This window comes from Pseudomonas sp. sp1636 (genome assembly GCF_030376615.1).
Classification (GTDB): Bacteria; Pseudomonadota; Gammaproteobacteria; order Pseudomonadales; family Pseudomonadaceae; genus Aquipseudomonas.
The window spans coordinates 1-57,166 of record NZ_JARRAB010000023.1 but is presented as its reverse complement, the minus strand read 5'-3'; the positions used below and the strand labels follow the sequence as shown (position 1 = coordinate 57,166).

The window sequence follows — 57,166 nt, the reverse complement described above, 5'->3', positions numbered from 1 at the left end:
GGTCAATGCTCGCGGCGAAACCCGCCAGGTTTTCGTCGGTCGCGCCAAGACCGAAATCCGTCCGCTGATTCTGATCGAGGCTACGTTCCCGGATAACCGCAAGGTCAACATCATCATGCAGGACGACTGGCATGTACGCGTGTTTTCCGACAAATCCAAGCCCCTCAATGTCACCGAACTCAAGCCTGGTGACCGCGTTCTTGGCTTTGGCACCGAGCCTGGTCGTCACGTCGGCGTGAAAGTAGACGAGCACATCATCGAACTTTGATTCCGTCGCCCTGCAGATGCCGAGCCTGTGCTGGCTCGCCCTGCTGCTATGCAACTAACCGGAAAAAAGGAGTATGAAAGTGCATCAGGTTCTTATTACCGGCGCCACCGGGTTTGTCGGCAGCGCTCTGGCCGCGAGCCTTCTGGCGCGCGGCGCTCATGTGACAGCTCTCTCTCGCAACGACCCCGATGGCGTGCGCACTGTTACTGCCGTAGTCGCTGCAGCCCAGGGTTGCGGGCTAGACATCAACGGTGCGCTGAAAAGGTATCTCAAGGTTATCAATATCGACTTCGCCGAGCTGGAGACCGCGCTCACCAGTGCCGAGTTGGGAGGTATCACCGAAGTTTGGCATGTGGCGGCCGAGATGAGTTATTCAGCCCATAAGCTCGGGTTGTCTTTCGACACCAACGTAGGCAACAGCACCCGTCTGTACGAGACCGTCCTACGTCTGGCGCCGCTCTGCCGTCGTTTCTACTACGTTTCCACCGCCTATGTGGCGGGTATGAGCGGCGGGCCGGTACGCGAGGAGCTGCATGCCAAGAGCCGCATGCTCAACACCTACCAGGTCACCAAGTGGAGCACCGAGCAGGCGCTGCATCTCCTCTACTTGCGTTGCGGCCTGCCGGTAACCGTATTTCGCCCCACCGTGGTCGTCGGCCACCGCGCCACCGGCTGGGCGCACCGCAACGGCTTTGGTTTTTATATGTTCCAGGACGCGATGGCCGCCCTGGCCAAGGCCGGCCACAAAGAGTTGGCGCTGGATCTGTTGGGGAATACGCGCCCGGATCTGGTGCCGATCGACCAGCTCACGGCGGACGCCTGTTCGCTGACGCTGCGCCAGCATGCCGGCTGCGATTTCGAGGTGTTCCACAGTGCTGGCGGTATCCATCTGCCCATGCGCGAGATAGTGCGCATCTGGGGTGAGGTGGCTGGTATAGACACCTGCCTGGGCGCGCCTACCACTGCGCTGGAGCAGAAGTTCGACCGCGCCGTAGGAGCCAACAAACCCTTTGCACGTACCGAATGGCAGTTCGAGCGCGCGAAGCTCGACGCCGCTATCGGTTGCGGCCAAGGGATTCAGCCGCTGTCGTCGGAAGAGTTGTACAGCCTGTGCAGCTGGTATGCCGACGAGTCGATCGACGTAACGGATGCGCACGAAGATGCCGTCGCTAAAGCAGACTGAGGGAACCGCCGTGACCACTCTGAGTACAAGCGTTGCGGCTGTCGCTGCTCCCGGCAATGCGCGCCCGCTGGACGCCCTGGCCGAAGTTTTCGTGCACCTGGGCGACCTGGCCAATGTCAATACCAACCAGATCCTGATCGTCAGCGGGCGCCTGGATCCGTCGCTGCTGGAGCAAAGCGTACAGCGCGCTGTGGCGCAAATTCCGCTGTTGCGTACTCGGCCTGCTGGTTCGGCGCTGCACGAACACGACAGCAGTAGCGCTCGCTGGGTGGAGCACCGTGAATACCTCAATGACTGCGACTTTGGCGATCCCGGCTTTCGCCACCTGCTGATGGACTTCAGCTCGGCTCGCCGGCTGAACTGGCGCGACCGTCCGCCGCTGCAACTGCTGCTGGTCACCGCGGGCAGTGGGCACAATTCCTGTGTGTATCTGAGCAGCCACCACGGTGTGGCCGATGCGCGCAGTGACTGCCTGCTGTTGCGCTCGATTATCGATCATTACGCATGCCTTACTGGGGTGCCGGGCGCGTTCGTGCTCACCGGTATATTGCCCTTTTCGCCGCTGACTGAAATACGTCCGCAATGGTACCGCCCGCTTGAGCGCAGTCTGCGCTGGGCGCGCGCGCTGGGCAGCGTCGCCGTCGACTTGCTGCGTCACGATGTGGGATTGCGCGTGGGCCTGCATGGCCAGCGCTGGGAGGGGCGCGCAAAAGACCCGGCCATCGGTCGACTGGATTTCTTCCAGAGCCTGTTGCCACAGGATCTTGAGAGAAGATTGTGCGCAGGTGCACGGGACAACGGCGTCACTGTGAACACACTGCTGTGCGCGGCGCTGGCGCGTCTGATGGAGTCCAGCAATGGCGCAAACAATGGCGTTGGGCAACGTCGGGCTTTGCGCATTACCTGCGCAGTGAGCCTGCGTCGGTTGATCGATCACAGCTACGACCGCAGCTTCCGCAACTATCTGGTGCCCAGCAACATCCGCCTGAGGGTCGGCCAGGCCACGCCTGCACTGGTGCGCAGCGTACATGAAGCCATAGACGCGGCGCGCAGTGAGCGCCAGATCGGCACCGCACTGGGGCGCCTCGAATCGCTGCTGCCGCTGTTGCGACCGCGCTTGCTGAGGGGCCTCTCGCGCCGCCTGCTGAACCGCTGTCAGGGCACCAACGCCTGTTATTCCAATCCGGGGCGTATCGAGGAGGATTTCTCCTCGTTCGGTTCGCCGCAGCACACCACGCAGAGCTACGTCGGTTTTGGCTGCCTGGTACCGCCCTACGATTTCATCCTCTACACCCCCACGGTGAACGGTCGCATGCAGCTGGATCTGGTCTATCGCCGTGCGGCTTTCAGCGACATTCGTCAGGAGTTCGCGACACCTTTCCTCAGCGTACTGCGGCAGCTGTTGGACGAGCTGGAAGCTCCCTGCGCAAAGTTGCCGTCGCTATGAGCTATGCGATCTACATTCCCCTCGCCTTTGTGCTCGGTTACCTGGGGTTCGTCATCGTGCGTCTGGGGTTTTGCGGTCGCCTCGCCTTACTCGTGAGTTGGGACGACCGTGTCGACCGTGCGCTCGAGTTTTCGGCGCGCCGGCACGGCGAGCGTGAGCTGATTGAACTGGCTCAGCCGCTGGCATGGAGTGCGGAGCGGCACTGGAGTGCTGCGCAACTGCTCGACATGGTCGAACGCCTCTGCGCCTGTTGGCACCACCTCGGCGTGATCGAGGGTGACCGGGTGGCAATCTACAAGGCCAATCACTTCGATTACTTCCTGTTCTCCGTGGCGGCCATGCGCATCGGCGCCATCGCTGTGCCTATCAACGTCAAAGTGGCTGCAGACATCGCCGCGGGCTATATGGGGCGTATGGGCGCCAAGCTGCTGATCAGCGATGACGAGGGTTGGCAGAAGTTAGCCGATCTGGGAGGTCACGCTCTGCCGTCCACACTGGAGCAGGTAGTGCTGGTGGACGCCCCGGTACAATCAGGCGACCGAGAACTGCGCTTACACAGCTTGGCCGCCTTGCTGGCCCAGCACCTGCCCGCGGCTCCGTATTGCCGGCGCGGCCCCACCGACCCCTTGTATATCGTGCATACCTCCGGCACCACCGGTGTGCCCAAAGGCGTGATCTTGAGATCCGACGGTATCGCTCAATCGCTGCGTTCCATCGTGCTGTTCAACCCGGTATCCACCGCCGACCTGGCCTGTATCGCGCTGCCCCTCAACCACCAGGTAGCGCATCTATACCTGCACGGCGCTTTGTTGATGGGGGTGCGTTGCATTATCGACAGTGCGCTCGAAGTCCCCGGTCTGATCCACCAGTTGCAACATCGTGAGCCGACGGTCTTCTTCGGCTTTCCCATTACCTACATGCGCCTTATGGCGGCTGGAGCACTGGATTGTCCGCTCGACAGCGTGCGCATTTGGGGTACGACTGCCGACGCCAGCCACGAAGTACAGCAGCGTGCGTTTATTCCGCGGGGCTCCTTCTTTACCCGTCTCGGCATTCCCCGGCGCGGCTCCATTTTTGTCGATGGCTTGGGTTCCAGCGAAGTGGGTATCGCCGCCTTGCTGCGTATTGCCACCCCCTGGACCAAGCGTTTCGAACGCCGTGTGGGGCGCAAAACGCCGCTGGGGCCGATGATCAAGATCGCAGACGCCGAGGGTATGCCGGTGCCCAGGGGTGAAGTCGGTCGCCTGATGATCAAGGGCAAGAGCATGTTCGGTGGCTACTGGAACGCCCATGACACCTACTACGCCGCTACCCGGGATGGCTGGTGGTTCACCGGCGACTTGGTGCGCGAGGGCAAGGATGGCGAAGTTGTCCACCTCGACCGCGAAGTGGACGTGATACACACCGCCAACGGCGCTCTATACACCCTGCCGCTGGAGGAAGTGCTCCTGAAACATCCAGGTGTGCTCGATACCTGCGTCTTCGCTGTGCGCGAGCGAGCCACTGGCCCGGAATTACCCGCCGCGGTGGTCGCGCTGCATGTTGACGCAGAGCCCATCAACGCCGAGGCATTGCAGCGGCAACTCAACCGCCGGCTACCGGAGCAACAGCAGTTGGTTCATCTGTGGCTGATCGACTGGGACGAATTTCCCATTGGTGCCACTGGCAAGACGCTGAAGCGGCGACTGCGTGAGCACTACAACGGCGTTTTGCAAACCCGACCGCAACCCCAGAAACCAGAGAGTGCCCCATGCGCATCCAGCGTCCGCGACTGGCAACCGGTCTGATCCCGGCGCTGTTCATCGCTTGCGTCCCCAGCGTCGCAATTGGCGAGAGCGCGGCGTTCGACAGTGCCATCGGCGACGATCCGAGCCCTTGGAGTGTGGAGTACGAATTGTCCCTGCAGCTCATTCGCGAGCGTGAAGACGTTTTCGCTCCACTAGGTGGCGGCGAGGCCAACCGCAGCGCCGCGGAGCTGCGCCTCAATGTGCAGTTGCAGTGCGATCGGGGAGCCTGCCAGGACACGCGCCTGGTGCTCAAACCGCGCCTGTCGCTGGATGACGACGAGCGGCCGAGGGATATGCCGGATCCGCAGCCCGATGCCCTGGCGGAGGGTTATCTGCTGCAGTCTCTGGGCGAGGGGCAACTGGGCCTTGGCAAGCGGCTACTGGGGTGGGGGCCGTCGCTGCTGTATAGCCCGACTAACCGCCTATTTCCGGACAACGGCGCGGCCACGCCACGTCGCGATATCCCGGGTAAACCCATGGCCTTTGCCAGCATGCCCCTCTCTCCCCGGGGGCGGCTCAATCTGCTGGTGGCCGACCCGCGGCTCGACGAAGTTGACGGCATTCGCCGCGGGGGCGCCTTTGGGTTGGCTCGTGCCGAGTGGAATTGGGTGCAGAGTCAGATCACCACCCTGGGGGCCGTCGCCGGCGGCGGTGGCGGCTTGCACTCCTATTTTGGCGGCTATGTGCAGCACGGGCTGGATGATGCCTGGACCCTGGGCGCCGAAGCCGCTGCCTCGCGCGGTTATGCCCGCCGCGCCAGCAGTGGCGTCGGCGAAGAGCCGTTGGCGCAGAACGAAAACCGCTGGCACTGGGACGGCACTCTGAATCTGCGCTATGGCGCCAGCTCCGGTGCGGAGATCGGTCTGGAGCTGATTTACAACGGCTATGCGATGAGCGACAGCGAAGTCGCCAATCCGCTGATCGCCGCCATGCCCTCGGCGGGCAGCAGTCCTTCGCGCAACCGGCCGCTGCACCCGTTTGTGCAGCGCCGCTACGCGCTGCTGCAGGGCACTTGGCCCAAATTGTTTGGCGACCGCCGCTGGGGCCTGACCGCACGGGTGCTGCAGGGGCTGGAGCAAAGCAGCACCGACAGCTTCCTCGAACTGTCCTTCAGCCCCACGGATACCAGCACCTTGTATCTGGGGCATGCACACAGCCGGGTGCCGGAGTCACTGCTGATGAGCCGTCCGGTGCCGCGCAGTACCTATGTCGCCATGGAGCTTTTTTTCTAGGCAGCAAACAACTGAAACACAGCAATTTTCCAGGCCGGTCAGATCGATTGACCGAGCGCAGAAAAAGCACAAGGAGAGACACATGATCTTGATCGAATTCGAATCCGTCACCAAGCATTACCAGCTTGGCGAGATTGAGGTGACCGCCCTCGATAACGTCAATTTCACGGTTCGGCGCGGCGATTTCGTCGCGATTACCGGCCCCAGTGGTAGTGGCAAAACCACCATGCTGAACTTGATCGGCTGCCTGGATTCGCCCACTTCGGGTGAAATCCGTGTTCTCGGCCAGCCAGTGACTTGCCTCGACGAGAAGGCGCTGGACAGGCTGCGCAGCCGCACCTACGGGATCGTTTTCCAGAGCTTCAACCTGGTTCCGGTGTTGACGGCGCTGGAAAACGTGGCGCTGCCGCTGCACCTGCACTCACTCAAGTCGAGCGAAATACGTGAGCGCGCCCTTGCGGCGCTCTGCTCCGTCGGCCTGGGGCGCTTCGCCGATTTCCGCCCGGATCAGCTCTCCGGCGGGCAGCGTCAGCGTGTGGCCGTGGCGCGCGCGCTGGTGACCAAGCCAAAACTGATACTGGCCGACGAGCCCACCGCCAGCCTGGATACCGCCAGCGCGCTATCGCTGGTGGAACTGATGAAACAGCTCAATGCCGAGCAGGGCGTAACCTTCGTATTTTCCACCCACGATCAGCGGCTGCTGCAGCATGTCCGTCGTGTGGTCGAACTGCGCGACGGCAGCCTCTCCACCATCCGCGAAATTCAGCCGAGCGCCGAGCAGCAGCAAGCCGGCCAAAGCGAGGTGGCGTAATGTGGTCCATGGCATTGCGCAACCTTTACCGCGACCGGCGGCGTACGCTGACGACCGTGATCGCTGTGGGCGCAGGGATCTTCGCGGTATTGCTGTTCCTGGGCTATATCCGCTTCGTCGAGAACTCGCTCGCGGCTATCGTGATTTATCGCGATGCCAATGCCCACGTGCAGGTCTACCGGGTGGACGGGCCCGAGCAACTGGCCGCAACCCCGGCCAAGTATTCGCTCGACCGGCAAGAGCAGGCGCTGATTCACCAGTCGGCACGCGGTCTGGCGCATTTTGTGCGGGCATCCGACCAGTTGGTGGGCGTCGGCGTGGTGCAGGGCGATGAGGACAGCGCGGTGTTTCTCGGTCGAGGGATCGAGCCTGAATTCGAAGCCGCACTGCAGGCTGAAAGTCCGCTCGACTTCGCCCCCAGCGCAATGGACGAACACGGCCTGTTGCTGACCAGGCAACTGCAGGATCTGCTGGGTTATCCCGCACCCGGCGCGGTGTTGCAACTGTTCAGCGCCTCCTATGCCAACCGCATGAACGCCATAGAGGCGACGTTCAGTGGCGACTTCTCCACCGGTATCGAGGCGATCGAGGACAAGGGGCTTAAAGCGCCGCTGTCGCTGCTGCAGTCGCTCTATGACACCGACGCCGTATCGCGGGTGGTGGTACAGCTCGATGATCGTGCCCATGCCGGTGCCTTCCGTGATCAGCTGGCCGCCGAGCTGCAACGGCGCGCGCCGGGTCGCTTTGAAGTCACCACTTGGGATCATCCGCAGATCGGCCAGCTCTACAGCAGCTTCATGGGCTTCTTCAATATGGTGTTCGCGTTTACCGGCAGTGTGATTTTCGCCATTGCGCTCACCACCATCCAACACACCGTGGCCATGAATGTGGCCGACCGCGCCCGCGAGATCGGCATGCTGCGAGCCATGGGCTTTGGTCGCGGACGCATCGCCGGCCTGTTCGTGCGGGAAAGCCTGCTCACCACGCTCGCTGCGGCGCTCGCGGCCAGTGGGTTGGCTTACCTGGTCATCTTCGCCCTGCCTTACACCCATATCGAAACGCAATTGCCGCGTATCGCCGAGCCCGCCAGGCTGACGCTCGGGCTGCCGCTGGGTTGGACGCTGAGTGCCATTGTCCTGGCCGGTCTGGGTATCGCCCTGGGCGCGTTGCTCACGGCGCGTAAACGTGTCGGCGGTAAAGTCCGCCCCGGCCGCCGCGGCATGCCCCTTATCCAACTGCTGGCCACTGCCTCTTGCCTGGTTTTGGCGATCGCGTTGCTGCCGGCCACGTCAGTGCGTGCCGAAACCGCGATTAACGAAGCGGCTGCCGTTGCCGACGTGCCGGAGGAGGCCACGTTGCGCCAGTGGTTGCGCCAGGCCGACCTGGCCCGTGGCGGCTGGGGCAGTTATCAATGGACGCTGCGTATCCACACCGAAGATCCCGCCGGCGCCACCGATACCACCTACGCTATCGCGGTGCACGAAGGTCGGGCCCTGGCCAAGACCACCGCGCCGAGACGCTATCGCGGCGAGAAGATTCTCATCGCCTCCCGCGCCATGTGGTACGCCAAGCCGGGGCTGCGCAAACCGGTCAGCATCAGCCCGCAACAGCGACTGGTGGGCGAGGCGGCCAATGGTGATATCGCCGCCACCCAGTACGCTCGCGACTACTCGCCGGAATACCTGGGCACTGTGCAGCTCAATGGAGTGGACTGCCACAAGCTCAAACTGACGGCCACGACGTCCGACGCCACCTACGAATCGATCATCTATTACCTCGATATCCGCACGCGCCTCGGCATCAAGGCCGAGTTTCTCACCGCCAGCGGCATGCCGTTCAAGGTCGCGCACTTCGAATACGGCAACCGTGTGCTGGTGGACGGAGAGCAACGAGCCTTCGTCTCGAGCATGAAGATCGTTAACGCCAACTTCCCCGAGCGCTTCAGCCTGCTGGAATACGCGCGGGTGGCTCCGGCCAGTCCGTCGGACAGCCTGTTCTCGCTCGACACGCTGATGACTCTATAGGAGAGGAGGAGCCACCATGCACACCAAGCTGCTATTGAACATGTCACTGCGTAACCTGCTGCGTCAGGGGCGCAAATCCATCGGAACCCTTGTGGTGATGGCCGTGTCCATCCTGGCCTTGTGTCTGCTGTCGGGTTACATGCAGGCCAATGTCGAACTGATCCGCGATGCCTTCATGCGCTGGGGCGCGCGTGGTCATTTGCTGATCGAGCGGCCCGCGTCGCAACTGGCGCGGGAAGTGGAAGGTGCCGGCCAACTGCCACTCAGCGCCGCCATGCAACAGCAGATCGACACATTGCTCGCGGCGGATCGCGAGGTTGTCGCAAGCGCCCGTATCCTGCGGATTTCCGGCATGCTGTCCAACGCCCGCGTGAGCACGATCTTTGCCGGCATTGGCCAGGACGTGCAGGCCATCCGCCAGATCAAGGGCCCCGCCTACGAGTACGACGTGGTCGCCGGCACGCCGTTGTGGATGGAGACGCGCGCCCAGCCGCTGATTCTCGGCCAGGGACTGGCCGCCATCCTCGGTTGCGAGGTGCCCAAGGTCGGTTTTGCACCGCTGCAGCCCGGCGATACGCCGGCATCCAAGCCGATGCAATGTCCCCCCGGCCCGCTGGAGCTGACCGCCAGCACTCGCGGCGATGCACGCGTCAACGCCGTGCGTGCCTTGCCCAGCGGAATCATGGACTGGGGCATCAAGGAAGTTAACGATCGCCTGGTCGTGATGCCGATGGCGGATGCCCAGGCACTGCTCAACACCCGGGACGTCAGCGAGTACCACGTGCTGTTGAGCGAGGGCGCAAGCCTGCAGGCCGCGCAGGCGCGAATCAGCGCAGCTCTGCAACAGGCCGGACTCACCGATGTGCAGGTGTTTCTTTGGTCCGACCGCGCCACCTTTTACCAGCAGGTAAAGGCGGTGCTGGGGGGCTTTCTTAACTTTATCGCCGTCGTCGCCTGCGCCATCGGTTTTATCAGTCTGTTAAACGCCAGCTACATGAACTTCGCCCAGCGCGCGCGCGAATTCGCCATCCTGCGCAGCCTGGGTTTTACCCGGCGCTTTGTCATGGCCCTGACCATGCTGGAAAACAGCTGGCTGGCACTGGCGGCGGCACTGCTGGGTATCGGCGGCGCCGGTGCCATCGTGTGGGCCGTGCGCGAAGCCCGGATCATGTGGACACCGCCAGGCTCCAGCAACGCCGTTCCGGTGGATCTGGCCTGGGTGATGCCCACCTACGTGGTTGCCACGCTGGCGGTGGTGCTGCTCGCCGCCTTCGCCAGCACCATTCCCACCCGCAAGATACTGAAACGGCCTATCCGTGCCGTGCTCGCCGAAGCGTAACGATCGACTCAGAACACAGCGAAAGGAGACATCTCAATGAGTGAAATGGCACGCAAACGGCGCTGGAAGCGCTTCGTCGATCCACAATCCGCTAAGGCTCTGGTGGTACCGCTGGATCACGGCCTGACCCTGGGGCCCATAGCCGGGATCAACCGGCCCGAAGACATCTTGCGTTGGCTGAGTGCGGAGGCCGTCACCGGCGTAGTACTGCACAAAGGCTTTGCCGAGCGGCTCGCTGGCGGACTTGGCTGTGGTTTGACGATCCAACTCAACGGCTCGGTGAGCATGGATGAACAGCCCGACTTGAAACAATTGGTTACCAGCGTGGAGGCTGCCGTGCGCCTGGGCGCCGACGCGGTTTCGCTGCAAACCAATTTCTCTGCCGCCACCGCCTCCCACAACCTGCGTCTGATCGGGCGGGTGGTGGACGAGGCGCATGCCTGGGGCATGCCGGTGCTGAACATGGTCTATGACAAGACCCCGACGAATGGTCAGAGCCTTACCTGCATGCGGCACTTTATGCGCGCCGCGGTTGAGCTGGGGGTCGATGCGCTCAAGGTCGCCGCGCCGGCAACACTGGAGCGAATACCGGAGTTGCTTGACGGCATTCGGGGCCATACGCCGGTGCTCTTCGCCGGAGGCGTGCTAGCCGATGAGCGTGCGCTACTGGAGCTTGCCAGTGCCGTGGTGCGCTACGACGCCGATGGCATCTGCGTCGGCCGCAACATATTTCAACGCGCCAACCCCAATGCAACCCTGAAAAGCTTATTGGCAATGTTTCGTGCCGGCACGGTAGCGGAGGGCGGATTCAGTCGCTCAACGCCGCTGGACGAGGGGATAAAAATGGCCATGTGAGCCACTCGACGAATCGGGACGATTTAGTTGAAGGCCAGCTTGAGCTGAAGGTCAGGCTAATTGATCAATCCACTGAGAGAATTGCCGTGATTCATATTAATTCCAGTCCCGGTTGTGTCGACCTGCTGGTCGACCGCCATGTCCGTGCCGGGCGCGGAGAGAACCTGGCTCTGGTGGAGCACGGTTCGGCGGGGCGCCGCTGCCTGAGTTACCGGCAGCTACAACAGCTCACCGTCGCTGCCGCACAGGAGCTGAACATTCGGCTGGGAGGCAGCCGCAGGCAGCAGCGCATCGCGCTGGTGGGCTCGGCCACCCTGGAGAATATCGTCTACTGGTTGGGCGCCATGCGTGCCGGGCACTTAGTGTTTATGGTGCACCCGACACTGCCGGCAGATCACTACGAGGGTTTGTGGGAGAGCTTCGACCCGGATCTGGTTCTGGCCGACTACAGTGCGGTGTCTATTGACGCGGAAGCCATGACCTCGGTCGCTGAGCTGGCTATCGAGAGGGTCGAGTTGCATGAATTGTGCGAGGTGAGCGATATCGCCGCCAGCCTCGACCTGCGCCCGGCGCTGGTGCTGGCCACGTCCGGATCCACCGGCCGAGCCAAGCTGTGCGTGCACAGCCACCGCGCTTTTTGGCAGTTCGAGCGCATGGTCAGCCGCCGTCTGTGGGATATCCGCGCGAGCGACCGAGTGCTGGCCAGCACTGGACCTTTCTTCTCCTTCGGCCTGCAGGGTGTGCATGTACCTCTGAGCGTGGGTGCCACCGCCGTATTGCTGCCGGAGTGGCAACAGCACACCGATTTCCTCGAAGCTATCGAGACCGAATGTGTGAGCGTGTTTCTGGCCGTGCCGACCCTCTATCACCTGCTGATGTCGCGGGCGACGCGCTCATACCGCTTCGACAGGCTACGCCTCTCACTCTCTGCCGGCGAGCGGCTACCGCAGGTGATCCGCAAGCGTTGGCAGGAGTGGAGCGGTGCACAAATGCTGGACTCCATCGGCACCACCGAAACCTTTGCCCCCTATCTCTCGGAGACCGCCGCCGGCCCTGCTGCATTGCAGCGGGTGGAAGGCTTCCGTTATTCGGAGCGGGTGCATGCTGGTGGTAGCGAGTCCGGAGCGTTTTCCTTGGGGGTTTCCGGCGGTTGCCTGATGCTCGGTTATCTAGGTAACGGCGCGAGTGAAATGCTTGACCCCGTGCCGTCGATTTTCGAAACCAATGACCTCTTCGTACGCGACGACGACGGGTTGTATTTCGTCTCGCGTGATAGTGAGCGCATCAAGATATCCGGCTATTGGGTGAGCCCGCAGGAGCTGGAGGAATTCCTGCTTGCGGACAAGCGTGTGGTGAAGGCCGCAGCCCTTCCTCTGGTGACCGCCGAAGGGTTAACGCGGCTACGTGCTTACGTGGTGGCCGACGGTTCTGGCTATTCCGGCTCGGCGCTGGTGCATGACCTGATGAAACGCATCCGCGAGGATCTCCACCCCCGCGCCCTGCGGCCCGACCGTATAGAGTTGGTGACAGATATCGCCACAACACCCAGCGGTAAGCTCAAACGGCAGGAGCTGCGCAGCCTGTTGACGCACCCCTGCGCCGAGGCCGGCGCAGTGCTGGTCAATTGAATCGGTTCAGGGCCGAATCAGGCCCAGCGACAGCGCCCGGACGACGGCCTGACGCCGATTCGAAGCGCCCAGCTTCTGGATGATATTGCGGAAATGGAAATTCACCGTGGCTTCGGAGCAACCGAGAATGCGCGAGATCTCCCAGGAGGTCTTGCCGGCCGCGGCCCAGTGCAGGCACTCGTCTTCGCGTCGGGTCAGGCCAATGTTCTCGGAAGCGGAAATCTCATCGATACGGTTGATCGCCTCGTAGGCGTAAGAGGCCAGCAGATGGACGATGGGCATGGTCTCCGTGAGCCAGGCTTGGGTTTTTGCATTGAAACAAGCGCCGTTGGCCACCGAGATCATCATTGCGCGGCTACTCCTGGCGCCATGCAAGGCGGTTGCCACGCCGGTGGAGATCCCGTGCGCGGCAGACTCCTCGTGCAATTGGCAGGCGTCCCCGAGGAAGTGTCCTTGATGCCAGATCAGGGGCAGCGAAGACTGCCGGCAATGGCGCACCACCGGATCGCGGCCGAGCCACTGCAGGCGGCCGTATTGTTCCACGCAAGTGGTCGGGTAGTTGGTCTGGATAGAGTGTTGGGGCGCCCCGGTAAGCGGGAAGTCTTCGATGCCGATCAGAAAGAAATCGAAGCCGATTGCGCTGATGAAGCGCTGAATCCGGTCTTTGACCTGATCGATGTTGCGTGCGGCCAAGAGCTCCGGCAGAGCCCCAATCACATCCTTATGTGCGCGCAATGCTATTCCTCCCAAGAATAGGGGCATAACCTGAAGCTTAATTCTGCAGTTGGCGCAGAAACAGTGACGATCTTAGCGTGAATTAATCGCAAACAAGAGGGGGAAAAGATCCGCAGTGAGACATCGTGCACCCTTAATGAAGGCCGTTGCAGCATTATCCTGACGACGCTGCGGGTGCAGAACCTCGCCGGCGAGCTCCGAGCGTTCGGAGAAATCTATCCGCCTGTCGCGCCGGCAAGAAGCGCAAACGGGGTGTTGCCCGGCCGCCGAGAGGTGACAGCGCGGGTATAGCGCTGGGTAGCCAGGCGCCTTGCTATCTTCTGCTCAGAAGCACGCCCGACTCCATGTGATGGGTGTAGGGGAATTGGTCGAACAGGGCGCAGCGCGTGACCTGGTGAGTATCGTTGAGCTGGGCGATGTTGGCGGCCAGGGTCTCGGGGTTGCAGGAGATGTAGAGAATCCTGTCGAAGCGCCGGGTCAGCTCGCAGGTGTCCGGATCCATGCCGGCGCGCGGCGGGTCGACGAATACGCTGCCGAATCGATAGCTTTGCAGGTCGATGCCGGCCAGGCGGCGGAACGGCCGCACTTCATTGAGGGCTTCGGTCAGCTCCTCGGCGGACAGGCGCACCAGGGTGACGTTGTCCACGTTGTTGCTTGCCAGGTTGGCCAGCGCGGCGTTGACCGAGGATTTGCTGATCTCGGTGGCCAGCACCTTACGCACCCGGGTGGCCAGCGGCAGGGTGAAGTTGCCGTTGCCGCAATAGAGTTCCAGCAGGTCGTCTTCGCGTTCGCCCAGCACATCAAAGGCCCAGCCGAGCATCTTCTGATTGACCTCGCCGTTGGGCTGGGTGAAGGCGCCTTCCGGCTGGCGGTAGCGGAAGCCGCGCCCCGCCACCTGCAGCTCTTCCTCGACGTAATCCCGGCCTATGACGATGCGCTTGCCGCGCGAGCGGCCAACCAGGCTGACCTGCAGTTCCGCCGCGAGCTTTTCCGCCTCGGCTTGCCAGGCCGCGTCCAGCGGGCGGTGGTAGCACAGGGTGATCAATGCGTCGCCGGACAGGGTGGTGAGAAACTCGACCTGGAACAGCTTGAAAGCAAGCGCCGAACTCAGCTGCCAGGCGCTTTTCAGGCGCGGCATCAGGGCGTTGATTCGCGCGCTGGCAATGGGGAACTCCTCGAAGAAGATCGGGGTGTGCTTATCGCCGGCTGCGAACATCGCGTAATGACGGTTGCCATCTTCGCGCCACAGGCGGAATTCGGCGCGCAGGCGATAATGCTCGCGCGGTGACTCGAAGACCTCCGGTTCGGGGGCAGCGAAGGGCGCCAGCAGCTCGACCAGGCGGGCTTTCTTTTCGGCGAGCTGAGCGGCATAGGTGCTGGGATCGAACTGGGGTCGGCTCATGGACTACTCATTTGCGAATTGGCCGTAGGCTGGGCTTGAGCCCACCGGCAGCGGTTACACGAGGGCGAGGCGGATCGCCGCCGGCCCAGCCGACTAATCATTAAGCGAACCAGCCGAGCTTGATCACGAACAGCACCGACAGCACCACCAGCGCCGGGTTGAGGTCGCGCCAACGTCCGGCCAACAGTTTTACCACTGTCCAGCTGATGAAACCGAAGGCGATGCCGTTGGCGATGGAGAAGGTCAGCGGCATGGCCAGCGCGGCCACCACCACCGGTGCGGCGACGCTAAGGTCGTCCCAGTCTATCTGCGCCAGGCTGCCCATCATCAGCACGGCGACGAACAGCAGCGCCGGCGCGGTGGCGAAGGCCGGCACGGCGCCGGCCAGCGGGGCGAAGAACAGGCTGAGCAAAAACAGCAGGGCAACCACGCAGGCGGTCAGGCCGGTGCGTCCGCCGGCGCTGATGCCGGCCGCCGACTCGATGTAGCTGGTGGTGGTCGAGCTGCCCAGCGCGGCGCCGGCCATGGTCGCCGTGCTATCGGCCAGCAGGGCGCGGCCGAGCTTGGGCATCTTACCGTCCTTGTCCAGCAGGTCGGCCTTTTGCGCCACTCCGATCAGGGTGCCGGAGGTGTCGAACAGGTCGACGAAGAGGAAGGCAAAGATCACGCTGAGCAGGCCGATATCCAGGGCGCCGGCGATATCCAGTTGCAGCAGGGTCGGCATCAGCGACGGCGGCATCGACACCACGCCGCTCAACTGCGACAGGCCGAGCAGGATCGACAGCCCGGTGACCAGCAGGATGCCGATCATCACCGAACCGGTGACGCGGCGGTAGGCCAGGGCGGCGATCACGAAGAAGCCCAGGCAGGCCAGCAGTACGCTGCCCTGGCTCATGTCGCCGAGGCCGACCAGGGTGGCGGGGTTGTCGACCACGATACCGGCGTTTTTCAGCGCGATGATCGCCAGAAACAGCCCGATGCCGGCGGCAATGCCGGCGCGCAGGGCCATGGGGATGCTGTTGATGATCCACTCGCGGATCTTGAAAATCGACAACAGGAAGAAAATCACCCCGGAGAGAAATACCGCGCCCAACGCCACTTGCCAGGTGTGGCCCATGGTCAGCACCACGGTGTAGGTGAAGAAGGCATTCAGGCCCATGCCCGGCGCCAGGGCGATCGGGTAATTGGCCAGCAGGCCCATGATTGCCGAACCGATGGCGGCAGCCAGGCAGGTAGCAACGAATACCGCGCCCTTGTCCATGCCGGCTTCGGCCAGGATGTTGGGGTTGACGAAGAGGATGTAGGCCATGGTCAGGAAGGTGGTGAGGCCGGCCAGAACCTCGGTGCGTACCGTGGTGTGATGCGCTTTTAGGTGGAAGATTCGTTCCAGCATGCGGGACTCCCTGTGGCGTTGCTTACGCCTTCGATATGCAGACCGCAAGCAAAGCACATATGCACGATTTTGCTGGCGATCTGGAAAAAGGCGCGCATCATAACAGCTCGTCCGCGAGCGGTGCAGGCATGAGCCGGTGGACGATTATCGTTGGGTTTTCCGAGGAGGCAAACATGACTTCACGTGCCCTTGTCACCATTGCCGATGGCGTCGAAGACATCGAATGTGTGACCTTGATCGATGTACTGCGTCGTTCCGAGGTCGAGGTGGTGGTCGCCAGCATCGAAGGCCGGCGCATGGTTACCTGCGCCCGCGGCACCCGGTTGACCGCCGACACCATGCTGGTCGACGTCCTGGCCCAGGAATTCGACCTGATCGTGCTGCCCGGAGGCATGCCCGGCGCGCAACGCCTGGCTGAACATGAGCCGCTGGCCGAACGGCTGCGCCAGCAGGCTAAGGCCGGCAAGTTGTTCGCCGGGATCTGTGCGGCGCCAGCGCTGGCCTTGCAGGCGTTCGGGGTACTCAAGCAGCGGCAGATGACCTGCTACCCGAGCTTCAGCGAGCGTCTCAGCGGCTGCGTCTTCGTCGACCAGCCGGTGGTGGTCGATGGCAACTGCATCACCAGCCAGGGCCCGGGCACCGCCCTCGAATTTGCCCTGACCCTGGTCGAGCAACTGCGCGGCAAAGGCACGCGCAAGCAGGTGGCTGAGGCCATGCTGGTGCATTGACGCTCAAGCGCCGCGCGGTTCGCTTGAATGATCGCGCTGCGCCAGGATGGGAAACCGTTTGCGCCAGGCGCCGCGGATCAGCCGGGTGCGAAGGCGATCCGGCCGCCGCGTCCGGTGACACCGGCCATGGTCAAGCCGCCGCCGGGCACCATCATCAACATCTCGACCTTCGCGGCGATGCTCGCCATCCCGGTGGGCGTCCGCGGGCTGCAGTTGAGGCGCGAGCCAACGCCAGCACCACGGCGGAGGCAGTGCAGTGCGTGGCGGGACAGCCATTGCTGGAGTGGGCAACGGTGACCTCGACTGGCTATGATCGGTGCCTATGACCACCTCTGCCGAGCTTCGCCAACCTTGTCCGCCCGGTGCCTGCAACTGCGGGCGCGAACGATTGCAGGGCCGCCCCGACGCCGACTCGCGCATCCTGCGCCTGACCCGTGCGGAGGAAAAGCGCCTGCTCGAACGCCTGGAGAATATCCAGAGCCTGAGCGACCTCGAGCGCCTGCAACGGCGGCTATACGAGCAACTGGGTCTTCGCGTGGCCATCGCCCCGGGCCACCACGAGGTGCGCAGCATGCGCGGCATCGCCATCCATATCGACGAATTGCCCGGCCTCTGTCGCAAGACCCGCCAGTCGATCCCGGCGGCGATTCGTCGTGGCCTGGAGAAGCATCCGCAGATTGCCTACCGGCTGCTCGATGCCCACGACCTGTTTCGCGATGCTTGAGGAGTGCCTGGCATGCTGTCGTCCGGCCGGCAGCTTGCCGATGATCCGGTGCAGTTGCGCGTCGGCCTCGGCGGCCAGCTTGCAGTTTTCGATCATCTCGGCGACTTCCTCGCGAACCTGTTCGGCGAGCTGCACGTACTGCCTATCGGCGAGGGTGTTTTCACAGCCTCTCAGTGCGGTTCATGCATGTTCGCCAGATCCGCCTGCCTGTGTCGTTCAACGCGGAATCTTCACCCGGTCGTCATCGAAGTCGCCGCGCTCGGCGTCGCGGTGGCAGGCCACGCAGTTGGCCGGGCCGCCTACCGATTCGCGGCGGAATTTCGCGGCGCTGACTTCATCGTGCTTGTGCTCGAACCAGCGCGTCTGGCTGATCCGTGGCGGCTCGCCGGCCGTCTGTGCCGGTTCCACCGGCAGGCGGTTGCGGGCCGAGGCGCGCAGCAGGAAGTCGAGGATCTCGCGCTCTTGCTCGGGCTCCAGCGAAGCATTGCTGCCGTAGTGGGCGGCCAGCGTGTCCAGCTGCTGGCGCCAGGCTTGGGCCGGCAGCAGACCCGGCGGGTAGAGCATGTGGCAGCTGGCGCATTCGTCCTTCCAGAGCTGCGGGGCATCGGCCGGTACCGCCAGGCGTTTGGGGCGCTGGTAGCGGCGGGTGTGCTCGTCGTCGGCGGCGGCGAGGCTGAGGCCGACCACCGCGAGTGCTAGCAGGGCGAAGGCCAGTGGTTTTCCGAGGCGCATGGCGCGCTCCTATTTCAGGCTGTTGATCCAGGTGATGAAGTCGCCCTTTTCCTGGGCGCTGCAGGCGCGGGTGAAGACGTCGTCGCAGTTGCGCCGAAACCATTTCTCCACCTTCTGCGGATTGCTGAAACGCTCGGGGTTGGCCGCCGGCGCCAGCGCTTCGACCTTGCGGTAAGCCAGGGTCTTGCCGGCCTGGCGCGGATCGGCGGTGTGGCAGGTGGTGCAGCTGATGGCCTTGCCATTGCGCTGCTGCTCGGCGAAATACAGCGCCTTGCCACGCTCGGCGGAAAAACCGTTGAAGGCCGGATTTTCCTGGCGGGCCTGTTCGGCGTAGTCGGCGATCAGCGCCGACTCGGGCGCCGCCAGGGCCGGCAGGCTGAGGCAGCAGGCGAGGGCAAACAGAGTGGCTTGCATGGGGCGCTCTCCAGGGGTGGTGGCTGGAGGTTAGGCCCGCTGGCTTAAACGAAGCTTAAAAGCCGCCGTGGCTGGATTCAGCTCCGCTTAAGCCAGCGGGGCTAGAAAGGTGACATTCCATTCTGCTGAGGACTGCCATCGTGGCCGCGTTCAACCGCTTCCGGTTATTCCACTGGCTACTGGCCGGATTCTTCGTCGCCGTCTACCTGAGCGGTGAGGATGCCGAGCTGCTGCATATCTGGCTGGGTTACGGCCTGGTCGCGTTGCTGTTGCTGCGCCTGCTGATCGCGCCATTGCGGCTGCGCGGCTTCCCGCGCTTGCTGCCGCCGCGAACCCCGGCGCATAAGCCCAGCCCGGACACGGTCGGCAAATGGCTGACCTTCGGCACGCTGGTGAGTTGCGCCTTGGCCAGCCTGATCGGCTTCGGCATGGTCGAAAACGGCGATGTCCTGGCCGCCTTGCCTGGGGTTTCGCCAGAGCTGTTCGGTGCCGCCGGCGACATCGACTTCGTTGCCTGGCTGGGCGATGCCGAAGAGGTGCATGAATTCTTCGCCAACCTGGCGCTGTGGCTGATCGGCTTGCACATTGGCCATGTGCTGCTCTTCCGCCGCCAATCGGTCTGGCCGATGTTGCGCGGACTGCCGAAACCAGGGGCTGGCGCTGCGCCGAACCAGCCGTCGCTGATGGCGCCGTCTGCGTCCGACGAAAGTGTCCGGGTCGAAGTGTGCGGCCGGGTGGAGGAGGGGGGCGATGCCTGCTCCTTCGAGCTGCGCGTGCCGGCTGAGCAGCGCGAACGCTTCGCCGCCCGCCCCGGCCAGTTTCTTATCCTCAAGGTGCCCTGCGCCGAGCCGCCGCTGCTGCGCTGCTATTCGCTGTCGCGGCCAGTACTGGGCGACGAACCGCTGCGCATCACGGTCAAGCGTGTGGCTGCTGGTCGCGCCTCGAACTGGCTGCACGAGCAGTTGCAGCCGGGCGCTAGCCTGGACGTGTTGCCGCCAGCGGGCAGTTTCAGCCCGGCCCGCCTCGATGGCGACCTGTTGTTGATCGGCGCCGGCAGTGGCATCACCCCGCTGATGGCGATCCTGCAGGCGGCGCTGGCTCAGGGGCACGCACGGATCTGTCTGTTCTATGCCAACCGTGATGCCGACTCGGTGATCTTCGCCGAGGAGCTGGCAGGCTTGCAGCAGCGCTATGGGCAACGGTTGCAGGTGCGCTACTGGTTTGATCAGAGCCAGGGCGTGCCCGGCGCCGATGCCATTGCCGGGCAGGTCAGCGACTGGCGCGAGGCCGATTGCTTCATCTGTGGCCCGCAACCCTTCATGGACGGGGCGCGCCAGGCACTGCTCGGCCTGCAGGTGGCAGAGCAGCGGATTCACCTGGAGCGCTTCGCCGCGCAACCGGACAATCACAACGCTGCGGCGACACCCCCGGACGCTAGTCGGCTTTGGGTGTCGCTCAATGGCCGGCGGCATGCACTGGATGTGCGCCGCGGCGAGGTGCTGTTGGATGCCATGGAGCAAATCGGCCTGCAGCCGCCGAACGCCTGCCGCACCGGCGTCTGCGCCGCCTGCAAGTGCCGGGTGGTGTCCGGCAGCGTGACCATGCGCAGCAACCAGGCGCTGAGCGAGCCGCAGATCCGCCAGGGCTGGGCGCTGGCCTGTCAGGCCGAACCCAGCAGCGCGGAGCTGCAGGTGGAGTACTAACGGGGCTTGGTTGCGGTTGGCCTTGGCTAACCTTGCTCGCTACATTTTTCAACGGCCTGCTGGTGGCACGAAGGTCGGCGGACAGCGACGGGTGGAAACCCTTCGCGGGTTTTTTCCACTCTGCTGCGGGTTGCCGCGTGCGCGCTTATTTGAGCGCTTTCAGCACCACGAACTTCGGCGTGGCCGCCATCTGCTCGACGCCGCGGAACAGGCGCTTGAGCTTGGCGTGGTAGCCCAGGTGACGGTTGCCGACTATCCAGAGTTCGCCGCCTGTGACCAGCGCGGCGCGGGCCTGCTGGAACATGCGCCAGGCGAGGAAGTCGCCGACCACCTGCTGCTGGTGGAACGGCGGGTTGCACAGCACCAGATCCAGCGAATCGGCCGCCTGCTCGGCCAGGCCGTCGCCGGGGCGAATATGCACAGGGCGCTCGCCCAACGCCGCTCGCCAGTTGTCCCGAGCCGATTGCACGGCCATATAGGATTCGTCGACCAGGGTCAGCTCGGCCTGCGGGCTGCCCAGCGCGTAGGCGATGCCGAGCACGCCATTGCCGCAGCCGAGGTCGGCCACCCGAGCCCGGCCCAGGTGCTTGGGCAGATGCGGCAGAAAGGCGCGGGTGCCGATGTCGAGGTCTTCGCGGCAAAACACATTGGCGTGGTTGAGCAGTTCGATGGCCGGTTTGTCCAGGCGATAGCGAGTCGGGTAGGGCGAGTGGGGCCGCGCCTTCGCCTCTGGGGTGGCCAGCAGCAGACGAGCCTTTTTCGCCGCCAGGGAGGCCTGCACCGGGCCGATGTATTGTTCCAGCAGATCGCCAGCCGCGCGCGGCAGGTGCTTGAGCATGCCGGCGGCGATGACCTGGGCGCCGTCCGCCAACTGGCCATGCAGGCGGATCAGCTGCTCTTCCAGCAGCGCCAGGGTCTTGGGCACGCGGATCACGACCCGCTCGAACGGGCCCTGAGCCGTTGCGCTGGCCGGCACGAAGCTGACCGCGTCTGCCGGCAACCGATTGCGCGCCAGGTTGGCCTGCAGGCCCAGGTAGCCCAGGTGCGAGTCGCCGCTGCTGGTGACCTGGGCCTGGCCGGCCAAATTGGCCGCCAGGGCGCCGAAGCTGTCGTTGAGCACCAGCACGCGGGTATTCGCGGGCAAGCCCTGCTCGTGCAGGTGATTGAGCAGGTACTGGTCGGCGGCATCGAAGGCCTGCAGGGGGTCGGCCTGCTGTTCGGGCTGGCGGATCAGGTCGAGCTGGGCAAAAGGCGTAACGAATATAGGCATATAGACTGCTGGTGTTTGTGGGCGGCGCTTTGCGCGACACTGTGGGCGTAGCCCGAGCGCGAAAGGGAGTGAAGTATGACCGCCAGTGAAGACAAGTTCACCCGGCAGATACTGAGTGACGTGCATGTTTGGTCGCCGAGCCTGTTCAGTCTGCGCTGTTCGCGCGATTCCGGATTCCGTTTCCGGGCCGGACAGTTCGCCCGCCTTGGCGTGCGCAAGGCCGACGGTACTACGGTCTGGCGTGCCTATTCGATGGTTTCGGCGCCCCATGACGAGTTTCTCGAATTCTTCTCCATCGTCGTGCCGGACGGTGAATTCACCGGCGAGCTGAGTCGCCTCAAGGCTGGCGACACTTTGTTGGTGGGCAAGCAGGCCTTCGGTTTCCTGACGCTCGACCGTTTCGTCGATGGGCGCGATCTCTGGCTGCTGGCCAGCGGTACTGGCCTGGCGCCCTTTCTGTCGATCCTCCAGGATTTCGAGGTCTGGCAGCGTTTCGAACGTATCGTTCTGGTCTACAGCGCGCGCACCGCCGGCGAGCTGGCCTATCAGCCGTTGATTCACGGTCTTAAAGACCTGGAGCACCTGGCCGAGCACGCCGACAAGCTGATTTACCTGCCGTTGGTCACCCGCGAACAGGCGCCGGATTGTCTGCGCGGGCGCATTACCACGCTGCTGGCCAGCGGCGAGTTGGAGCGCGCCGTCGGATCGAACCTCAGGCCCGAGCATTCGCGGCTGATGCTCTGCGGCAACCCGCAGATGATCGACGACACCCGTGCCCTGCTGAAACAGCGTGACCTGCAGTTGAGCCTGACCCGTCGGCCGGGACAGGTGGCGGTGGAGAATTACTGGTGATGATGAGGCGGCGCGCAGGGCGGCCCGGTACGCCGGCCGATCAGGCGCGCAGCGGCAACCCGCCGGCTTTTATGCCGCGCCGGTGAACCATGGTGCACTGCCTGCGGCGAGTGGCACCCTGGATTGTGGCTCGCTTCAAATCCGGCGATCCGCTCTACTCCTTGCGTTGCTGAGTCTTGAGCAGGTCGCGGATTTCAGTCAGCAGGGTTTCTTCCGGGCTTGGCGTCGGCGGCAGGCTGGGGGCCACGGCCTCCTCGCGCTTGAGGCGATTGATCATCTTGACCCCCATGAAAATGGCAAAGGCAACGATCACGAAATCCAGCAGGCTCTGGATAAATTTGCCGTAGCTGAGGATCACCGCCGGCAGGTCGCCTTCGGCCGCCTTGAGGGTGAGTGCCAGGTCGGAGAAGTCGACGCCGCCGATCAACAGGCCAATCGGCGGCATGATCACATCGCCGACGAAGGACGAGACAATCTTGCCGAAAGCCGCGCCAATGATGATGCCTACGGCCATGTCGACCACATTGCCCTTGACTGCGAAGGCCTTGAATTCGCTGATGATGCTCATGTGTCGCTCCCCGAGTAGATGAAGTGCAGAGTGTAATGTAGGGCGCCGCGCTTGCCAGGCGGACGCTCGGCGGCGGGAAGACGGCGATGTGGCGTATGTGCAGTAACGCTTCTGGCGGGCCGGAGGGGGCGGCGTTAGCCACGAAAATCGTCGAGCAGGCCGTTGAAAAAACACCGACTAAACACCCGCAAAGTCCGCGGCTGACGTAACGGCTACAGAGCCCAGAAAACGCGCGTGTCCTGTTTGCGTGCCAGTAGTCTAGGATTTCGGTGCGAAGCAGCGTGCTGAGCTAGTCTGATAGGTACATTCGGAGGGTGTCGCCATGCCATTGCAATATCATCCACTCAGCCGCGAGTTCCCACAGTTCGAAACACAAATGCACGCCTTGTTGCAGGTTGACGGCCATTTCGCCCGCTTGGCCGAAGAATATGAGCAGTTGGATAAACGCATCTATGAAGTGATGGATGGCCGGGAGGCGATGGACGAGTTGCAGCTGCAGGGCCTGAAGATGCAGCGGGTTACCCTCAAGGACGAAATCGAGACGCTGCTGCGCCACGGTGCGGCTGGTTGATCCGGGTCAAGGGGGGAGTCGCTGCAGGGGAATATGCTGCTCGCAGTCATTCCCTGGAGTATCAAGCATGCATATCGAACATCACCCCTTGGCTCATGATTTCCCCGAGCAGCGTGCCGAATTGCACGCGTTGCGTCAGACCGATCCGGACTTCGCCCGCCTGGCTGATGAGTACGAGGCGCTGGATAAGCGTATTTGCCGTGTCGAAGATGGCGTTGAGCTGTTGGCCGACGACGCCTTGACCGCATTGAAGCGCGAGCGCGTTGAGCTCAAGGATCAGCTGGCCACGCGCCTCGCGCCTCCTGTTACGCATTGCTGCGGTGGCTGCAAGGGCTGAGAGGCTGCCGATTGCCGGCTGGTAAAGGCTATGATGCGGGCTTTCGTTTGAGGGAGTCCGCTCCATGGCCAAGGCCAAGCGCATGTACGGCTGCACCGAGTGTGGCGCCACCTTTCCCAAGTGGGCCGGGCAGTGCGGCGAATGCGGCACCTGGAACAGCCTGACCGAAACCCTGATCGAAGCCCATGCGGTTGCGCCCGGCGGCCGTAGCGGCTGGACGGGGCAGCAGGCGCAGCTGAAAACCCTGGCAGAAGTCAGCGTCGAGGAAATGCCGCGTTTTTCCACGGCATCAGGCGAGCTGGATCGGGTGCTCGGTGGCGGTCTGGTGGACGGGTCGGTGGTGCTGATCGGCGGCGATCCGGGGATCGGCAAGTCGACCATCCTGCTGCAGACCCTGTGCAATATCGCCACGCGCTTTCCCGCGCTCTATGTCACCGGCGAGGAATCCCAGCAGCAGGTGGCCATGCGCGCCCGCCGGTTGGGCCTGCCCGAAGACCGGCTCAAGGTCATGACCGAGACCTGCATCGAGAGCATCATCGCCGCCGCGCGCCTGGAAAAGCCCAAGGTGATGGTGATCGACTCGATCCAGACCATCTTTACCGAACAATTGCAGTCGGCCCCCGGCGGCGTGTCCCAGGTGCGCGAGAGCGCCGCCTTGCTGGTGCGCTATGCCAAGCAGAGCGGCACGGCGATCTTCCTGGTCGGTCATGTGACCAAGGATGGCGCGCTGGCCGGCCCGCGGGTGCTCGAACACATGGTCGATACCGTGCTGTATTTCGAGGGTGAGTCCGACGGTCGCCTGCGCCTGCTGCGCGCGGTGAAGAACCGCTTCGGCGCGATCAACGAACTGGGCGTGTTCGGCATGACCGACAAGGGCCTCAAGGAGGTCACCAACCCGTCGGCGATCTTCCTCACCCGCGCCCAGGAAGAAGTGTCGGGCAGCGTGGTGATGGCTACCTGGGAAGGCACCCGGCCGATGCTGGTGGAGGTGCAGGCGCTGGTCGACAGCAGCCATATGGCCAACCCGCGCCGCGTCACCCTGGGCCTGGATCAGAACCGTCTGGCCATGCTGCTGGCGGTGCTGCACCGCCACGGCGGTATCCCCACCCATGACCAGGACGTGTTTCTCAATGTGGTCGGCGGGGTCAAGGTATTGGAAACCGCTTCCGACCTGGCGCTTCTGGCGGCGGTGATCTCCAGCCTGCGCAACAAGCCGTTGGCCCATGGCTTGCTGGTGTTCGGTGAGGTCGGCCTGTCCGGCGAGGTGCGCCCGGTGCCGAGCGGTCAGGAACGCCTGAAAGAAGCCGCCAAGCACGGCTTCAAACGCGCCATCGTGCCCAAGGGCAATGCCCCCAAGGAGGCGCCGGCTGGGTTGCAGGTGATCGCGGTAACACGTTTGGAGCAGGCGCTGGATGCCCTGTTCGAATAGGCGCGGTTAGCCACCCGCGACAACCAGGCGCGGCCGCGAGGGGGAAACGGGGTTAAGGCTGGCTCAATCGTGGCGGCTAGACCCAGTCGCCATCGCCCAGCGCTGCCAGTTCGCGCTCCAGCAGTGCTTCGTCGCCCAGATTGAGTTCTACCAGGCGACGCAGGTGGCTGATCGAATCGAGGTCGATATGCCGGCAAACGAAGCCGAGCAGGTCGCCATGGGTGCGGGTCAGGACTACTTCCATCTGCACGCAGGCGTCATCGGCGAGTTGGATGCTGGCGTTGAAGGGGTGGTTGGGGTTGCCGTGCCACTGCTGCGGACGCTTGATCAGCAGGCCCTTGAGCGACACGTCATGCAACTCGACAGCCCATCGCCGCTCGCCCTGAACGATTTCAGCGGGGGCATCGAAGTCGATGCGCTGAAAGCGCCTGCGCTCGTTTTCTGTTTCGCTCATGGCACAAACTCCCGGGCGGTTTCACTCACTATAGCCAAGACCCATTGCACAGGCTTGCCTTTACTTGGCGCCCCGCGTCATTAGGCTGGTGAAGTCTCCAGCGTGAGAGCCAGGATTCTACCGGTGCTGGGCGCTCTGCCTGAGGTGGCAGGCGTTGCGTTTATGGCTTGGTTGCGCGGCCCACGAAAAGCCCGGCATTCGCCGGGCTCGTTCAGGCCGTGCTTGAGCTTAGTTGCCGTAGACCGGGAATTTGGCGCAGACCGCTTTGACCTGCTCGCGGATGCGCGCTTCAACGGCTTCATCACCCAGGTTGGCGAGGATCTCGCAGATCCAGCCGGCCAGTGCGCGGCATTCGTCTTCCTTGAAACCACGGGTGGTCACGGCCGGAGTGCCGATACGCAGGCCCGAGGTGACGAAGGGCGAGCGTGGGTCGTTGGGCACGCTGTTCTTGTTCACGGTGATGAAGGCGCGACCCAGGGCGGCGTCGGCGTCTTTACCGGTGATGTCCTGCTTGATCAGGCTGAGCAGGAACAGGTGGTTCTCGGTGCCGCCGGAGACCACGTCATAACCGTTGTCGATAAACACGCTGGCCATGGTCTGGGCGTTCTTGATCACTTGCTGCTGGTAGGCCTTGAATTCGGGTTGCAGGGCTTCCTTGAAGCACACCGCCTTGGCCGCGATCACATGCTCCAGCGGGCCGCCTTGGCCGCCGGGGAAGACCGCGGAGTTGAGTTTCTTCTCCAGGGCTTCGTTGGCGCGTGCCAGGATCAGGCCGCCGCGCGGGCCGCGCAGGGTCTTGTGGGTGGTGGTGGTGACCACGTCGGCGAACGGCACCGGGTTCGGGTAGACGCCAGCGGCAACCAGCCCGGCGACGTGCGCCATGTCGACGAACAGGTAGGCGCCGACCTGGTCGGCAATGGCGCGGAAACGGGCGAAGTCCAGTACCTGCGAATAAGCGGAGAAACCGGCGATGATCATCTTCGGTTGGTGCTCGACGGCCAGGCGCTCGACTTCGTCGTAGTCGATCAGGCCGGTAACGCTGTCGATACCGTACTGTACGGCGTGGTAGATCTTGCCGGAGAAGCTGACGCTGGCACCGTGGGTCAGGTGCCCGCCGTGGGCCAGGCTCATGCCCAGCACGCAGTCGCCCGGGTTGAGCAGGGCCATGTACACGGCGCTGTTGGCCTGGCTGCCGGAGTGCGGCTGGACGTTGGCGTAGTCGGCGCCGAACAGCTCTTTGGCCCGGTCGATGGCCAACTGCTCGACCACATCGACGTATTCGCAACCGCCGTAATAGCGCTTGCCCGGATAGCCTTCGGCGTACTTGTTGGTCAGCACGCTGCCCTGGGCTTCCATCACCGCTGGGCTGCAGTAGTTTTCCGAGGCGATCAGCTCGATATGTTCTTCCTGGCGCTGGGCTTCTTGCGCCATCGTGGCAAACAGTTCGGCGTCAAAACGAGCAAGATTCAAATCACGGCTGAACATGGCAAATCCCCTAAGAAAACCAGCTGGGCGGTAGAGAGAGGGGGCGAATTCTACCCCATTCGGCGCAGTCCGGCATATGAAGCGTGATCATCTGCTGGGCAAGCGGGGTTCATGCGCCGCAGGCGTGCCGGCTCCTCGATTGCGGGGCGTGGCTGATCCGGCAGCCAGCTAGCGCGTTGCCCAACCCCCCCCGCGCAGTGCGCTTCAGCTGAGCATAAACAGCGCGGCGCCACTGAACTGGGCGGCGAGCTGGTGGGCCGGCATGGGCCGGCCGAGCAGGTAACCCTGGACTTCGTCGCAACCGTGGGTGCGCAGGAAGTCCAGCTGCGCCTGGGTCTCCACGCCTTCGGCGATGACCGAAAGGTTCAGGCTGTGGGCCATGGCGATGATGGCGCGGGCGATTTGCGCGTCCTGTTCGCCTTGCGGCAGGCCGTCGACGAAGCTGCGGTCGATCTTCAGCACGTCGATGGGAAACTGCTTGAGGTAGTTGAGCGACGAGTAGCCGGTACCGAAGTCGTCGATCGCGATGCACAGGCCAAGGCGCTTGAGGTCGGCCAGGGTGCGCATGGCACTCGCCACATCCTGCATCAGAATGCTTTCGGTCAGTTCCAGCTCCAGGCAGGCCGGGGCAACGCCGCTGCTCTCGAGGATCGCGGCGGTGCGCTGAGCCAGTGCGCCCTCGGTGAACTGGCGGGCCGACAGGTTGACCGAGACCTTGGGCACGCGAATCTTCACCGCGTGCCAGCTCTTCAACTGGCGACAGGCCTCGCTCAGAACCCAGTCGCCGACCTGCACCACCAGGCCCAGCTCTTCCAGCACCGGGATGAAGTCATCCGGCGGCACCAGGCCGCGCCGCGGATGCTGCCAGCGCAGCAGCGCCTCGACCCCGGTCAGGCGTTTACCGTCGCCGGAGAACTGCGGCTGGTAATAGAGCACGAACTCGCCCTGCTCGAGGGCGTGGCGCAGGTCGCTCTCCAGCTCCAGGCGTTCCAGGGCGCTGGCGTTCATCTCCGCCTGGTAGAACTGGAAGTTGTTCTTGCCGTGTTCCTTGGCGTGGTACATCGCCGTGTCGGCGTTCTTCATCAGTTGGCTCAGTTCGCTGCCATCCTGCGGGCTGAGGGCGATGCCGACGCTGGCGGTGACGAAGAACTCGCGGCCTTCGAGGACGAACGGCCGGATCAGGCTGGCGAGAATCTGCTCGGCGACGTGAATCGCCCGGTTCAGCGCGGCCTCGCGGCTGGCGGCGGATTGCAGCAGCAGGGTGAACTCATCGCCGCCCATGCGCGCCACGGTATCGTCGCCGTCGACACAGGCGGCCAGGCGTACTGCGACTTCCTTGAGCATGCGGTCGCCGGCGGCGTGGCCCAGGGAGTCGTTGATCGGCTTGAAGCGGTCGAGGTCGAGGAACATCAGCACCACCCACTCCTGATGCCGGTCGCCGTGTTGCAGGGCGGTGTGCAGGCGATCCTGGAACAGCGTGCGGTTGGGCAGCAGGGTCAGGGCGTCGTAGTAGGCCAGGCGATGGATGCGCTGTTCGCTGGCCTTGCGCTCGCTGATGTCGCTGAAGAAGCACACATAGCTGACCAGGTCGCCCTCTTCATCTTGCACCGCGGTGATCCCGACCCAGGCCGGGAAGCTTTCGCCGTTGCGGCGCTTGAGCCAGATTTCGCCTTCCCAGCTGCCGCGCTGATTGAGTTGATTGAGCACATAGTGCAGGTGGCTGGCCTGCTGGCGGTCGGCGGTAAGCATGCCGGGCAACTGGTCGAGCACCTGGGCCGAGGAATAACCGCTGACCCGGCTGAAGGCCTTGTTGACCTGGACGATATAACCGGCCGGGTCGGTCACCAGGATCGCCGCGGTGGAGTGTTCGAACACCGTGGCGGCCATGCGCAGGTCTTTTTCCGAGCGGCGCTGCTGGCTGATGTCACGGCCCACGCCGAGCAGGCCTTCGAAATGGCTGTTTTCATCCCACATCGGCACCAGGCGCAGCTCGATCGGGACTTTCCGCCCGTCGGCCCGTAGGCAGTCGAGGATGAACAGTTGCGGTTGGAATTGCTCACGCAGCTCGATCATGCGCAGGGGGCTGCCGAGCGCTCCGCGCACCCTGTCGAGCAGTATCGACAGACCGGCCAATTGCTGCGGGTTGGCGGCCAGGTTGTGGAAGTTGTTGGCCAGGATCCATTCCGGTTGATGGCCGAGCACCGCTTCCACCGAGGGGCTGACGTAGTTGAGGTGCAGGTTGCTGCCGGTGGAGAAGATCACATCGCTGGTGCTTTCCGCCAGTAACCGGTAGCGCTGCTCGTTGTTGCGCAGCGATTCGCTGCTTTCGATCTGCTCGGTAATGTCCTTGGCCACCCCGATCAGGCGGCTGACGCGGCCGTGTGTATCGCGTGCCAGCGCCTGTTCGCGCAGACTGAACCAGCGCCAAGTGCCGTTGCGATGGCGCCAGCGCAGTTGTGACTCGAGCAGTATGCCGTCGCCGACGACCCGCTGCAGATTACGGATGCGCCAATAATAGTCACTGTCGTCGGGGTGCAGGATATGCTCCCAGAAACCTTCGCCCAGCGCGTTCAGCTCGGCCGCGCTGTAACCCAGCTGCAAGCCCAGGTGATGGTTGCTGAACAGCTCGCGGTGGTTCAACAGGTCGCGCACATACAGGGTGTCCGGCACCGCGCGCACCACATCCGACCAGAAGCGTTCGCGCTCGATCAGCGCCAGTTCGATCTGCTTGCGACTGGTGATGTCGCTGATGCTCAGGGTCACCGCGTTCAGCTCTTGGGCACTTTCCGGCAGGCGCAGCAGCAACCACAGGTGACGTTCGTGGCCTTGCGGGGTGTTGATCTGGTTTTCCAGTTCGAGCTGGCCGGTGCCGTCGAGCAGGGCGTTGAGCAGCTGGGTGCGGAAATCCTCGGGCTGCAGCGGGCCGCTGTCGATCAGGTGCTGCCAGGCCTGCTCGGTGGAGTCGGCGTCGAGCAGGCGCCGCGCCACCTGGTTGGTCTCGGTCAAGCGTATCAGTCGCAGCAGTTCGCCATGCCGTTGCGGATGGGCGAGCAGCCAGCCCTTCAGGCTCGCAGCGTCGTGCACCTGCTGCTGTTGCAGGTAACCCGGCAGGGCGGCCAGATCCAGTACGCAGAGCGCCGTGCCGGTGCCGTCGAAAATGTCCTGGTAGCGCCGACGGGTTTCCTGCAGGACGCGGGTGGCCTGCTGCGGCTCGGTGACATCGCGCAGCACCCAGACGAAGCCCTGGCGCCGCGCCGGTTCGCCGAGTTCGCTGCGGCTTATGGCGAACAGCCGGAGCATGCCGTCCTGTTTGATCTCCAGCAGCTCGGCGCCCAGCTCGTCGTGTGCGGTGCGGCCGTCCAGCTGCCGCGGGTCGAGCTGTGGCAGCAGTTGCAGCAGGTGCCAGTGGTGCGCGTCCTTGCTGCGCAAACCGAACAGTTCCTCGGCCTGGGGGTTGAGGTAGCTCAGTTGGCCGGTGCTGTCGGTGAGCAGTACGCGTTCCTCGATGGCCCCCAGCGCACTAGCCGCCTGGTGCAGCGAGCGGCGTGAGGCCGCATTGAGTTCATGCAGGCTGCGCTGCTCGCGCAGCAGAAGGTACAGGGCGATCAGGGTCAATACGGAGCAGAGCATGAACAGCAGGAATTTGCCGCCCAGCATGGGGAATAACTGGATACGCGCATGGCGTTCGTCGAACAGGGCACGCAGTTGCCAGTCGCTGCCTTTGAGCGGTGTCAGGAGAATGCTTTGGGCAAGGATTTCGGCGGTGATGGTCTTGGCGGCCGCGGCGCCGGACTGGTCGGCGAGTACTCGCTGGGTCAGGCGGTCTTCCAACAGCCACTGGTGGCTGCTCCGATGGTGTTCGTGCAGCCAACTGCGTAGCGCCTGGGTGGTCAGGCGCAAGGCCCAGTAACCGCTCGGGTTGTTGCCCTCGGTCTGGCGCAGCAACAGGTAGACCAGGCCGCCGTCGCGGGGGCCGAACGCATAATGATAAGACGAGCCGTTACTGCGTTGGGTCAGGCTGGCGAGGAGGGGGGCGTCATTCGTCTGCGGCTGGCTGTCGGCCAGGATGTCGCCGCGGGGGCCGAGCCAGGCCAGGCTGTGCAGGCTGCTAAAGACCCTTTGCAGGCCGTTTAGAACCTGCTCGGGATGCTCACCTGGGGCTGCCGCCGGGATCTTTTGTCGCAGCATGGCCAGGCCGGCCTGGGCCTTCAGCTCCATGCTCAGGCTCAGCTGGTTGGCCAGTTGGGCATTGAATTGGTGGCTGAGTTGGCGCTGGTTGTCCAGCAGTTGCCGCGACTCCAGCTGCAGCTGCCACAGCAGTAGCGCCAACATGCCCAGCACCAGTGCGACCAGGGCGCCCTTTACCGAGATCGAACTGCGCCAGTGGGGCGTCAGTGATTCGCGTGGTGACGACGGTGATGTGTGGCTCGGCACTTGATGACGATCCTGCGGTTACGGCTCGATGAAAGCAGGGCGTGCCGATGCCTGCTAAACAATCGGGCGCGCGGGGGGGCGCTAGCATGCCATAACCGTGCTGAAGTGCCAGTGCCGCCGACGAGCGTCGTTTGCCCTGCACGGCGCATTCCGGTAGCTTTGCCGCACGCGCGCGCAGCTAAGCAGGGGGCGACAAACCCGCAGGAGTGCGGGGCCGGGGGCCGCGCCTGGCAGGTGCCGTCACCCATGCTCTTGCTGTCGCCATTTTTCAGTTTTTTGTCTTAGAACCAAGGTTATTCATGGCCCAATACGTTTACACCATGCACCGGCTGAGCAAAGTAGTGCCGCCGAAGCGGGAAATCCTCAAGAACATTTCCCTGTCGTTCTTCCCCGGCGCCAAGATCGGCGTGCTCGGCCTCAACGGTTCGGGCAAGTCCACCCTGTTGAAAATCATGGCCGGGGTCGACAGCGAATTCGACGGCGAAGCGCGGCCGATGCCCGAGCTGAACGTCGGTTACCTGCCGCAGGAACCGCAGCTCGATCCGAACAAGACCGTGCGCGAAGTGGTCGAAGAGGCCGTCAGTGTGATCAAGGACGCCCAGGCGCGTCTCGATCAGGTGTATGCCGCCTATGCCGAGCCGGATGCCGATTTCGACAAGCTGGCCGCCGAGCAGGCCAAGCTCGAAGCCATCCTGCAGGCCAGCGACGGCCACAACCTCGAGCGCCAACTGGAAGTCGCCGCCGACGCCCTGCGTCTGCCGGCCTGGGACGCCAAGGTCGCCGTGCTCTCCGGTGGCGAGAAGCGCCGCGTGGCGCTGTGCCGCCTGCTGCTGTCGGCCCCCGACATGCTGCTGCTGGACGAGCCGACCAACCACCTGGACGCCGACTCGGTGGCCTGGCTGGAGCGCTTCCTCCACGACTTCCCCGGCACCGTGGTGGCGATCACCCACGACCGCTATTTCCTCGACAACGTCGCCGGCTGGATTCTCGAACTCGACCGCGGCGCCGGCATTCCCTACGAGGGCAACTACTCCGGCTGGCTGGAAGCCAAGTCCAACCGCCTGGCGCAAGAGTCCAAGCAGCAGTCGGCCCACGAAAAGGCCATGAAGGAAGAGCTGGAGTGGGTGCGCAAGGGCGCCAAGGCCCGCCAGGCCAAGTCCAAGGCGCGCCTGCAACGCTTCGAGGAACTGCAGTCGCAGGAATTCCAGAAACGCAGCGAAACCAACGAGATCTACATCCCGGCCGGCCCGCGCCTGGGCGACAAGGTCATCGACTTCGTCAACGTGAGCAAGGGTTACGGCGACCGTGCGCTGATCGACAACCTGTCGTTCAGCATGCCCAAGGGCGCCATAGTCGGGGTGATCGGCGGCAACGGCGCCGGCAAGTCGACCCTGTTCCGCATGCTCATGGGCAAGGAACAGCCGGACTCGGGCAGCATCGAGGTCGGCGAAACCGTGCAACTGGCCTGCGTCGACCAGAGTCGCGACGACCTCGACGGCAGCAAGTCGGTGTTCGAGATGATCTCCAACGGTTCCGACCAGATCCGCATCGGCAACTACGAGATCCCCTCGCGCACCTACGTCGGCCGCTTCAACTTCAAGGGCGGCGACCAGCAGAAGTTCGTCAAGGATCTCTCCGGCGGCGAACGTGGCCGCCTGCACCTGGCCCTGACCCTGAAAGAGGGCGCCAACGTCCTGCTGCTCGACGAACCGTCCAACGACCTCGACGTGGAAACCCTGCGTTCGCTGGAGGAGGCGCTGCTCGACTTCCCCGGCGCGGCCATCGTCATTTCCCACGATCGCTGGTTCCTCGATCGCGTCGCCACCCACATCCTGGCGTACGAGGACGACTCGCACATCGAGTTCTTCGAGGGCAACTACACCGAGTACGAGGCCGACCGCAAGAAACGCCTCGGCGACGCCGCCGCCCAGCCGCACCGCGTGCGCTACAAGAAGCTGACGCAGTAGGTCGCGACCCGCAGAAACGGAGCCCTCGGGCTCCGTTTTTTTTCGATGGTTGCCAGGCGTTGCCTGCTGCTCTTGTGGGAGGGCCGACCCCGGCGCGATGCTTTGGCTCAGCCCTTGACGCAGACCACCTGGCGCAGGGTGTGCAGCACTTCGACCAAGTCGCTCTGGGCGGCCATCACTGCATCGATGTCCTTGTAGGCCATGGGGATTTCGTCGATCACCGCCTTGTCCTTGCGGCATTCGACATGGGCCGTGGCGCGGATCTGATCCGCGACCGTGAAGCTCTTCTTGGCCTGGGTGCGGCTCATGATCCGCCCGGCGCCGTGGCTGCAGGAGCAGAACGCCTGCGGGTTGCCCAGGCCGCGGACGATATAGCTCTTGGCGCCCATGGAGCCGGGAATGATGCCCAGCTCGCCCTGCCGCGCCGATAACGCACCCTTGCGGGTGACCAGCACCTCCTGGCCGAAGTGGCGCTCGCGCTGCACGTAGTTGTGGTGGCAATTCACCGCTTCCAGGCTGGCCACGAAGGGTTTGCCGAGTACCCGCTGCGCCGCGGCGAGCACCGCCTGCATCATCAGTGCGCGGTTCTGCCGGGCGAAGTCCTGGGCCCAACCGACGGCCTGCACATAGTCGGCGAAGTGGCGGCTGCCTTCCTCGAGGTAGGCGAGATCCTGGTTCGGCAGGTTGGCCTGGTGCTGGCGCATGTCGGCCTGGGCCAGTTCGATGAACAGCGTGCCGATGGCATTGCCCACCCCGCGCGAGCCGCTGTGCAGCATGAACCACACCCGCTCATGCTCGTCCAGGCAGACCTCGATGAAATGGTTGCCGCCGCCCAGGGTGCCCAGGTGCACGCGGTTGTTGGTCTTTTCCAGGCGCGGGTACTTGTCGCTGATCGCCGCGAAGCGCCCGGCCAGTGCCTTCCAGGCCTGCTCCGCGGCGCCCGGCACCCGCTCCCAGGCGCCCTGGTCGTGCCGGCCGAAGGTCTTGCCATGGGGTACGGCCTGCTCAATGGCGCTGCGCAGGCCGTGCAGGTTGTCCGGCAGGTCGGCGGAGCGCAGCGAGCTGCGCACGGCGATCATGCCGCAGCCGATGTCCACGCCCACGGCGGCCGGGATGATGGCGCCGACGGTGGCAATCACGCTGCCGATGGTCGAGCCCTTGCCCAGGTGCGCGTCCGGCATCACCGCCAGGTGCTTGAAGATGAACGGCAGTTGCGCCGTCTCGAACAGTTGCTGGCGGGCCTGGGCTTCGAGCGGCACGCCCTGGATCCAGAGCTTGATCGGCTTGCCGTTGGCGACCTGGAGAATCTGCGGCGAGGAGTGTTTCATGGGATTCACGGGCCTTGCCCCTCTGCTCTGGCGCTGAATTGCGTGCGGCTGATTTAAGCATGCGCCCATTCGCCGGCCCGGCCAACGAACGGAATCTGCGCAGGCCATCCAGGCGCAGGCTCCCGGCACAAGTTTTTGCCGGCGGTTATGCAGACTGTGTGGCAGCGTCCACACTTAATAGACCGTTGCAAGCCATTGCGGGTCGGCCGGCGGCAGTTGCAACGCCTTGCCGCGTGCCCCCGAGAGTTGCCGTGTCGGGTCGGGCGCCCGCGCGTTGTTTCGTCGTTGACCACCGAGGAGTACTTCCATGTCTGCTTTCGATCCCCAAGTGGCACTCGATGCCCTGTTCGCCGAGTACAGTGCGCGGGCCAGTGCGATTCGGCGGGATTTGGCCCGCAGCCACTCGCCGGACTTTGCCGAACAGGCCCTGCAACGGCAAAACGATGAGGTGCTGGAAGCCCTGCAGGCCGAGGCTGAAGCGGGCATGCGTCAGGTGGGCATGGCCAAGCTGCGGTTGGCCGAAGGCACCTATGGCGACTGCCTGCGTTGTGGCGAGCCGATCGAGCCGGCGCGGTTGCAGGTGTTGCCGGCCACCGAGTACTGCCTGCGCTGTGCCGACCTGCGATAAAGCTCCGCCCCCTGCAAGCCATAAGCGGGGCATGGTTCCGCAACGGCGATGTCCCGTTATGGCTTGAGTCCGGTCGCAGCCTGTAGCGGCTTCAGCCACGAACTTCGCAGGTGTTGAGGCGCTTTTCGCGGATAAACCCGTTCCGGCAAAGGCATTACTGCACATCTGAGGCATCGCCATAAAAAAAACCCACACGACCAGGTGTGGGTATTGGTGAAAACCGTGCATGCACGGGAACCGGAGTAGGCCGTAGCGGAGCAGGCCATGGTGGAGCGGACCATGGCGGAGCGGGCCTTTGCCACCAAAAAAACCGGAGCGCATCACGCACCGTGGTGTTTCACGGGGCGCGGGGCGGGTAGACGTGTGCCTTCGTGAGCGATCCTGTGGAGTGGGGCGCTAGCCGGCGCCCCACTCGGGTGCGGGTGCGGGAGCGGTTAGTGTTCGGGCCGGGCGAGCCGGTTGCCGCGGATGCTCACCAACTCGCCGGCCTTGAAGCGTGCGTTAGGCGAGCGCACGACGCGTTGCGTGCCGTCGTCGGTCTTGACCAGGTACGCCGTGTCGCTGAGTCCCAGCACGTTCTGGGCGCCCGAGCCGCTCCAGGCTCCCAGGGCGGCACCGGCCAGTGCGCCGATGGGGCCGCCAGCGGCGCCGCCGAGAATGACCCCACCCAGGCCGCCGAACACCTTGCCGGCGGTATGGTCGGGTTGTTCGGCGACTACTTCGATGGCGAAGGCCGATTGAGCGCCGAGCAGCAACAGGCCGAGAGTCAGTGCGGAGAGTCGTTTCATGGTTTTTACCTTGCGTGATAGTTTATCGACACCTTGGTATAGTCATTTTCCGTGCCATAAAAAATATTCAAATAAATCAAATACATATGATTTTAGTGGGTCATAGTGACTAGGGTTTTTTCTTGTCACTATGACTAGAATGGAGTCGTTATGACCAACCCACTGCTGCTCGCCCTGGTTCCCTTGGTCGCCGATCTGTCGCGCGACCTGCCCGATGATGAACGCTACCGGCGGCTGTTGCGTGCGCTGCGCCAACTGATGCCATGCGATGCCGTGGCCCTGCTCAAGCTGGAAGGCGACACCCTTATTCCGCTGTCGGTCGAGGGCTTGAGCCCGGACACCCTGGGCCGTCGCTTCAAGGTCGAGCATCACCCGCGCCTGCGCATGCTCCTCGAACGGCGCGGGCCGACGCGTTTCGCCATCGACTGTGGCTTGCCCGACCCCTATGACGGCCTGGTCGATGGCCATCATGGCCATCTGGCGATCCACGACTGCCTCGGCTGTCCGCTGTACCTGCAAGACAAACCCTGGGGCCTGCTGACCCTCGATGCCCTCGATCCGGCCAGTTTCGGCAGCGTCGACCTGGATAACCTGGCCGCCTTCGCCAGCCTGGCCGCCGCCACCGTGATGGCCAGCGAGCGCATCAGCCTGCTGGCGCGCAATGCCGAGGAGCAGCGGCAACTGGCCGCCGTCTACAAGCGCGCCGCCGACGGCCGCCGCCCGCGCGAACTGGTCGGCCAGAGTGCCCGCCACAAACAATTACAGGAAGAGGTTCAACTGGTCGGCAACAGTGCGCTGACCGTGCTGATCACCGGGGAAACCGGGGTGGGCAAGGAGCTGGTTGCCGAGGCCATCCACCTGAGCTCGCCGCGCGCGCAGAAGCCCCTGATCAGCCTGAACTGCGCGGCGCTGCCCGATACCCTGGTCGAGAGCGAGCTGTTCGGCCACGTCAAGGGCGCTTTTTCCGGCGCCGTCGGCGAGCGCAGCGGCAAGTTCGAGCTGGCCGATGGCGGCTCGATTTTCCTCGACGAAATCGGCGAACTGGCGCTGCCGATTCAGGCCAAGCTGCTGCGTGTCCTGCAGAGCGGCCAGCTGCAACGGGTCGGCTCGGATCGCGAGCATCACGTCGATGTGCGCATCATCGCGGCGACCAACCGCGACCTGGCCGAAGAAGTGCGCAGCGGGCGCTTTCGCGCGGATCTCTATCACCGCCTCAGCGTCTACCCGCTGCAGGTGCCGCCGTTGCGCGAGCGCGGCCGCGACATCCTGCTGCTGGCCGGCTACTTCCTCGAAGAGAATCGCGCCCGCCTCGGCCTGCGCAGCCTGCGTCTCAGTGCCAGCACGCAGAACGCCCTGCTCGCTTACAGCTGGCCGGGCAACGTGCGCGAGCTCGAACACCTGATCGGCCGCGCCGTGCTCAAGGCCATGGCCGGGCACAAGGAGCGCCCACGCATCGTCACCCTCGAACCGCATAATCTGGATCTCGAGGAGCAAACGCTCGATCCGTTGTCGAGTGCCGCGCCGCTAGCGGTTCCATCGGATCGCCCCGGGGCCAGCATGAAGACGCTACTGGGCGAGTACCAGAAGCGCTTGATCAACGACTCGCTGGCCCGCAACCAGAACAAGTGGGCGGATGTCGCCCGGGATCTGGGCATCGACCGGGCCAACCTGAACCGCCTGGCCAAACGCCTCGGCCTTCTCTGAGCGGCGGCGAAAAAACGCACGCCTTGCCGCGAACGCTTGGAGACAGCCTCGCGACGACGCTCGATATTTTCACAACCTCTGAGCGCTTGCCGCGTGCACGGGATCAACCATACGGCTTGTGGATGACGGCCGATGCGGCCATGATTTCCCTAGGTCTGTTGCCGTTTCAGCGCGGTCGCGATGAAATGGCAACAGCCCCCACCCCGTTCAAGGATTTCCAATGCCAGACTCCGTTGCAGCCCATTTGCGGCTGGCACCTGAAGCACTTACCCGTCCGTTCTCGCCCGCGCAGTTCAACTTCACCAGCACCGATGACCTGGAGCCTTTTCGTGGCGTGCTCGGCCAGGAGCGCGCGGTCGAGGCCCTGCAGTTCGGCGTGGCCATGCCGCGTCCTGGGTACAACGTATTCGTCATGGGCGAGCCCGGCACCGGGCGTTTCTCTTTCGTCAACCGTTACCTGAAAGCCGAAGCCAAACGCCTGGCGACCCCGGCGGATCAGGTCTATGTCAATCACTTCGACGAACCGCGCGAGCCGCGTGCGCTGGAGCTGGCGGCGGGCAGTGCCGGAGCCTTCATCGCCGACATCAACCAGCTGATCGACAACCTGCTGGCGACCTTTCCGGCGGTATTCGAGCACCCGTCCTACCAGCAGAAGAAAAGCGCCATCGATCGCGCGTTCAACAAGCGCTACGACCAGGCGCTCGATGTGATCGAGAAGCTGTCCCTGGAAAAGAACGTGGCGTTGTACCGCGACAGCAGCAATATCGCCTTCACCCCGATGCTCGAGGGCAAGGCGCTGGACGAGGCCGAGTTCGCCCAGTTGCCGGAAGCCGAGCGTGAGCGCTTCCATGTCGACATCTCGACCCTGGAAGAGCGGCTCAACGAAGAGCTGGCCAGCCTGCCGCAGTGGAAGCGCGAGTCGAGCAACCAGCTGCGCCAACTCAATGAAGAAACCATCACAGTGGCGCTGCAGCCGCTGCTGGCGCCGTTGTCGGAGCAGTATGCGGAAAATGCCGGTGTCTGTGGCTATCTGCAGGCGGTGCAGGTCAACCTGCTGAAAACCGTGGTCGACCAATTGGTCGAGGTGGAAAAAGCCGATGTGCAGACCCGCAAGCTGCTCGAGGAGCAGTACTGCCCGAGTCTGGTGGTTGGCCATCATGCGCATGGCGGCGCGCCGGTGGTGTTCGAGCCACACCCGACCTACGACAACCTGTTCGGGCGTATCGAATACAACGCCGACCAGGGCGCGCTCTACACCAGCTACCGACAGCTGCGCCCCGGCGCCTTGCACCGGGCCAACGGCGGTTTCCTGATTCTCGAAGCGGAGAAGATGCTCGGCGAGCCGTTCGTCTGGGATGCGCTCAAGCGCGCCCTGCATTCGCGCCAGCTGAAGATGGAGTCGCCGCTCGGCGACCTCGGTCGCATCGCCACCGTGACCCTCAGCCCGCAGGTGATTCCCTTGCAGGTCAAGGTGGTTATCATCGGCGCGCGCCAGTTGTATTACGCGTTGCAGGATCATGATCCGGACTTCCAGGAAATGTTTCGCGTGCTGGTCGACTTCGACGAGGACATTCCCCTCGGCGACGAAAGCCTGGAACAGTTCGCCCAATTGATGAAGACCCGCACCATGGAAGAGGGCATGGCGCCGCTGACCGCGGCGGCGGTGGCGCGCCTGGCGACCTTCAGTGCGCGCCTGGCCGAGCACCAGGGGCGCTTGTCGGCACGCATCGGCGATTTGTTCCAGCTGGTCAGCGAGGCCGATTTCATCCGCCAACTGGCCAATGAGACGCTGACCGACGTCGGCCATATCGAACGCGCGCTGAAAGCCAAGGCCACCCGCACCGGGCGGGTTTCGGCGCGAATCATCGACGACATGCTGGCGGGGATCATCCTGATCGACACCGCCGGTGCGGCGGTCGGCAAGTGCAATGGCTTGACCGTGCTGGAAGTCGGCGACTCGGCCTTCGGCGTGCCGGCGCGGATTTCCGCCACCGTCTACCCGGGCGGTTCGGGCATCGTCGACATCGAACGCGAGGTCAACCTCGGCCAGCCGATCCACTCCAAGGGCGTGATGATCCTCACCGGTTACCTGGGCAGCCGCTATGCCCAGGAGTTTCCCCTGGAGATTTCCGCGAGCATCGCCCTGGAGCAGTCCTATGGCTATGTCGACGGCGACAGTGCCTCGCTGGGCGAGGTCTGCACCCTGATCTCGGCGTTGTCGCGGCGCCCGCTCAAGCAGTGTTTCGCCATCACCGGTTCGATCAATCAGTTCGGCGAGGTGCAGGCGGTCGGCGGCGCCAACGAGAAGATCGAAGGCTTCTTCCGGCTGTGCGAGGCCCGCGGCCTGACGGGCGAGCAGGGCGCGATCATTCCGCACTCCAACATTGCCACCCTGATGCTCGATGAGCGCGTGCTGCAAGCGGTGCGCGCCGGCCAGTTCCATATCTACGCGGTGCGCCAGGTCGACGAGGCGCTGAGCCTGCTGGTCGGCGAAGATGCCGGCACGCCGAACGCCGAAGGCCAGTTTCCGCCCGACAGCGTCAATGCGCGGGTGGTCGAGCGGCTGCGCGAGATCGCCGAAATCGGCATGGCCGAAGATGACAAGGAGGTGAAGGCCGAAGCGTTGGTGGCTCCGGCCGAGGAGAAGAAGCCGCGCGTGAAGAAGCCGGCCGCCTGAGCCGGCCAGCCGTCCGCTGGCCGGGCCGGCTGCGGATGCAGCCGGCGGCGCACCGCGACAGTCGGGCGGCGGCGGGTTTCATCCACACAGTTACCCACAAATGACCGGGCTGACTGGCGGCTTCCCTGAGCCGCCTGTGCGGGTGTAGGCTGAAAGCCTGATCACATGAGGGTCGCCGCCATGCCGCGCAGCCTCTGTCTCACCCGTCAATGCCTGGGGCTGATTACCCGTATCGAATGCGTGGTATTGCCACTGGCTGGCGATCGGGGGCTCTGGACGCTGATCTGTGCCGCTGGCCTGTCCGGAGCCCAACCCTCTGCCATCAAGGCGCAAGGCCCGTTTTGCGGGCCTGTTGTGGCCGAAGGGGTGCTTGCCGGGATTGTCGAAAGCCTGCTGGTTCAGGGCTACGATGAATGCCTCGAACTGCCGATCTGGCGTTTGCATATCCAGGCCGAGTTGCGCCGCTTGAATGGCAATCGCCATGGCCGTCAGGGTTGCTTCCAGTTTCAGCCGGATAACTGAACTCGACCTGGTCGGCTTTTGAGCAGCCTGCCGCACGGCCGGTTGGCGCTGGCGTGGCGGCTTTAATCCCGAGCATGCCCACAAGGTTATCCACAGTTGCTGGGGATAACCGCAAGGGTGCGGTGGCTACTTGCGTCTTTGTCTGTGCGGGAACGCTGGGTATACTCGCCGGCTGCTTTGTTCGCCACTTGCGAGACCCCATGGAACGCTTTATCGAAAACACTATGTACGCCTCTCGTTGGCTGCTGGCGCCGATCTACTTCGGCTTGTCGCTAGGGTTGTTGGCATTGGCAGTGAAGTTCTTTCAGGAAATATTCCATATCCTCCCCAGCGTGTTTGCCATGGCCGAGGCGGATCTGATCCTGGTGATACTGTCGTTGATCGACATGGCCCTGGTCGGCGGTCTGCTGGTGATGGTGATGATTTCCGGCTACGAGAACTTCGTCTCGCAGTTGGACATCGACGAAGGCAAGGAAAAGCTCAGCTGGCTGGGCAAGATGGATTCCGGCTCGCTGAAGATGAAAGTCGCGGCCTCCATTGTGGCGATCTCCTCGATCCACCTGCTCAAGGTGTTCATGGACGCGAAGAACATCCCCGATAACAAGCTGATGTGGTACGTGATCATCCACATGACCTTCGTGGTGTCGGCGTTCGCCATGGGTTACCTGGATAAGCTGACCAAGCACGACCACAGCTGAACAACGCTATTGATCTGGTCAGGCAGACCGCCCGCTCGTTGCGAAACGGACGGGCGGTTGCGTTTCTGCCTTGTGCTTCCGCGACCTACTGCAAACACTGTGTTTGTATGGGGGTTGTACGAATCGTTAGCGCGAGGTGGCACCTCATGAACCTGCACGACCTTTCCGGTCATGCCCGCGCGGGGCATGTCGATGAGTTGAATCTGATCTCCCTCGAAGGGGGGAATTACTACCTGCTGGAGGCGCGGGTGAGTGGGCGGCCATTCACTCTGCAAGATGGCCATGGCCAGATCCTGCACCTGCGCTCGCTGGAGCATGCCCGCGAGGTGCTGCAGCCCTTGTCGCAACTGCCGCCGTTGCACTTGGTGCAGGCGCAGGTGCATGACGAAATGTGCGGCATGCCCGATGAGTCAGACAAACCGCCAGGGTCGAGTTCATCGCACTGAAAACTGCGGGGCGAGCCGTGCCTGTAACCATCCGGAGTGCGCGGCGCCATACACGCTCTGGGCGTGGCAATGGTGGGGTGGTCGGCGCGGCTGTGGTAGTCTGACCGGCCTTTTTTCAGCCCCAGCGGAGCCTCTGCATGTCCGAACTCAATCTTTCAACTGACGAAACCCGCGTCAGCTACGGCATCGGTCGTCAACTTGGCGGTCAACTGCGCGACAACCCGCCGCCGGGTGTGAGCCTGGAAGCCATCATCGCCGGTCTGGCCGATGCCTTCCTCGGTCATCCGAGCCGCGCCAGCGAGGCCGAGCTGTCGGCCAGCTTCAAGGTGATCCGCGACATCATGCAAGCCGAAGCCCAGGCCAAGGCCGAGGCCGCGGCAGGGGCCGGTCTGGCCTTCCTCGCCGAGAACGCCGCGCGTGATGGCATTACCGTGCTGGCTTCCGGCCTGCAATACGAAGTGCTGACCGCCGGTGAAGGCGCCAAGCCGTCCCGCGAAGACACCGTGCGTACCCATTACCACGGCACCCTGATCGATGGCAGTGTGTTCGACAGCTCCTACGAGCGCGGCCAGCCGGCCGAGTTCCCGGTCGGTGGCGTCATCGCCGGCTGGACCGAGGCTCTGCAACTGATGAACGCCGGCAGCAAATGGCGCCTCTACGTGCCGAGCGAGCTGGCTTACGGCGAGCAAGGCGTTGGCAGCATTCCGCCGCACAGCGTACTGGTGTTCGACGTCGAGCTGCTGGAAGTCCTCTAAGCGGCGCTCGCGTAGGGTGGATGACGCTCTGTTCATCCGCCCTACGGATTGCGGACTGTTCAAAATTCTGCAGTTTGTCCGTAGGGCGGCTTCGGAGCGCAGCGGCAACCCGCCAGGGTTTGCGCCGCGCCGATCAGCCACGGTGCACTGCCTGCGGCGAGTGGCAGCCTACGCCCGTCTCCGTAGCCGGATGCAATCCGGGGCGTGATATGCCGCGTGTCAAGGGCGTAATGCCCGCGCGTAGCAGTAGAGAAACAGGTTGCGCACCAGTTCTTTGAGCACCAGCGGTTCGCTGGAGTTCAGCTCATGCAGATCCAGGTCGCCCTGATCGCGCAACTCGTCCAGCGCGTCGTCCTGCAATACCGCGCAGACTTCACCGGTGTTGCGATTGAGGATGCGCAGGTAAGGTTGTGGCCGATCCAGCCAGGCGTCGATCAAGTAGGTCATGACTCATCTCCCTTTTAAGTGGTTAGATGAGAATAATTCTTATTCAATTAATAGCAAGTATTAATCGCTGCCGTTGGTCGCGCAATAAAAATTATTAGCCCGTCGCATGGACGGGCGCTTCTTGTCGCGTCAAGCGTCAGTGGGTACGGGCCACGGCGAAGCGGCTCAGTTCGATCAGGGCGTCGCGGTATTCGCTGGCGGGCAGGGCGTCCAGGCAGGCGATGGCGCGCTCGGCGTAGTCGCGGGCTTGCCGGGCCGTGTAGTCGAGGGCGCCGGCGGCTTCCACGGCATTACGGATGCTTTCCAGATCCTCGATGCCGCCTTTCTGGATCGCCTGGCGCACCAGGGCGGCCTGTTCGGCAGTGCCTTCGCGCATGCAGTAGATCAGCGGCAGGGTAGGTTTGCCTTCGGCCAGGTCGTCGCCGACATTTTTGCCCAGGGCCGCGGCATCGCCGCGGTAGTCGAGCAGGTCGTCGACCAGCTGGAAGGCCACGCCGAGGTTGTCGCCAAAGGTGCGCAGGGCTTCGGTCTGTGCGGGCGTGGCGCCGGCCAGGGCGGCGGCGCTGTGGGTCGAGGCCTCGAACAGCATCGCGGTTTTGCCGCGGATGACTTCCATGTAGGTCTCTTCGCTGGTGCTGGCGTCGCGAATCTTCGACAGTTGCAGCACTTCGCCTTCGGCGATTACCCGGGTGGCCCGGGAGAGAATCTTCATCACCGGCATCGAGCCGAGTTCGACCATCATCTCGAAGGAGCGTGAATAGAGGAAGTCGCCGACCAGCACGCTAGGGGCGTTGCCCCACTGGGCGTTGGCGGTGCTGCGGCCGCGGCGCATGTCGGACATGTCGACCACGTCGTCGTGCAGCAGGGTGGCGGTGTGCAGGAATTCGATAGTGGCGGCGAGCAGGCGCAGTTTGTCGCCTTGCAGGCCCAGAGCCTTGCCGCTGAGCAGCACCAGCAGCGGACGCAGGCGTTTGCCGCCAGCGGAAATAATGTAGTCGCCGATCTTCCCTACCAGCGGCACGCGTGAGACGAGTTGCTGACGGATGATGCCGTCGACGGCGGTGAAGTCATCCGCCACCACATGGTAGAAAGCCTGGGGTTGCATCAGCGGCACGTGCTCCTCAAAGGTTGCGCGGCATGCTATGGGCCGGGCCGGGGACTGTCAAGGCGAGTGGTCGAGGACCTTGCGTCGCGGTGCTGTCTTGCGTAGAATCGCGCACCCTGAACTTCCCCCCTGGGTATTTCCCTGACTTACGCAATTGCAAGGGCGTCTTATCCGGCCCCGAGCAGCCATGCCAGTCGATAACTCTTTCTATAAAGCGCTGGGTGAGCAGGATTAACGGAGATTTACCATGTACGCAGTGATTGTTACTGGTGGCAAGCAATACAAGGTCACCGAAGGCGAATTCCTCAAGGTCGAAAAACTTGAAATCGCCACCGGCGAGGCCATTACTTTCGATCGCGTGTTGTTGGTCGGCAACGGCGACGACGTGCAAATCGGTGCTCCAGTTGTTGAAGGTGCCAAGGTTGTGGCTGAGGTCGTTGCACAAGGCCGTCACGACAAGGTCACCATCATCAAGTTCCGTCGTCGCAAGCACCACATGAAACGTCAGGGCCACCGTCAGTGGTACACCGAGATCAAAATCACCGGTATTCAGGCCTGATTCGTTTCGGTCTGAGCCCTTAATAGGAGTATTGAACTCATGGCACACAAAAAAGCTGGCGGTAGTACCCGCAACGGTCGCGACTCAGAAGCCAAACGCCTTGGCGTGAAGATGTATGGCGGCCAGGTTATCAAGGCAGGCAACATCATCGTGCGTCAGCGCGGCACCCAGTTCCACGCCGGTTACGGCGTAGGCATGGGTAAAGATCACACCCTCTTCGCGAAAATCGAAGGCGTGATCAAGTTTGAAGTAAAGGGCGCGTTCAACCGCCGTTACGTGAGCGTCGTTGCGGCTTAATCGCGCGACTGCTGGGAAAGCCCCGTCCTTGCGACGGGGCTTTTTTGTTTCTGTATTCTAGGGGTTCTTGCCAAACTGTCCTGGCTGTCGCGCGCGTGGTCTGAACGGATCCGGGTGCAGGTCAATTTTGCAAGAACCTGGTGTTCCTTGGTTTAGATAACCCGTGTTGCTGCGGGAGGCGTACTCATGAAATTCGTCGATGAAGTATCGATTTTTGTAAAAGCTGGTGATGGCGGTAACGGTTGCATGAGCTTCCGGCGCGAGAAGTTCATCGAAAATGGCGGGCCGAACGGCGGGGATGGTGGCGATGGCGGCTCCGTGTACATGGTGGCCGACGAGAACCTCAACACCCTGGTCGATTATCGCTACACCCGACGCTTCGACGCCGAGCGTGGCTCCAATGGCGGCAGCACCGATTGCACCGGACGCAAGGGCGAGGAGTTGGTGTTGCGCGTGCCGGTCGGTACGACGGTGATTGATGCCGCCACCCAGGAGGTCATCGGCGACCTGACCAAGGCCGGTCAGCGCCTGCTGGTTGCCCAAGGCGGCTGGCATGGCCTGGGTAACACGCGCTTCAAGTCCAGCACCAACCGCGCGCCGCGGCAGACCACGCCGGGCAAGCCGGGTGATGCGCGCGATCTCAAGCTGGAGTTGAAGGTGCTGGCGGATGTCGGTCTGCTCGGTTTACCGAATGCTGGCAAGAGCACCTTTATTCGTTCGGTGTCGGCCGCCAAGCCCAAGGTCGCGGATTATCCGTTCACCACGCTGATACCGAATTTGGGTGTGGTCAGTGTCGATCGTTACAAGAGCTTTGTGGTCGCTGATATTCCGGGGCTGATCGAGGGCGCTTCCGATGGCGCCGGTTTGGGTATTCGCTTCCTCAAGCATTTGGCCCGCACCCGTTTGTTGCTGCACCTGGTGGACATGGCGCCATTGGATCTGACCGATCCGGCGGAGTCGGCGGCGACCATCGTCGATGAGCTGACCAAGTTCAGTCCGTCCCTGGCCGAGCGCGAGCGCTGGTTGGTGCTGAACAAGGCCGACCAGATTGTCGACGAAGAGCAGGAGGCGCGCGTCGCCGAAATCGTCGCGCGGATTGACTGGAAGGGGCCGGTGTATGTGATTTCCGCTCTGGCGCGCCAGGGTACCGATCAGCTGTGCTACGACATCATGGATTTCCTCGAGGCGCGCGCTGAGCGGATTCAGGAGAACCCTGAGTTCGCCGCCGAGTTGGTCGAGCTGGATACGCGCATCGAAGATGAGGCGCGCGCCCAATTGCAGGCGCTGGACGACAAGCGTGCGTTGCGTCGTACCGGGGTCAAGGCGGTCGGCGATGTTGAGGAAGACGACAGCTTCTGGGATGAAGAAGATGATGAGGATGGCCCGGAAATCATTTACGTCCGGGATTAAGCACCTGTTGAACGCCGCTTAATTGCGGCGTTGTTGTTTTATACCGAGTGATTGGAGGCTGCGAGCGCAGTGGCTTCCGTTCCGTTGGGCGCTTTCTGGCTAAGGTTGGATGATCATGCGTGACAAGGTGACCAGTGCGCGGCGCTGGGTGGTGAAGATCGGCAGTGCATTGCTTACCGCCGATGGGCGTGGCCTGGATCGTGCGGCCATGGCGGTGTGGGTCAAGCAGATGGTGGCGCTGCGTGAGCAGGGCGTGGAGCTGGTGCTGGTGTCCTCCGGTGCGGTGGCGGCGGGTATGAGTCGGCTCGGCTGGACTGCGCGGCCGAAGGCCATGCATGAGCTGCAGGCGGCTGCGGCTATCGGTCAGATGGTGTTGATTCAGGCCTGGGAGTCGAATTTCGCTGAGCATGCGCGGCACACCGCGCAGATTCTCCTGACCCACGACGATCTGTCGGATCGCAAGCGCTACCTGAATGCGCGCAGCACCTTGCGTACCTTGGTCGATCTGGACGTGATTCCGGTGATCAACGAGAACGACACGGTAGTCACCGATGAGATTCGCTTCGGCGACAACGACACCTTGGCGGCGCTGGTGGCCAATCTGGTCGAGGCCGATCTGCTGGTGATTCTCACCGACCGCGACGGTATGTATAACGCCGACCCGCGGCATAACCCTGATGCCGAATTGATTCACGAGGCGCGTGCCGACGATCCGGCGCTGGATGCCGTGGCCGGCGGCGTGGGTGGTGCGCTGGGCCGTGGTGGCATGCAGACCAAGCTGCGTGCGGCGCGGCTGGCGGCCCGTTCCGGCGCCCACACCGTGATTGTCGGTGGCGCCATCGAGCAGGTGCTGGCGCGCCTCAAGGCAGGCGAGCGCCTGGGTACTCTGCTGGCGCCCGAGCGCGGTTTGCTGGCGGCGCGCAAGCAGTGGCTGGCCGGGCATCTGCAGACCCGTGGCACCCTGGTGTTGGATGCCGGGGCGGTCAAGGCCCTGGCGACTGGCCGCAAGAGTCTGTTGCCGGTCGGGGTCAAGGCGCTCCAGGGCAGCTTTCGGCGTGGCGAAATGGTGGTCTGTGTCGATCCGGATGGGCGTGAAATCGCCCGCGGCCTGGCCAACTACAGTGCCCTCGAGGCACAGAAAATCATCGGTCAGCCGTCGGATGCCATCGAAAGGCTGCTCGGTTATGTCGATGAGCCCGAGTTGGTGCATCGTGACAACTTGATTTTGGTTTGAGGTGGTGAGGATGCGAGTGGTAAAGGGGTTGCTGGCGGCGCTGCTGGTGCTGCCGATGTGTGCGGCGGCCGAGCAGATCGGTGAAGTGTCCACGGTGTTCAAGTGGATGGGGCCGAACGACAAGATCGTGATCGAGGCCTTCGATGACCCCAAGGTGGCGGGTGTCACCTGTTACCTGTCGCGGGCCAAAACCGGTGGGGTTAAAGGTGGTCTGGGTTTGGCCGAGGATCGCGCCGAGGCCTCGATTGCCTGTCGCCAGGTGGGGCCGGTCAGCTTTGCGGCCGAGCTGAAGGAAGGCGAGGAGGTGTTTCGCGAGCGCACCTCGCTGGTGTTCAAGACCATGCAGGTGGTGCGCTTCTTCGATGAAAAGCGCAATACCTTGGTCTATCTGGTGTACAGCGACCGGGTGATCGAAGGCAGTCCGCAGAATGCGGTCACCGCTATTCCGATCATGCCCTGGCCGGAAAAGCGCTGAGCCTGCTCGTTTCTCGGCTCGGCGACGTTCCCTGGGGCTGCTTCGGAGCGTAGCGGCGGCTCGCCAGGTTTGCGCCTCTGCGCTGTCTGTGGCGATTCCGTCACGCAATCTCGATCCTCGCGCAGCCTGCGGCCAAGGGCGTAATCTCCGGATTACGCCCTTGGTTCATCTGGGCTACAGGCTTTTGGTTTTGCGCAGGCAATAAAAAACCGACCCTGAGGTCGGTTTTTAAGAACCGGCAGTAAAGCGCGAATCGCTTATTAAGCGGCTGCGGCTTCGCTGAGGGCCTTGATGTGGCCATTCAAGCGGCTTTTATGGCGCGCTGCTTTGTTCTTGTGGATGATGCCTTTGTCGGCCATGCGGTCGATGATCGGCACAGCCAGGGTGTAAGCGGTTTTTGCTACGTCAAGATCTTTGGCGTCGATAGCCTTGACCACGTTCTTGATGTAGGTACGAACCATGGAGCGCTGGCTGGCGTTATGGCTACGACGCTTCTCAGCCTGTTTTGCGCGTTTTTTGGCAGAAGGTGTATTGGCCACCGTCAAGCTCCTCGAAATCTGGGGGGATACAAACAAATAAGGCCGCGAATCATGCCGAGGCCTGCGCTCATTGTCAAGCCTGTTGGCTTGGTGTTACGTGCTACCCGTCTGCTGGTCGTCGGCAATCGACGGCACGCCGCTTGCCCTACCCAGTATCCATGCGGGTCGGTAAACTCGGCGACCTTTGCTAAGGGGTTACCTATGTCCGAGCGAACCGGGAAGGGCGGCTTGTTACGTTCCAGCGCGGTGGTCAGTGTAATGACCCTGTTATCGCGGGTGCTGGGCATGATACGCGATATGGTGGTGGCCGCCTATTTCGGTTCGGGTTCGGCGGCCGATGCGTTCTTCATTGCCTTCAAGATTCCCAACTTTTTGCGCCGCTTGTTTGCCGAGGGGGCTTTTGCCCAGGCCTTCGTCCCGGTGCTCTCGGAATACCGCACGCAGCGCAGCCTGGCCGAGGTCAAGCAGTTGGTCGACCGCACCGCGGGCTACCTGGGGCTGACGCTGACCGGCCTGACCGCTCTGGGGGTGGTCGGCTCGCCCTACCTGATCATGCTGTTCGCGCCCGGCTTTCACAGCGACCCGGCCAAGCTCGAGCTGGCGGGGGAGTTGCTGCGGATTACCTTTCCCTATTTGCTGCTGATCTCGCTGACGGCCTTTTCTGGCGGGATCTTGAACGCCTACGGGCGTTTCGCCGTGCCCTCGTTCACCCCGGTGCTGCTCAACGTCTGCATGATCGGGGCGGCAATTTACCTGACGCCCTATTTCGATCAGCCGATCATGGCGCTGGCCTGGGGTGTGTTGATTGCCGGGGTGGCCCAGTTGCTGTTCCAGCTGCCGTTCCTAGCGCGGATCAAGTTGCTGCCCGCGCCCAAGGTGCGCCGCGACGAGGGTGTGCGGCGGATCATGCTGTTGATGGTGCCGGCGCTGTTCGGGGTGTCGGTCAGTCAGATCAACCTGCTGCTCGATACCGTGCTCGCGTCGTTGCTGCAAACCGGTAGCGTGTCCTGGCTGTATTACGCCGACCGTCTGTCCGAGCTGCCTTTGGGGGCGTTCGGTATCGCCATCGGCACGGTGATTCTGCCGAGCCTGTCGCGCCAGCACGCCAGCGATGACCCCAAGGCGTTTTCGGCCACCATCGACTGGGCCTTGCGCATGGTGTTGCTGGTCGGGGTGCCGGCGGCGCTGGCCCTGGCGATCCTCGCCGAGCCGCTGATCGCCACCTTGTTCCACTATGGCGCGATGACCGAACGTGACGTGCTGCAGTCGGCCGCCGCGCTGCGGGCCTATTCGCTCGGGGTGCTCGCCTTCATGCTGATCAAGGTGCTGGCGCCGGCGTTCTTCGCCCGCCAGGATCTGAAGACGCCGGTGCGCATCGCGATCATCTGCATGGTGGCGAACATGGTGTTCAATCTGCTGCTGATCTGGCCGCTCAAGCATGTCGGTCTGGCGCTGGCGACCTCGCTGTCGTCGTTGCTGAACACTGGTCTGCTGTTCTGGGGCCTGTACAAGATCGGCGTGTATCGCCCCGCACCGGGTTGGGGGCTGTACGGCCTGCGCCTGTTGGGCGCCTGTGCGGCCATGGTGGCGGTGGTCTGGTGGCTTAACGTGGCGCCGGCCGAGTGGTTCGTCTGGGGCTGGCAGCAGCGCGTGCTCTGGCTGGGCCTGCTGGTCGGCGGCGGTCTGCTGGCGTTTGTTGCGGCCTTGCTGGCGCTGGGGCTGCGCATGCGCCATCTGCGCCATTGATCGCCGGATGGCCCGGTGGGGCTGGGTTTGAGCGCGACATTGTGCTTGTCTGCCGATCGACCCTACGCCCGAAGGCCGAGCATGGGTATAATCGGCCACTTTATGAGCAAGAAGCGCACTATGCAGCTGGTTCGAGGCCTTCATAACTTGCGGCCCCAGCATCGGGGCTGTGTCGCCACTATTGGCAATTTCGACGGCGTCCATCGTGGCCACCAGGCTATTCTGGCGCGTTTGCGTGAGCGTGCGGCCGAGTTGGCGCTGCCCAGTTGCGTGGTGATTTTCGAGCCGCAGCCGCGCGAGTTCTTTGCTCCCGACACGGCGCCCGCCCGCCTGACGCGTTTGCGCGACAAACTCGCGTTGCTTGCCGCCGAAGGTGTCGATCGGGTGCTGTGCCTGAGCTTCAATCCACGTTTGCGCGAGTTGAGCGCCGCCGAGTTCGTGCAGAAGGTTCTGAGCGACGGGCTGGATGTGCGGCATCTGGAGGTCGGCGACGACTTCCGCTTCGGTTGCGACCGGGTCGGTGACTTCGCCTTTCTGGCGCAAGCCGGTGAGCGCCAAGGCTTCACCGTCGAGGCCGCCGCGACGGTCGAGCTGGATGGCCTGCGCGTCAGCAGCACCGGAGTGCGCGAGGCTCTGGCGGCGGGCGATTTCGCCCTGGCTGAGCACTTGCTCGGGCGCCCGTTCCAGATTGCCGGGCGCGTGCTGCACGGGCAGAAGTTGGGTCGCCAACTGGATGCGCCGACCGCCAATGTGCAGCTCAACCGCAAGCGCGTGCCGCTGAGCGGGGTGTACCTGGTCAGTACCGAAGTCGACGGCCAGCCGTGGCCGGGAGTCGCCAATATCGGCGTGCGTCCAAGCGTGGCGGGCGATGGCCGTGCCCACCTCGAAGTGCATTTGCTGGATTTTGCCGGTGATCTGTATGGCCGGCGTTTGACGGTGGCTTTCCACCACAAGCTGCGTGATGAGCAGCGTTTCGCCTCCCTCGAGGCACTGAAGACGGCAATTGCTGCCGATATTGCCGCCGCCCGTGCCCATTGGCAGGGTCAACCGCTTAAGTGAAGAGCCTGAGATGACCGACTATAAAGCTACGCTAAACCTGCCGGATACCCAATTCCCGATGAAGGCCGGCCTGCCGCAGCGCGAGCCGCAGACTTTGCAACGCTGGAACGACATGGGTCTGTATCAGAAACTGCGCCAGCTGGGCGAAGGCCGGCCGAAATTCGTCCTGCACGACGGCCCGCCCTATGCCAACGGCAGCATTCATATCGGTCATGCGGTCAACAAGATCCTCAAGGACATCATCACCCGCTCCAAGACCCTGGCCGGTTTCGATGCCCCCTATGTGCCGGGCTGGGATTGCCATGGCCTGCCGATCGAACACAAGGTCGAAACCACCTTCGGCAAGAACCAGCCGTCCGACCTGACCCGCGAACGTTGCCGTGCTTATGCCGGCGAGCAGATCGAAGGGCAGAAGGCCGACTTCATCCGCCTCGGCGTGCTCGGCGACTGGGACAACCCGTACAAGACCATGGACTTTGCCAACGAGGCCGGCGAGATCCGCGCGCTGGCCGAGATGGTCAAGCAGGGCTTCGTGTTCAAGGGCCTGAAGCCGGTCAACTGGTGTTTCGACTGCGGCTCGGCGTTGGCCGAAGCCGAGGTCGAGTACCAGGACAAGAAATCCGATGCCATCGATGTGGCCTTCCCGGTCGAAGACGCCGACAAGCTGGCCGCCGCTTTCGGCCTGGCCAGCCTGAGCAAGCCGGCCAGTATAGTCATCTGGACCACCACGCCCTGGACCATTCCGGCCAACCAGGCGCTCAACGTGCATCCCGAGTTCAATTACGCCCTGGTCGATAGCGGCGACCAGCTGCTGCTGCTGGCCGAAGAATTGGTCGAGAGCTGCCTGCAGCGCTACGGCCTGCAAGGCGAAGTACTGGCCATCGCCAAGGGCGAGGCGTTGGAGCTGATCCGCTTCCGCCATCCGTTCTATGCGCGTTTCGCGCCGGTCTATCTGGCCGATTACGTCGAATTGGGCGCGGGCACCGGCATCGTCCATTCGGCGCCGGCCTACGGCGAGGACGACTTCCGTTCCTGCAAGGGCTACGGCATGAGCAACGACGACATTCTCAGCCCGGTGCAGAGCAATGGCGTCTACGTCGAAGCGCTGCCGTTCTTCGGTGGCCAGTTCATCTGGAAGGCCAACCCGCATATCGTCGCCAAGCTCGACGAAGTCGGTTGCCTGCTCAAGCACGAAGCCATCCAGCACAGCTACATGCACTGCTGGCGGCACAAGACCCCGCTGATCTACCGCGCCACCGCGCAGTGGTTCGTCGGCATGGACAAGCAGCCTCACGAAGGCGACACCCTGCGCGAACGGGCGCTGGCCGGCATCGAGCAGACCGCCTTCGTCCCGGCCTGGGGCCAGGCGCGCCTGCACAGCATGATCGCCGGCCGGCCGGACTGGTGCATCTCGCGTCAGCGCAACTGGGGCGTGCCGATCCCGTTCTTCCTGCACAAGGAGAGCGGCGAGCTGCACCCGCGCAGCGCCGAGCTGATGGAGCAAGTGGCCCAGCGTGTCGAACAGGCGGGCATCGAAGCCTGGTTCAAGCTGGATGCCGCCGAGTTGCTCGGTGACGAGGCCGCGCAGTACGACAAGATCAGCGACACCCTGGACGTCTGGTTCGACTCCGGCACCACCCACTGGCACGTGCTGCGCGGCTCGCACCCGCTCGGCCACGCCACTGGCCCGCGCGCCGATCTGTATCTGGAAGGCTCCGACCAGCACCGTGGCTGGTTCCATTCCTCCCTGCTGACCGGCAGCGCCATCGACGGTCACGCCCCCTACAAGGAGCTGCTGACCCACGGTTTCGTGGTCGACGAGAACGGCCGCAAGATGTCCAAATCGCTGGGCAACGTGGTCGCCCCGCAGGAAGTCAACGACAGCCTGGGCGCCGACATCCTGCGCCTGTGGGTGTCCTCCACCGATTACTCCGGCGAGATGGCGGTGTCCAAGGTGATCCTGCAGCGCAGCGCCGATTCCTACCGACGCATTCGCAACACTGCGCGCTTCCTGCTTTCCAACCTCAGCGGCTTCGACCCGGCGCAGCACGTGCTGCCCGCCGCGGACATGCTCGCCCTGGATCGCTGGGCGGTGGATCGCGCCCTGCTGCTGCAGCGCGAAATCGAGGAAGCCTACGACAGCTACCGCTTCTGGAACGTCTACCAGAAGGTGCATAACTTCTGCGTGCAGGAACTGGGCGGCTTCTACCTCGACATCATCAAGGACCGCCAGTACACCACCGCCGCCGACAGCGTGGCGCGGCGTTCCTGCCAGACCGCGCTGTTCCATATCGCCGAAGCCCTGGTGCGCTGGATCGCCCCGGTGCTGGCGTTCACCGCCGACGAGCTGTGGCAGTACCTGCCGGGCGAGCGTAACGAGTCGGTGATGCTCAATGGCTGGTATCAGGGCCTGAGCGAACTGCCGCAAGACTTCGAGCTGAGCCGCGAGTTCTGGGAGCGGGTCATGGCGGTCAAGGTCGCGGTCAACAAGGAGATGGAGAACCTGCGTGCGGCCAAGGCCATCGGCGGCAACCTGCAGGCCGAGGTGACCCTCTACGCCGAAGACAGCCTGATCGCCGACCTGAACAAGCTCGGCAACGAACTGCGCTTCGTGCTGATCACCTCCACCGCCAGCCTGGCACCGTTGAGCAGCGCGCCGAGCGACGCGGTGGCAACCGAAGTGCCGGGCCTCAAGCTGAAAGTGCTCAAGTCCGGCCACGCCAAGTGCGCGCGCTGCTGGCATCACCGTGAAGACGTCGGCCTCAACCCGGCGCATCCGGAAATCTGCGGCCGCTGCGTGGACAATATCGAAGGCGCCGGCGAGGTTCGTCACTATGCCTAAGGCCGGCCGTTTTGGGCGCATGCCCTGGCTGTGGCTGAGCCTGCTGGTGTTCGTGATCGATCAGGCCAGCAAGTTCTACTTCGACAACGCGCTGAGCATGTACCAGCAGATCGTGGTGATCCCCGATTACTTCAGCTGGACCCTGGCCTACAACACCGGTGCGGCGTTCAGCTTTCTGGCCGGCGCCTCGGGTTGGCAGCGCTGGCTGTTCGCCTTGATCGCGATTGTCGTCAGCGCTGTGCTGGTGGTCTGGCTCAAGCGCTTGAAGCCAGACGAAACCTGGCTGGCCATGGCGCTGGCGCTGGTACTCGGCGGCGCGCTGGGTAACTTGGTCGACCGGGTGCTATTCGGCCATGTGGTCGACTTCATCCTGGTGCACTGGCAACACCGCTGGTACTTCCCGGCCTTCAATGTCGCGGACGCCGCCATTACCCTCGGCGCCATCCTCTTGGCGCTGGATATGTTCAAAAGCAACAAGTCCGGAGAAACCACCCCATGACTGATGTACGTATCGGCCCGGACAGGGAAGTCACCCTGCATTTCGCCATCAAGTTGGAAAACGGCGAGGTGGTTGACAGCACCGCAGGCAAAGCCCCGGCCACCTTCAAGGTTGGCGACGGCAACCTGTTGCCGGGTTTCGAATCCGCGTTGTTCGGCTTCAAGGCCGGCGACAAGCGTAGTGTGCAGGTGCTGCCCGAGCATGGCTTCGGCCAGCCCAACCCGCAGAACGTGCAGAGCATGCCGCGTAGCCAGTTCAAGGACATGGAGCTCTCCGATGGTTTGCTGGTGATTTTCAACGACGCGGCCAATGCCGAGCTGCCGGGGGTGGTCAAGGCTTTTGACGACAACCAGGTGACCATCGACTTCAACCACCCGCTGGCCGGCAAGACCCTGAACTTCGAGGTGGAGATCATCGCGGTCAAAGCGCTCTGATGCTGGTGTTTCCGATGGTAATCCCGCCAGGGACGCTCCGCGTCCCGGTGTGAGGTGGGCGCAGAACGTCCAGGCTGCATGCCCACGCGAAGCGTGGGCACGATCAAGCGCGGCGCTCCTACAGGGAGGGCGCTTTCGACGGTTGCCATGCCGATTTGAACCCGTAGCCTGGGATCGTGCAGGCGCCTCGCGTTACACTCTTTATCCTCAAGTTTCCGCGTGCCGAGACTCACCATGCATATCAAACTCGCCAACCCCCGCGGTTTCTGCGCCGGTGTCGACCGCGCCATCGAAATCGTCAACCGCGCCCTGGACGTCTTCGGCCCGCCGATCTACGTGCGCCATGAAGTGGTGCACAACAAGTTCGTGGTCGAGGATCTGCGCGCGCGCGGTGCTGTCTTCGTCGAAGAACTCGATCAGATCCCCGACGATGTCATCGTTATCTTCAGCGCCCACGGCGTATCCCAGGCCGTGCGCAACGAAGCCGAACGGCGCGGCTTGAAGATATTCGACGCCACCTGTCCCCTGGTGACCAAGGTGCACATGGAGGTGGTGCGCTACAGCCGCGAAGGCCGCGAGTGCATCCTGATCGGCCACGCCGGCCACCCGGAAGTCGAAGGCACCATGGGCCAGTACGACGGTAGTAACGGCGGCGCCATCTACCTGGTGGAAGACGAGGCCGATGTCGACCGCCTGCAGGTGCGCAACCCCGAGGCCCTGGCCTTCGTCACCCAGACCACCCTGTCGATGGACGACACCAGCAAGGTCATCGATGCCCTGCGCAGCAAATTCCCCGGCATCGGCGGACCGCGCAAGGACGACATCTGCTACGCCACCCAGAACCGCCAGGACGCGGTCAAACAACTGGCCGCCGAGTGCGACGTGTTGCTGGTGGTCGGCAGCCCCAACAGCTCCAACTCCAACCGCCTGCGCGAACTGGCCGAGCGCATGGGCACTCCGGCCTACCTGATCGACGGCGCCGAAGACCTCAAGCGCGAATGGTTCGATGGCGTTGCGGGTGTTGGCATTACTGCTGGCGCCTCGGCACCGGAGGTGCTGGTGCGCGGCGTGGTCGGTCAACTGCAGGCCTGGGGCGCGATAGGGGAGAGCGAGCTGGAAGGGCGGCCGGAGAATGTGACGTTCTCGATGCCGAAGGAGCTGCGGGTGAAGGCGCTATAAACGTAACCGCTCCATAAACCCTG

The 57,166-nt window shown here is 63.6% G+C and carries 51 protein-coding genes (1 of these 51 cut by a window edge); 36 read left to right on the top strand and 15 right to left on the bottom strand.

The features are described 5' to 3' along the window. The 10 genes from P8H27_RS18975 to P8H27_RS18930 form a co-directional block, all read left to right on the top strand. A protein-coding gene (locus P8H27_RS18975; RefSeq protein WP_289639278.1) for a 3-dehydroquinate synthase II crosses the window boundary here: on the top strand, positions 1-268 show its end. Its footprint begins 1,046 nt before the window's first position; 268 of the gene's 1,314 nt are visible here — the last part of the coding sequence; its start codon lies beyond the left edge, outside the window; it ends in the stop codon at positions 266-268. Positions 269-347: 79 nt separating this feature from the next. Further along, on the top strand, positions 348-1,451 hold the full coding sequence (locus P8H27_RS18970) for an SDR family oxidoreductase (RefSeq protein WP_289639276.1): 1,104 nt from the start codon (positions 348-350) through the stop codon (positions 1,449-1,451). A gap of 10 nt (positions 1,452-1,461) precedes the next feature. Continuing rightward, on the top strand, positions 1,462-2,898 hold the full coding sequence (locus P8H27_RS18965; protein WP_289639275.1) for a hypothetical protein: 1,437 nt from the start codon (positions 1,462-1,464) through the stop codon (positions 2,896-2,898). Further along, the gene (locus P8H27_RS18960) at positions 2,895-4,685 is read left to right on the top strand and encodes a class I adenylate-forming enzyme family protein (protein ID WP_289639274.1); all 1,791 of its coding nucleotides are present in this window, start codon (positions 2,895-2,897) and stop codon (positions 4,683-4,685) included. The genes P8H27_RS18965 and P8H27_RS18960 overlap by 4 nt, the downstream gene beginning before the upstream one ends. Further along, on the top strand, positions 4,649-5,917 hold the full coding sequence (locus P8H27_RS18955) for a hypothetical protein (RefSeq protein WP_289639273.1): 1,269 nt from the start codon (positions 4,649-4,651) through the stop codon (positions 5,915-5,917). Before P8H27_RS18960 ends, P8H27_RS18955 begins: the two co-directional genes overlap by 37 nt. An 82-nt stretch (positions 5,918-5,999) precedes the next feature. Continuing rightward, positions 6,000-6,728 (top strand): ABC transporter ATP-binding protein, encoded by a 729-nt coding sequence (locus P8H27_RS18950; RefSeq protein WP_289639272.1) that lies wholly within the window; start codon positions 6,000-6,002, stop codon positions 6,726-6,728. Beyond that, positions 6,728-8,752 carry an outer membrane lipoprotein-sorting protein gene (locus P8H27_RS18945; protein ID WP_289639271.1) on the top strand — a complete coding sequence of 675 codons (2,025 nt, stop codon included), beginning with the start codon at positions 6,728-6,730 and terminating at the stop codon, positions 8,750-8,752. The genes P8H27_RS18950 and P8H27_RS18945 overlap by 1 nt, the downstream gene beginning before the upstream one ends. 16 nt (positions 8,753-8,768) lie before the next feature. Continuing rightward, positions 8,769-10,091 (top strand): ABC transporter permease, encoded by a 1,323-nt coding sequence (locus P8H27_RS18940; RefSeq protein ID WP_289639270.1) that lies wholly within the window; start codon positions 8,769-8,771, stop codon positions 10,089-10,091. A gap of 36 nt (positions 10,092-10,127) precedes the next feature. Beyond that, entirely contained in the window at positions 10,128-10,946 is an 819-nt protein-coding gene (locus P8H27_RS18935; protein ID WP_289639269.1) for a class I fructose-bisphosphate aldolase, read from the top strand. Next, on the top strand, positions 10,943-12,574 hold the full coding sequence (locus tag P8H27_RS18930; RefSeq protein ID WP_289639268.1) for an AMP-binding protein: 1,632 nt from the start codon (positions 10,943-10,945) through the stop codon (positions 12,572-12,574). The genes P8H27_RS18935 and P8H27_RS18930 overlap by 4 nt, the downstream gene beginning before the upstream one ends. 6 nt (positions 12,575-12,580) lie before the next feature. Here the strand turns inward: P8H27_RS18930 and P8H27_RS18925 are convergent, their stop codons facing one another. The 3 genes from P8H27_RS18925 to P8H27_RS18915 all read right to left on the bottom strand — a co-directional run bounded on the left by P8H27_RS18925 (position 12,581) and on the right by P8H27_RS18915 (position 16,104). After that, on the bottom strand, positions 12,581-13,309 hold the full coding sequence (locus P8H27_RS18925) for an autoinducer binding domain-containing protein (protein WP_289639267.1): 729 nt from the start codon (positions 13,307-13,309) through the stop codon (positions 12,581-12,583). Between the two features lie 313 nt (positions 13,310-13,622). Then, on the bottom strand, positions 13,623-14,711 hold the full coding sequence (trmA, locus tag P8H27_RS18920; protein WP_289639266.1) for a tRNA (uridine(54)-C5)-methyltransferase TrmA: 1,089 nt from the start codon (positions 14,709-14,711) through the stop codon (positions 13,623-13,625). Between the two features lie 100 nt (positions 14,712-14,811). Continuing rightward, positions 14,812-16,104 carry an NCS2 family permease gene (locus P8H27_RS18915; protein ID WP_289639265.1) on the bottom strand — a complete coding sequence of 431 codons (1,293 nt, stop codon included), beginning with the start codon at positions 16,102-16,104 and terminating at the stop codon, positions 14,812-14,814. A gap of 173 nt (positions 16,105-16,277) precedes the next feature. Here P8H27_RS18915 and P8H27_RS18910 point away from each other — a divergent pair, with 173 nt between their 5' ends. Next, positions 16,278-16,832: a DJ-1 family glyoxalase III gene (locus P8H27_RS18910; protein WP_289639264.1), complete on the top strand. Its 555-nt coding sequence runs from the start codon at positions 16,278-16,280 to the stop codon at positions 16,830-16,832. Between the two features lie 322 nt (positions 16,833-17,154). Next, positions 17,155-17,556, top strand: a complete 402-nt coding sequence (locus tag P8H27_RS18905) for a hypothetical protein (protein ID WP_289639263.1) — start codon at positions 17,155-17,157, stop codon at positions 17,554-17,556. A 216-nt stretch (positions 17,557-17,772) separates the two neighbouring features. Here the strand turns inward: P8H27_RS18905 and P8H27_RS18900 are convergent, their stop codons facing one another. Continuing rightward, positions 17,773-18,288: a hypothetical protein gene (locus P8H27_RS18900; RefSeq protein WP_289639262.1), complete on the bottom strand. Its 516-nt coding sequence runs from the start codon at positions 18,286-18,288 to the stop codon at positions 17,773-17,775. A 9-nt stretch (positions 18,289-18,297) separates the two neighbouring features. Then, positions 18,298-18,702: a DUF1924 domain-containing protein gene (locus P8H27_RS18895; protein WP_289639261.1), complete on the bottom strand. Its 405-nt coding sequence runs from the start codon at positions 18,700-18,702 to the stop codon at positions 18,298-18,300. A 140-nt stretch (positions 18,703-18,842) separates the two neighbouring features. On the opposite strand from P8H27_RS18895, the gene P8H27_RS18890 reads away from it, so the two are divergent. Then, on the top strand, positions 18,843-20,405 hold the full coding sequence (locus P8H27_RS18890; protein ID WP_289639260.1) for a 2Fe-2S iron-sulfur cluster-binding protein: 1,563 nt from the start codon (positions 18,843-18,845) through the stop codon (positions 20,403-20,405). A 145-nt stretch (positions 20,406-20,550) separates the two neighbouring features. Here P8H27_RS18890 and P8H27_RS18885 read toward each other — a convergent pair whose 3' ends face one another. Next, complete coding sequence (locus P8H27_RS18885) at positions 20,551-21,675, bottom strand: class I SAM-dependent methyltransferase (RefSeq protein WP_289639259.1); 1,125 nt, start codon at positions 21,673-21,675, stop codon at positions 20,551-20,553. Positions 21,676-21,750: 75 nt separating this feature from the next. Here P8H27_RS18885 and P8H27_RS18880 point away from each other — a divergent pair, with 75 nt between their 5' ends. Beyond that, positions 21,751-22,527, top strand: a complete 777-nt coding sequence (locus P8H27_RS18880; RefSeq protein WP_289639258.1) for a ferredoxin--NADP reductase — start codon at positions 21,751-21,753, stop codon at positions 22,525-22,527. Positions 22,528-22,681: 154 nt separating this feature from the next. Here P8H27_RS18880 and mscL read toward each other — a convergent pair whose 3' ends face one another. Continuing rightward, positions 22,682-23,095 (bottom strand): large-conductance mechanosensitive channel protein MscL, encoded by a 414-nt coding sequence (gene mscL, locus P8H27_RS18875; protein ID WP_289639257.1) that lies wholly within the window; start codon positions 23,093-23,095, stop codon positions 22,682-22,684. A 322-nt stretch (positions 23,096-23,417) separates the two neighbouring features. Between mscL and P8H27_RS18870 the strand changes: the two genes are divergently transcribed. The 3 genes from P8H27_RS18870 (at position 23,418) to radA (ending at position 25,432) form a co-directional block, all read left to right on the top strand. Next, positions 23,418-23,666, top strand: coding sequence for a YdcH family protein (locus P8H27_RS18870; protein WP_289639256.1), 249 nt, complete (start codon positions 23,418-23,420; stop codon positions 23,664-23,666). Positions 23,667-23,733: 67 nt separating this feature from the next. After that, positions 23,734-24,003, top strand: coding sequence for a YdcH family protein (locus P8H27_RS18865; protein ID WP_289639255.1), 270 nt, complete (start codon positions 23,734-23,736; stop codon positions 24,001-24,003). A gap of 64 nt (positions 24,004-24,067) precedes the next feature. After that, positions 24,068-25,432, top strand: a complete 1,365-nt coding sequence (gene radA, locus P8H27_RS18860) for a DNA repair protein RadA (RefSeq protein ID WP_289639254.1) — start codon at positions 24,068-24,070, stop codon at positions 25,430-25,432. A gap of 76 nt (positions 25,433-25,508) precedes the next feature. Here the strand turns inward: radA and P8H27_RS18855 are convergent, their stop codons facing one another. From P8H27_RS18855 to P8H27_RS18845, 3 genes are all read right to left on the bottom strand, one after another. Further along, positions 25,509-25,886 (bottom strand): PilZ domain-containing protein, encoded by a 378-nt coding sequence (locus P8H27_RS18855; protein ID WP_289639253.1) that lies wholly within the window; start codon positions 25,884-25,886, stop codon positions 25,509-25,511. A gap of 228 nt (positions 25,887-26,114) precedes the next feature. Beyond that, on the bottom strand, positions 26,115-27,371 hold the full coding sequence (gene glyA, locus P8H27_RS18850) for a serine hydroxymethyltransferase (RefSeq protein ID WP_289639252.1): 1,257 nt from the start codon (positions 27,369-27,371) through the stop codon (positions 26,115-26,117). Positions 27,372-27,575: 204 nt separating this feature from the next. Next, positions 27,576-31,703 carry an EAL domain-containing protein gene (locus P8H27_RS18845; RefSeq protein WP_289639251.1) on the bottom strand — a complete coding sequence of 1,376 codons (4,128 nt, stop codon included), beginning with the start codon at positions 31,701-31,703 and terminating at the stop codon, positions 27,576-27,578. 401 nt (positions 31,704-32,104) lie between these two features. Here P8H27_RS18845 and ettA point away from each other — a divergent pair, with 401 nt between their 5' ends. Further along, positions 32,105-33,772 (top strand): energy-dependent translational throttle protein EttA, encoded by a 1,668-nt coding sequence (ettA, locus tag P8H27_RS18840; RefSeq protein WP_289639250.1) that lies wholly within the window; start codon positions 32,105-32,107, stop codon positions 33,770-33,772. Between the two features lie 107 nt (positions 33,773-33,879). Here the strand turns inward: ettA and P8H27_RS18835 are convergent, their stop codons facing one another. Beyond that, complete coding sequence (locus P8H27_RS18835) at positions 33,880-35,100, bottom strand: RtcB family protein (protein WP_289639291.1); 1,221 nt, start codon at positions 35,098-35,100, stop codon at positions 33,880-33,882. A gap of 307 nt (positions 35,101-35,407) precedes the next feature. Here P8H27_RS18835 and P8H27_RS18830 point away from each other — a divergent pair, with 307 nt between their 5' ends. Continuing rightward, positions 35,408-35,728: a TraR/DksA family transcriptional regulator gene (locus P8H27_RS18830; RefSeq protein ID WP_289639249.1), complete on the top strand. Its 321-nt coding sequence runs from the start codon at positions 35,408-35,410 to the stop codon at positions 35,726-35,728. 434 nt (positions 35,729-36,162) lie between these two features. Here P8H27_RS18830 and P8H27_RS18825 read toward each other — a convergent pair whose 3' ends face one another. Next, the gene (locus tag P8H27_RS18825; protein ID WP_289639248.1) at positions 36,163-36,516 is read right to left on the bottom strand and encodes a hypothetical protein; all 354 of its coding nucleotides are present in this window, start codon (positions 36,514-36,516) and stop codon (positions 36,163-36,165) included. A gap of 150 nt (positions 36,517-36,666) precedes the next feature. Between P8H27_RS18825 and norR the strand changes: the two genes are divergently transcribed. The 6 genes from norR (at position 36,667) to P8H27_RS18795 (ending at position 43,318) form a co-directional block, all read left to right on the top strand. Next, entirely contained in the window at positions 36,667-38,220 is a 1,554-nt protein-coding gene (gene norR, locus P8H27_RS18820; protein ID WP_289639247.1) for a nitric oxide reductase transcriptional regulator NorR, read from the top strand. 220 nt (positions 38,221-38,440) lie between these two features. Then, the gene (locus tag P8H27_RS18815) at positions 38,441-40,897 is read left to right on the top strand and encodes a Lon protease family protein (RefSeq protein WP_289639246.1); all 2,457 of its coding nucleotides are present in this window, start codon (positions 38,441-38,443) and stop codon (positions 40,895-40,897) included. A 180-nt stretch (positions 40,898-41,077) separates the two neighbouring features. After that, positions 41,078-41,419, top strand: coding sequence for a hypothetical protein (locus P8H27_RS18810; protein ID WP_289639245.1), 342 nt, complete (start codon positions 41,078-41,080; stop codon positions 41,417-41,419). 200 nt (positions 41,420-41,619) lie between these two features. Next, entirely contained in the window at positions 41,620-42,117 is a 498-nt protein-coding gene (locus tag P8H27_RS18805) for a TIGR00645 family protein (protein WP_289639244.1), read from the top strand. A 146-nt stretch (positions 42,118-42,263) separates the two neighbouring features. After that, entirely contained in the window at positions 42,264-42,563 is a 300-nt protein-coding gene (locus P8H27_RS18800) for a DUF6482 family protein (protein ID WP_289639243.1), read from the top strand. 137 nt (positions 42,564-42,700) lie between these two features. Further along, positions 42,701-43,318: an FKBP-type peptidyl-prolyl cis-trans isomerase gene (locus tag P8H27_RS18795; RefSeq protein ID WP_289639242.1), complete on the top strand. Its 618-nt coding sequence runs from the start codon at positions 42,701-42,703 to the stop codon at positions 43,316-43,318. 219 nt (positions 43,319-43,537) lie between these two features. Here the strand turns inward: P8H27_RS18795 and P8H27_RS18790 are convergent, their stop codons facing one another. Next, complete coding sequence (locus P8H27_RS18790; protein WP_289639241.1) at positions 43,538-43,765, bottom strand: hypothetical protein; 228 nt, start codon at positions 43,763-43,765, stop codon at positions 43,538-43,540. A 136-nt stretch (positions 43,766-43,901) separates the two neighbouring features. Next, a complete protein-coding gene (locus P8H27_RS18785; protein WP_289639240.1) occupies positions 43,902-44,870 on the bottom strand; it encodes a polyprenyl synthetase family protein in 969 nt (322 codons plus the stop codon). Between the two features lie 247 nt (positions 44,871-45,117). Here P8H27_RS18785 and rplU point away from each other — a divergent pair, with 247 nt between their 5' ends. The 5 genes from rplU (at position 45,118) to P8H27_RS18760 (ending at position 48,845) form a co-directional block, all read left to right on the top strand. After that, the gene (gene rplU / locus P8H27_RS18780) at positions 45,118-45,429 is read left to right on the top strand and encodes a 50S ribosomal protein L21 (protein WP_289639239.1); all 312 of its coding nucleotides are present in this window, start codon (positions 45,118-45,120) and stop codon (positions 45,427-45,429) included. Between the two features lie 39 nt (positions 45,430-45,468). Next, entirely contained in the window at positions 45,469-45,726 is a 258-nt protein-coding gene (gene rpmA / locus P8H27_RS18775; protein WP_007950960.1) for a 50S ribosomal protein L27, read from the top strand. Between the two features lie 186 nt (positions 45,727-45,912). Continuing rightward, a complete protein-coding gene (gene cgtA, locus P8H27_RS18770; RefSeq protein ID WP_289639237.1) occupies positions 45,913-47,136 on the top strand; it encodes an Obg family GTPase CgtA in 1,224 nt (407 codons plus the stop codon). 115 nt (positions 47,137-47,251) lie between these two features. Next, the gene (gene proB / locus P8H27_RS18765) at positions 47,252-48,370 is read left to right on the top strand and encodes a glutamate 5-kinase (RefSeq protein WP_289639236.1); all 1,119 of its coding nucleotides are present in this window, start codon (positions 47,252-47,254) and stop codon (positions 48,368-48,370) included. 10 nt (positions 48,371-48,380) lie between these two features. Next, positions 48,381-48,845: a CreA family protein gene (locus tag P8H27_RS18760; RefSeq protein ID WP_289639235.1), complete on the top strand. Its 465-nt coding sequence runs from the start codon at positions 48,381-48,383 to the stop codon at positions 48,843-48,845. A gap of 260 nt (positions 48,846-49,105) precedes the next feature. Here the strand turns inward: P8H27_RS18760 and rpsT are convergent, their stop codons facing one another. After that, positions 49,106-49,384, bottom strand: coding sequence for a 30S ribosomal protein S20 (rpsT, locus tag P8H27_RS18755; protein WP_172143820.1), 279 nt, complete (start codon positions 49,382-49,384; stop codon positions 49,106-49,108). 201 nt (positions 49,385-49,585) lie between these two features. On the opposite strand from rpsT, the gene murJ reads away from it, so the two are divergent. From murJ to ispH, 6 genes are all read left to right on the top strand, one after another. Further along, a complete protein-coding gene (murJ, locus tag P8H27_RS18750) occupies positions 49,586-51,130 on the top strand; it encodes a murein biosynthesis integral membrane protein MurJ (RefSeq protein ID WP_289639233.1) in 1,545 nt (514 codons plus the stop codon). A gap of 120 nt (positions 51,131-51,250) precedes the next feature. Beyond that, positions 51,251-52,189 carry a bifunctional riboflavin kinase/FAD synthetase gene (ribF, locus tag P8H27_RS18745; RefSeq protein WP_289639232.1) on the top strand — a complete coding sequence of 313 codons (939 nt, stop codon included), beginning with the start codon at positions 51,251-51,253 and terminating at the stop codon, positions 52,187-52,189. 10 nt (positions 52,190-52,199) lie between these two features. After that, a complete protein-coding gene (gene ileS, locus P8H27_RS18740) occupies positions 52,200-55,031 on the top strand; it encodes an isoleucine--tRNA ligase (RefSeq protein WP_289639231.1) in 2,832 nt (943 codons plus the stop codon). Further along, a complete protein-coding gene (gene lspA / locus P8H27_RS18735) occupies positions 55,024-55,530 on the top strand; it encodes a signal peptidase II (protein WP_289639229.1) in 507 nt (168 codons plus the stop codon). The genes ileS and lspA overlap by 8 nt, the downstream gene beginning before the upstream one ends. Beyond that, positions 55,527-55,964, top strand: coding sequence for a peptidylprolyl isomerase (locus P8H27_RS18730; protein ID WP_289639227.1), 438 nt, complete (start codon positions 55,527-55,529; stop codon positions 55,962-55,964). Before lspA ends, P8H27_RS18730 begins: the two co-directional genes overlap by 4 nt. A 234-nt stretch (positions 55,965-56,198) precedes the next feature. Then, positions 56,199-57,143 (top strand): 4-hydroxy-3-methylbut-2-enyl diphosphate reductase, encoded by a 945-nt coding sequence (gene ispH, locus P8H27_RS18725; protein WP_289639225.1) that lies wholly within the window; start codon positions 56,199-56,201, stop codon positions 57,141-57,143. Positions 57,144-57,166: the final 23 nt, after the last annotated feature.

Coding starts and splice junctions, on each gene's coding strand:
- norR (WP_289639247.1), top strand. CDS start 36,667: ATGACCAACCCACTGCTGCTCGCCCTGGTTCCCTTGGTCGCCGATCTG.
- P8H27_RS18895 (WP_289639261.1), bottom strand. CDS start 18,702: ATGCAAGCCACTCTGTTTGCCCTCGCCTGCTGCCTCAGCCTGCCGGCC.
- P8H27_RS18945 (WP_289639271.1), top strand. CDS start 6,728: ATGTGGTCCATGGCATTGCGCAACCTTTACCGCGACCGGCGGCGTACG.
- radA (WP_289639254.1), top strand. CDS start 24,068: ATGGCCAAGGCCAAGCGCATGTACGGCTGCACCGAGTGTGGCGCCACC.
- glyA (WP_289639252.1), bottom strand. CDS start 27,371: ATGTTCAGCCGTGATTTGAATCTTGCTCGTTTTGACGCCGAACTGTTT.
- P8H27_RS18760 (WP_289639235.1), top strand. CDS start 48,381: ATGCGAGTGGTAAAGGGGTTGCTGGCGGCGCTGCTGGTGCTGCCGATG.
- P8H27_RS18785 (WP_289639240.1), bottom strand. CDS start 44,870: ATGCAACCCCAGGCTTTCTACCATGTGGTGGCGGATGACTTCACCGCC.
- P8H27_RS18900 (WP_289639262.1), bottom strand. CDS start 18,288: ATGCGCCTCGGAAAACCACTGGCCTTCGCCCTGCTAGCACTCGCGGTG.
- P8H27_RS18845 (WP_289639251.1), bottom strand. CDS start 31,703: ATGTTGGCGCTACTGCTGTGGCAGCTGCAGCTGGAGTCGCGGCAACTG.
- ribF (WP_289639232.1), top strand. CDS start 51,251: ATGCAGCTGGTTCGAGGCCTTCATAACTTGCGGCCCCAGCATCGGGGC.
- P8H27_RS18815 (WP_289639246.1), top strand. CDS start 38,441: ATGCCAGACTCCGTTGCAGCCCATTTGCGGCTGGCACCTGAAGCACTT.
- P8H27_RS18940 (WP_289639270.1), top strand. CDS start 8,769: ATGCACACCAAGCTGCTATTGAACATGTCACTGCGTAACCTGCTGCGT.
- mscL (WP_289639257.1), bottom strand. CDS start 23,095: ATGAGCATCATCAGCGAATTCAAGGCCTTCGCAGTCAAGGGCAATGTG.
- P8H27_RS18950 (WP_289639272.1), top strand. CDS start 6,000: ATGATCTTGATCGAATTCGAATCCGTCACCAAGCATTACCAGCTTGGC.
- P8H27_RS18805 (WP_289639244.1), top strand. CDS start 41,620: ATGGAACGCTTTATCGAAAACACTATGTACGCCTCTCGTTGGCTGCTG.
- P8H27_RS18730 (WP_289639227.1), top strand. CDS start 55,527: ATGACTGATGTACGTATCGGCCCGGACAGGGAAGTCACCCTGCATTTC.
- trmA (WP_289639266.1), bottom strand. CDS start 14,711: ATGAGCCGACCCCAGTTCGATCCCAGCACCTATGCCGCTCAGCTCGCC.
- P8H27_RS18810 (WP_289639245.1), top strand. CDS start 41,078: ATGCCGCGCAGCCTCTGTCTCACCCGTCAATGCCTGGGGCTGATTACC.
- P8H27_RS18795 (WP_289639242.1), top strand. CDS start 42,701: ATGTCCGAACTCAATCTTTCAACTGACGAAACCCGCGTCAGCTACGGC.
- P8H27_RS18915 (WP_289639265.1), bottom strand. CDS start 16,104: ATGCTGGAACGAATCTTCCACCTAAAAGCGCATCACACCACGGTACGC.
- P8H27_RS18910 (WP_289639264.1), top strand. CDS start 16,278: ATGACTTCACGTGCCCTTGTCACCATTGCCGATGGCGTCGAAGACATC.
- P8H27_RS18855 (WP_289639253.1), bottom strand. CDS start 25,886: ATGAGCGAAACAGAAAACGAGCGCAGGCGCTTTCAGCGCATCGACTTC.
- ispH (WP_289639225.1), top strand. CDS start 56,199: ATGCATATCAAACTCGCCAACCCCCGCGGTTTCTGCGCCGGTGTCGAC.
- P8H27_RS18870 (WP_289639256.1), top strand. CDS start 23,418: ATGCCATTGCAATATCATCCACTCAGCCGCGAGTTCCCACAGTTCGAA.
- P8H27_RS18885 (WP_289639259.1), bottom strand. CDS start 21,675: ATGCCTATATTCGTTACGCCTTTTGCCCAGCTCGACCTGATCCGCCAG.
- P8H27_RS18955 (WP_289639273.1), top strand. CDS start 4,649: ATGCGCATCCAGCGTCCGCGACTGGCAACCGGTCTGATCCCGGCGCTG.
- P8H27_RS18865 (WP_289639255.1), top strand. CDS start 23,734: ATGCATATCGAACATCACCCCTTGGCTCATGATTTCCCCGAGCAGCGT.
- P8H27_RS18935 (WP_289639269.1), top strand. CDS start 10,128: ATGAGTGAAATGGCACGCAAACGGCGCTGGAAGCGCTTCGTCGATCCA.
- P8H27_RS18800 (WP_289639243.1), top strand. CDS start 42,264: ATGAACCTGCACGACCTTTCCGGTCATGCCCGCGCGGGGCATGTCGAT.
- ileS (WP_289639231.1), top strand. CDS start 52,200: ATGACCGACTATAAAGCTACGCTAAACCTGCCGGATACCCAATTCCCG.
- rplU (WP_289639239.1), top strand. CDS start 45,118: ATGTACGCAGTGATTGTTACTGGTGGCAAGCAATACAAGGTCACCGAA.
- P8H27_RS18835 (WP_289639291.1), bottom strand. CDS start 35,100: ATGAAACACTCCTCGCCGCAGATTCTCCAGGTCGCCAACGGCAAGCCG.
- murJ (WP_289639233.1), top strand. CDS start 49,586: ATGTCCGAGCGAACCGGGAAGGGCGGCTTGTTACGTTCCAGCGCGGTG.
- rpmA (WP_007950960.1), top strand. CDS start 45,469: ATGGCACACAAAAAAGCTGGCGGTAGTACCCGCAACGGTCGCGACTCA.
- P8H27_RS18825 (WP_289639248.1), bottom strand. CDS start 36,516: ATGAAACGACTCTCCGCACTGACTCTCGGCCTGTTGCTGCTCGGCGCT.
- proB (WP_289639236.1), top strand. CDS start 47,252: ATGCGTGACAAGGTGACCAGTGCGCGGCGCTGGGTGGTGAAGATCGGC.
- P8H27_RS18960 (WP_289639274.1), top strand. CDS start 2,895: ATGAGCTATGCGATCTACATTCCCCTCGCCTTTGTGCTCGGTTACCTG.
- ettA (WP_289639250.1), top strand. CDS start 32,105: ATGGCCCAATACGTTTACACCATGCACCGGCTGAGCAAAGTAGTGCCG.
- lspA (WP_289639229.1), top strand. CDS start 55,024: ATGCCTAAGGCCGGCCGTTTTGGGCGCATGCCCTGGCTGTGGCTGAGC.
- P8H27_RS18790 (WP_289639241.1), bottom strand. CDS start 43,765: ATGACCTACTTGATCGACGCCTGGCTGGATCGGCCACAACCTTACCTG.
- P8H27_RS18880 (WP_289639258.1), top strand. CDS start 21,751: ATGACCGCCAGTGAAGACAAGTTCACCCGGCAGATACTGAGTGACGTG.
- P8H27_RS18830 (WP_289639249.1), top strand. CDS start 35,408: ATGTCTGCTTTCGATCCCCAAGTGGCACTCGATGCCCTGTTCGCCGAG.
- P8H27_RS18905 (WP_289639263.1), top strand. CDS start 17,155: ATGACCACCTCTGCCGAGCTTCGCCAACCTTGTCCGCCCGGTGCCTGC.
- cgtA (WP_289639237.1), top strand. CDS start 45,913: ATGAAATTCGTCGATGAAGTATCGATTTTTGTAAAAGCTGGTGATGGC.